We start from the raw sequence: 57671 nt of genomic DNA, 5'->3' as shown, positions 1-57671 counted from the left end.
CCGTTCGGTGGTGGCGAGCTTGGCGGCGACTCGGTCGACGCCCTCGGTGACAGAACGGCGGTAGATATCCGCGGTCGTCTCGTTCAGCAGATGCTGGCGCATCAACTTTCCTCCGGGCAGGGGGGGAGAAGGGGAGAGTGGGGTGTGTGATGTTTAGGTTAGCCTAACCTAAACGGAATGCCCAAATGGAGACGGGCCCCGGTCGACAACCAGGGCCCGCCTCGAACTGCTGTGGACCGAACGGGAGCTGACTACAGCTCGGAAGCGGGGTCCTCGCTGGGAGCCTTGCCCTCGTACGCCTCGGTGAGGAGCTGCTCCTCGCTCGCGCCGAGCCGCCAGTAGCCGGTGAAGCGCACCGAGCGGCGGTCGACGGATCGTTCCTGCACGAAGTGGCGGCGCACCGCGCGCACCGTGCCCGCCTCGCCCGCCAGCCATACGTACGGGGCCCGCGCGGCCGGCGGTTGCGCCGAGCGGAGCGCGTCCAGCACCCGGCCGGTCCGCTCTCCGTCCTCGCCCTCGCCCTCGCGCACGATCCACGTGATGTCCGCGTCGGCGAGCGTGCCCAGTTCGAACCGGTCGTCCTCGTGCGGGACCTCGAACCAGGCCCGGACCCGGGTGCCCGCGGGCAGCCGGTCCAGGATTCCGGCCGCGGCCGGAAGGGCGGTCTCGTCCGCGTACATCCAGACCGCGTCGGTGTCGGCCGGGGCCTGGAAGCGCACGGACTTGTTCTCGGCGACGGCCGGGCCGATCGCCAGGATCCGGCGGCCGGCGCTCGCGCGCCCGGCCCAGCGGGAGGCGGGGGAGGAGTCCCCGTGCAGGACGAAGTCGATGTCGACCTCGACGGCTCCCCGGTCGTCACGGCGCTGCTCGCGCACGGTGTAGGAGCGCATCACCGGCCGCTCCGCGTCCGGCATGGCGCGCCAGGCGGTGAACCACGTGTCCTCGTCCGTGGACGGGAGCACCGTGTGCTCCACGCCGGACGGGGGGAGGAAGAGCGACAGGCTCTGGTCGAAGCCGCCCGAACGGAAGTCCGCGAGCGACTCACCGCCGAACGTGACGCGCAGGAACGAGCGGCCCAGACGGCGCGTGCGGAGCACTTCGAGCGTGAAGAAGCGGAAGTGCGAGGCGGCCGGGGTGTCGGACGCGGTGACGGTCATGCGGAAAGTCCCCCTGGAAGTCGGTACGGCCTGACGCCGGTCCAGGGCGTGTCCGCGTGGACACGCCCTGGGGTCGTGCGCCCGGGGTCACCGGGCGCCGCGCGAGGGTCAGGCGACCTTCTTGGCGTTCTGGACGGCCTTCGCGAGGTCCTCGAGGATCTGCGCGCACTTGTCGTACGAGAAGATCGGCTCGGTGGTGCGCGGGGTGACCTGGCCGGCCTTCACGGCGGGCATCTCGGCCCAGGTGGCCTTGGCCTTCAGCTCCTCCGGCTGCAGGGTGCCGGTGCGGTTGTCGAGCAGGACCAGGTCGGCCTTGTACTTGCCGGCGTTCTCCCAGCTGAGGCTCTCGAAGAAGCCGCCCTCGTCGAGCTTCTCGGGGGTGACGAACTCGACGCCGAGGGACTTGAAGTACTTCAGGTCGGCCGAGGTGTCCGGGGTGGAGGCGTAGAACAGGTCGGCGGAGCCGGAGCCGACCAGGACCTTGATGCCCGGGTTGGCCTTGGTGGCCTCGCGGACCTTGGCGGCGGCAGCCTCGAAGCGGGCCTTGCCGTCGACGGCGGCCTTGGCGTTCATGTCGGCGCCCAGCGACTTGGCGAGGTCCGCCGTGCGCTCCAGGGCCTTGTCCATCGAGACGTTGCCGCCGACGCCGATCGCAGCGTGCGGGGCCAGCTTCAGGATCTTGTCCTTGGAGGCCTCGGGCACGTACCAGTACGAGCCGTCCCAAGTGTTGGTGACGAGCAGGTCGGGCTGGAGGGCGGCGTACTTCTCGACGTTGAACTCGTCGTAGACGTTGCCGAGGATCTCGACCTTGGAGATGTCCATCGAGCCGGCCTGGACGTCGGGCTTGCCGTCGGCGGTCTTGGTCGGGCCGAAGACGCCCTTGACCGAGACGCCGTAGTCGTACAGCGCGGCGGCGGTGCCGGTGAACGCGACGATGTTCTTCGGCGTCGACTTGGCGCTGACGTCCTTGCCGAGGTCGTCCTTGAAGGTCCAGGGACCGGTGGACGCGGCGGCGGTGCTGCCCTTGTCGCCGTCACCCTTCGCCGAGTCGGTGCCTGCGCACGCGGCGAGCGCGGCGACGAGACCGAGGGCGCCGCCCGCGGCGACGAAGCCGCGACGGGTGAAGGAGAAGCTGCGGGACTTGGGCATAATCGATGTCCGTTTTCGTGCGTACCGGGGCGGCCACCAGCGTGCCGTTCGTGGGGAAGGTTAGCCTAACCTTGGCCGAAAACGGTAAGGGGGCCCTAACTTTTTTCGGGCCCCCTCACACCACCCGCGCCCGCACGGGCGTCCGGACTAGCCTGCGAAGCCCAACTCGCGGGCGATCAGCATGCGCTGGACCTCGCTGGTGCCCTCGCCGATCTCCAGGATTTTGGAGTCCCGCCACATGCGCGCCACCGGATACTCGTTCATGAACCCGTAGCCGCCGTGGATCTGCGTCGCGTCACGGGCGTTGTCCACGGCCACCGTGGAGGAGTACAGCTTCGCGATCGCCGCCTCCTTCTTGAACGGCTCCCCGGCCACCAGGCGGGACGCCGCGTCGCGCCAGCCGATGCGGGCCATGTGGGCGCGCATCTCCATGTCGGCCAGCTTGAACTGGATGGCCTGGTTGTCGCCGATCGACTTGCCGAAGGCGTGACGCTCCCTGGCGTACTTCACCGACTCGTCCACACAGCCCTGCGCGAGGCCGGTGGCGAGCGCGGAGATGGCGATGCGGCCCTCGTCCAGGATCCGCAGGAACTGGGCGTATCCGCGGCCCTCCTCGCCCACCAGGTTGGCGAGCGGGACCCGTACGTCGTCGAAGGACAGCTCACGGGTGTCCGAGGAGTTCCATCCGACCTTCGAATACGGGGCGGCCACCGTGAAGCCCGGGGTGCCGGACGGGACGAGGATCGAGGAGATCTCCGGGCGGCCGTCCGCCTTGCGGCCCGTCACGGCCGTGACCGTGACCAGAGCGGTGATGTCCGTACCGGAGTTGGTGATGAAGCACTTCGAGCCGTTGATGACCCACTCGTCGCCGTCCTTGACGGCGGTCGTGCGGGTCCCGCCGGCGTCCGAGCCCGCGCCCGGCTCGGTCAGGCCGAAGGCGCCCAGCACCTCGCCGGAGCACAGCTTCGGCAGCCACTGCCTCTTCTGCTCCTCGGTGCCGAAGAGGTAGAGGGGCATGGCGCCGAGCGAGACCCCGGCCTCCAGGGTGATGGCGACCGAGGAGTCGACGCGGGCCAGCTCCTCCAGGGCGATGCCGAGGGCGAGGTAATCCCCGCCCATGCCGCCGTACTCCTCCGGGAAGGGCAGGCCGAACAGGCCCATGCGGCCCATCTCGGCGACGATCTCGTAGGGGAACTCGTGCCGCTCGTACAGGTCGCCGATCTTCGGGGCGACCACGTCGTGGGCGAACGCCTCGACGGTACGGCGGAGTTCCTCGTGCTCAGGGGTGAGCCGGTGGTCGAGGGACATGGTGTGACTACTCCTTGTGGGAGAGGGCGCGGACGGTACGGGAGGGGCTGGGGCGTCCCAGCTGTTCGGCCATCCACACGCTCGTGGCGGTGAGGGCGGCCAGGTCGACCCCGGTCTCGATGCCGAGACCGTCGAGCATCCACACCAGGTCCTCGGTCGCGAGGTTGCCGGTGGCGCTCTTCGCGTACGGGCATCCGCCGAGTCCGCCCGCGGAGGCGTCGACGGTGGTGACGCCGTGCCGGAGCGCGGCGAGGGTGTTGGACAGGGCCTGGCCGTAGGTGTCGTGGAAGTGCACGCCGATGCGGTCGGTGGTGACACCGGCCTCGTTCAGCGCGGACAGCAGGGCCTGGACATGGCCCGGGGTGGCGACGCCGATCGTGTCGCCGAGGCTCAGCTCGTCACAGCCGAGGTCGAGCAGGGCCTTGGCCACGGAGACGACCTGGTGGACCGGGACGGCGCCCTCCCAGGGGTCGCCGAAGCACATGGACAGATAGCCGCGCACGTGCGCCCCGCCCTGCCTGGCCCGGGCCACGACGGGCTCGAACATGGTGAGCGACTCGGCGACGGTGCGGTTGAGGTTGCGGGAGGCGAAGGTCTCCGTGGCCGAACCGAACACCGCGATACGGGTGGCCCCGAGAGCGAGCGCGCGGTCCAGGCCGCGCTCGTTCGGCACGAGGACGGGCAGGTCGGCGTCCACGTCGGCGAGCAGCGGGAAGAGCTGCTCGGCGTCGGCGAGCTGGGGCACCCACTTGGGGTGCACGAAGCTGGTCGCCTCGATCGTGGTCAGGCCGGCGGCGGCCAGGCGGTGGACGAACTCCGCCTTGACCTCCGTGGGGACGGCCGTCTTCTCGTTCTGCAGGCCGTCGCGGGCGCCGACCTCGTGGATGCGGACCCGGGCCGGCAGGCCGGGGGCCGGGACGTTCATGGGCAGCCCGATCACGCGTCCTCCTCCTCGTCCGGGGTGACGACGGCCAGTACCTGGTCCATGGCGACGGTGGTGCCGGGCGAGACGTCGAGCTCGGTGACCGTGCCCGCGTGCGGGGCGGAGATGACGTGCTCCATCTTCATCGCCTCGACGACGAGCAGACTCTGACCGGCCGTCACCTTGTCGCCGACGGCCACCTTGACGACGGTGACGGTGCCGGGCATGGGGGCGGCGAGGGTGTCCGCGCCGCTGCGTCCGCCGCCGCTGAGGTTCGCCGCGACGGGGTCGTACGCCTGCACGTGCCAGGAGTCGCCGTCGCGGCCGAGCCAGGTCCCCTCCGGGGAGGGGGCGTGGCTGAAGCGGTGTGTGACGCCGTCGAGTTCGATGGTGACGGTGCCTGGGGTGCGGCTGACGATCCGGCCGCGGGCCGGTGCGCCGGCGTCGACCGCGCCCAGCAGGATCTCCTGCTCGGCACCCAATTGCCGGGTACGGACCTCCACCGGGTCCTGGCCGGGAAGGCGGAAGTGGTGCACCGTCCAGGCGGGCGTGCCGCCCATGCGCCAGCCGTCGGCGGCGTCGAACGGGTCGACCCACCCCGCCGACCGCGCCTCCGGCACGGCGCCCGCCAGCAGGGCGGCAGCCGCGTACACCTCCGGCGGGACACTTTCCGGCAGCAGCTCGGAAAGGTCGCGCTCGACCAGGCCGGTGTCCAGGTCGCCGGACACCACGTCCGGGTGGGCCAGCAGCCGCCGCAGGAAGCCGGCGTTCGTCTGGACGCCCAGGATCACCGTGTCGGCGAGGGCCGCCCGCAGCAGGCGCAGGGCGGCCGGGCGGTCCGGCCCGTGGACGATGACCTTCGACAGCATCGGGTCGTACGTCGACCCCACCGGCACGCCCGCCGTCAGGCCCGAGTCCGTACGGACCGCACCGCCCGACGGCTCCGACAGGGCCAGGACCGTACCGCCGGACGGCAGGAAGCCGCGCGCCGGGTCCTCAGCGCAGACGCGGGCCTCGATCGCGTGCCCGGTCAGCCGGATGTCGTCCTGCGTGACGGGCAGCGCCTCGCCGGAGGCGACCCGCAGCTGGAGCTCCACCAGGTCCAGGCCGGTGACCAGCTCGGTCACCGGGTGCTCGACCTGGAGGCGGGTGTTCATCTCCATGAAGTAGTAGGAGGAGGGGTCGCCGCCGGGGACGATGAACTCCACCGTGCCCGCGCCGACGTACCCGCAGGAGCGGGCCGCGTCCACGGCCGCCGCGCCCATCGCCGCGCGGGTCTTCTCGTCGAGCAGGACCGAGGGGGCCTCCTCGATGACCTTCTGGTGCCGGCGCTGGAGGGAGCACTCGCGCTCGCCGAGGTGCACCACGTTGCCGTGGGAGTCCGCCAGCACCTGGATCTCGATGTGCCGGGGCCGGTCCACCCACCGCTCCACCAGGAGGGTGTCGTCACCGAAGGACGAGCGGGCCTCGCGGCGGGCGGCCGCGATCTCCTCGGCCAGCACCGCCTCGTCCCGGACGAGCCGCATGCCCTTGCCGCCGCCGCCCGCCGAGGGCTTCAGCAGGACCGGCATGCCGATCCCCGAGGCCGCCGCGACCAGTTCGGCGTCCGTGAGGCCGCTGCCCGAGGAGCCGGGGACCACGGGTACGCCCGCCGCCTTCACCGTCTCCTTCGCGCGGATCTTGTCGCCCATGAGGGAGATGGCGGTGGCGGGCGGCCCGATGAAGGCCAGTCCGGCGTCCGTGCAGGCCTGCGCGAAGGCGGCGTTCTCCGCGAGGAAGCCGTAGCCCGGGTGGACCGCCTCGGCGCCCGTCCGCTTCGCGGCATCCAGCAGCCGCTCCACCGACAGGTAGCTCTCCGCGGCCGCCGCCGGACCGATGCGGACGGCGGTGTCGGCCTCCCGTACGTGGCGGGCGTCCGCGTCCGCGTCGCTGAAGACGGCCACGGAGCGGATGCCGAGCTCCCGCAGGGTGCGGATGACCCGGACCGCGATCTCGCCGCGGTTCGCGACCAGAACAGTGCTGAACATCAGTGAGGTCCTCACGTCACATACGGAAGATGCCGAAGCCCGAGTCGCCCAGCGGGGCGTTCGCGCACGCGGTCAGGGCCAGTCCCAGCACCTGACGGGTCTCCATGGGGTCGATGACCCCGTCGTCCCACAGCCGCGCCGTGGCGTAGTAGGCGTTGCCCTGCTCCTCGTACTGGGCGCGGACCGGGGCCTTGAAGGCCTCCTCGTCCTCGGCCGGCCACTCCTGGCCGGCGCCCTCGATCTGGTCGCGCTTGACCGTCGCGAGGACCGAGGCGGCCTGCTCGCCGCCCATCACGGAGATCTTGGCGTTGGGCCACATCCACAGGAAGCGGGGCGAATAGGCCCGCCCGCACATCGAGTAGTTGCCGGCGCCGTACGAGCCGCCGACCACCACCGTCAGCTTCGGAACCCGGGCGCAGGCCACGGCCGTCACCATCTTGGCGCCGTGCTTGGCGATGCCGCCCGCCTCGTAGTCGCGGCCGACCATGAAGCCGGAGATGTTCTGGAGGAAGAGCAGCGGGATGCCGCGCTGGTCGCACAGCTCGATGAAGTGGGCGCCCTTCTGGGCGGACTCGGCGAACAGGATGCCGTTGTTCGCGATGATGCCGACCGGGTGGCCGTGGATCCGGGCGAAGCCGGTGACCAGCGTCTGGCCGAACTCGGACTTGAACTCCTGGAAGCGGGAGCCGTCCGTGATCCGCGCGATGATCTCGCGGGCGTCGTAGGGGGTGCGCGAGTCGACGGGGACCGCGCCGTACAGCCCGGCCGGGTCCACCTTCGGCTCCTCCGGAGCCTCCACCGACCAGGGAAGGGTCCCGCGCTCGGGCAGGGTCGCCACGATGTTCCGTACGATCCGCAGCGCGTGCGCGTCGTCCTCCGCGAGGTGGTCGGTCACGCCGGAGACGCGGGAGTGGACCTCGCCGCCGCCGAGCTCCTCGGCCGTGACGACCTCGCCGGTGGCGGCCTTCACCAGCGGCGGGCCGCCGAGGAAGATCGTGCCCTGGTTGCGGACGATGACGGCCTCGTCGCTCATGGCCGGCACGTACGCCCCGCCCGCGGTGCACGATCCGAGGACGGCGGCGATCTGCGGGATGCCGGCACCCGACATGCGCGCCTGGTTGTAGAAGATGCGGCCGAAGTGCTCCCGGTCCGGGAAGACCTCGTCCTGCATGGGCAGGAAGGCACCGCCGGAGTCGACCAGGTAGAGGCAGGGGAGACGATTCTCCAGCGCCACCTCCTGGGCGCGCAGGTGCTTCTTGACGGTCATCGGGTAGTACGTGCCGCCCTTGACGGTGGCGTCGTTCGCGACGATCACGCACTCGCGTCCGCTGACCCGGCCGATGCCGGCGATGACGCCGGCCGCGGGGGCGGAGCCCCCGTACATGCCCTCGGCGGCCAGCGGGGCCAGCTCCAGGAAGGGGGAACCCGGGTCGAGGAGGGTGTCCACGCGGTCGCGCGGAAGGAGCTTTCCGCGGGCGGTGTGGCGGGCGCGGGCCTTCTCGCCGCCGCCGAGCCGGGCCGCGTCGAGCCGGGCGCGCAGGCCCTCGGTCAGCTCGCGGTGGGCGGCCTCGTTGGTCCGCCAGGCCTCGGACGCCGGGTCCGCGGCGCTCGTCAGCACTGGTGCCTGCTGCATCGGTCGAGCTCCCTTGCTCGTTCCACTTGCTCGGTACACGTTGTTAATAAGCGTTAACGCATCTACGGCTTAGGTTAACGACCGCTAACGGCCCTGTCTAGAATGGTTTCCCATGAGCACCAGAGCGGCCGCCCCGACCCGTCGCGAGCAGATCCTCAGTGAGGCCGCCCGCCTCTTCGCCGCGCGCGGCTTCCACGGCGTAGGCGTCGACGAGATAGGGGCCGCTGTGGGCATCAGCGGCCCCGGCCTGTACCGGCACTTCGCGGGCAAGGACGCCATGCTCGCCGAGCTGCTCGTCGGCATCAGCGAACGGCTCCTCACCGGCGGCCGCCACCGGGTGGCGGAGGCGGCGGGGGACCCGTGCCGGGTCCTGTCCTCCCTCATCGACGGCCACATCGACTTCGCGCTCGACGACCGGGCGCTGATCACCGTGCACGACCGGGAGCTCGACCGGCTGCGGGAGGCCGATCGCAAGCTCGTACGGCAGCTCCAGCGCCAGTACGTGGAGCTGTGGGTGGACGTCGTACGGGAGCTGCACCCCGAGGTGGGCGAGGCGGAGGTGCGGGTCGCCGTGCACGCGGTGTTCGGCCTGCTCAACTCCACCCCGCACCTGGCGGCCCTGGGCCGGGAGGCGACGGAGTCGCTGCTGCGCCGCCTGGCCCACGGGGCGTTCGGGGCGCTGTCGGCATGACCCGGGGCGTCCGCCGACCGGACTGGACGCGCCGCCTCCGGCCCGGCGGCGGCAGAATGGCCCGCATGCCGAAGCCGATAGAGACGTCCGACCGATCTATTGAAGCGCCGAGCCGCGCCGAACTCATCGACCATCTGGTCCGCACGCGGATCGCGGGGCAGGTCGCGACGCCGCGCGAGAACAACCTCTCCCACTACCGCAAGCTCGCCAACGGCGACCGGCACTACTGGCTGGGCCTGGAACTGGGCGACCGCTGGACCGACGAGCAGGACGTGCTCGCCGTGATGGCGGAGCGCTGCGGCGTCGTGGACGACCCTGAGGTCCGCTACGGCCAGGACACCATCGACCCCGAGCTGACCGTGGCCGGCCTGGACCGGCTGGCGGCGCGGCTGCGCAAGGCGGCGGCCGACCGGCAGAGCGTGCTGCTGGCCACAGGCCACCCGGGCGGCCTGCTTGACGTCCACCGGGCGACGGCGGCGGCCCTGCGGGCGGCCGGGTGCGAGATCGTCGTCATCCCCTCCGGCCTGGTGGCGGACGAGGGCTCGGTGTGGCAGTTCGCGGACGTCGCGGTACTGGAGCGGGGCGCGACCCTGTGGCACACCCATTCGCCGCAGCCGATGGCCGCGATCCTGGACGGCCTGACGGCCGAGAACCGCCCGCAGCCGGACCTGGTCGTCGCCGACCACGGCTGGGCGGGCTGCGCCGCCCAGCGCGGCCTGGACGCGGTCGGCTACGCCGACTGCAACGACCCGGCCCTCTTCCTCGGCGAAGCCGAGGGCACCCTCCAGGTGGCGGTCCCCCTGGACGACCACGTCCGCGACCCCCGCTACTACGACCCGCTGGTGGCCTACCTCCTGAACGCGGCGGGCCTGGCGGGGGAGTAGCGCGGCTCCGGGCGGGAAGCCCGGGCCGACAGCTGGCCCCGCGAGGGTGAGGGTCTCATCGGCTCGTCGTCACGACCGAGCCGACGAGACCCTCACCCCTTGCGCGCGGACTGCACGGGTGTACGCGTCGGCGTTCCGGCTCTCACGGCCGGGACCCAGCCGGATGGGTCACTGCGGACGCACTTTCGCGCACTTTCTCAGTGTGCCGAGGGATCCCGTTTGTAGCGTTCTCCCATGCCGTCGTCCTGACGTAGATACATCTCCGAGTAGGGGCGCTTCCCCACCCAAAATGCATTCAGGCCGCAATGGGCTGGTTTCTCCAATCCTGTGTCGAATTTTATCCGCACGCCCGGATGCTCGTCCGGGATTGTTTCGAACACCCATGTGCCGTTTCCGGATGCTCGTGGAACCGCGTTCCGAAGATCCTCCGGGACGCAGTACGGATCCTGTGTGATGTTGCTAAACGAGACCGATCCGTCTTCCGTGAAAACGATTCGGCCACCCTTGTTGCTCTCCCAGGTGCCTGTCACATCCATTGCGGCAAGTTCCTCGGTGTCGTGCTTCGTCGACCCGCATGATGTGGTGGCGAAGCTTGCGGCAAGGAGGAATACCGGCACTCTGGCGTGTCGAAGGATTGCGCTCACGATCGTACTCGAGGTTTCAAGGTGGAGATGTTGATTTTGAAGTAGTCTTCCTTTGCGATTTGGTCGGAGCTGGCGAATTCTCTGGCTCGAGATATCAGCGGCTCGTAGTTCTTTGATTCTAGCCACTCACCCGCGTCCTTGTGGTCCTTCTTGGCTTCTTGGCGGATGTCCTGCCCAATCGCCCTCCCGCGAACGTTGTTGTAGAGATCGGCAATGTGGTCGCGCTGTTCTTTGTACGGGAAATAGGCCTCGTGGGCTTCAGCCCATGATTCAGCTGCCTTGGCGCCGAATTCTGCCGTCATGCGACCCTGCCAAAGGGCGTGTCGATAGGCGTTGTTGTTTACGTTCGAATCTGGCTCAGAACCTGAAACGTCCCACGCCCACTCCATCACCTCCTTGACCTTCCAGCACTGCAGCGGGTTTTCGGCGCAGAGCGTCAGTTCTGCGAGATTCATGGTGGGATTGCGGCTCTCGGGGCGCGCCCACGGCTGTTTCCCCTGCGTGTGCCACGAATTGGGCCAGCGCGTGTTCAGGAAGTCCTCGCGGTCGAGGTCGTTCGCGAGTAGAACGATGTCTTCCTTGCTCAGTCGGCCGCCGCTCTTCGCTATCTGGCGGGCACTCCTGATTTGATTCCAGGTCCTGTTGGGCCTGTTGTCCCCGTAGTGGCCGTACCTCGTAGCCGCACTGACAACGCTTTGGGGCTTGGACTGGAAGCCCTGGTCGGTGTTGTGGCCCTCGAAGTACTTCAGGCCGTCGGGGTCGGAGAAAGTGAAGGGGTTGTTCGCAGCGTAGGTGTAGCCGTGGAGCTGCTGGGCGTCCTTGGGGTCCATGATCGGGTCGACGGAGATGAAGCGGCCGATCAGGGGGTCGTACTCGCGGGCTCCGATGTGGGTCAGGCCGCTGTCGTTGTCCTTCGTGCCTCCGACGAAGGTCTTCTCGCCGGTCCACGTCGTCGGCTGGGTTCCGCGGGTCTCGCCGAACAGGCCCGTCTTGCGGCGGGTGACCGTCTGGGTCGCGTCGGCGGTCACCTGGGTGGTGCCGGTGTTGTGGTGGTCCGCGAAGGTGAAGGTGAGCTTGCCGCCCGTGCGGACGGCGACACCGCCGTAGTAGCGGGTGCCGGTCACCGTGCCCGTCTTGTCGAGCTTCAGCTCGTTGCCGGACGGCAGGTACAGCGTGGTGCTGTCCTTCTCCTTGCGCAGGAGGCGGTTACCGGTCGCGTCGTAGATGAACGAGTCGGTGGTCAGGCCCTGCACGAGGGACTTGAGGCGTCCCTCCGCGTCCCAGTCGAGGTACTGGGTCTCACCCGTGCCGCTCTTGCGGGTCTTGGTGTTGCCGGTGGCGTCGTAGGTGAACGTTTCGTCGTGCGGGCCCGTGCCGGTCTGGGTGACCTTCGGGAGGTTGTGCTTCCCGGGCGTCGGGGGCGCGTACGTGCGGACCGTGTCCGCGGTCGGGCCCGAGGCGGTCTTGTGCTTGGTCTCCGTCTTGCGGTTGCCGACGGCGTCGTAGGTGTACGTGGTCCAGTACGGGTCCTCGCCACCGATGACGGTTGCGGAAGGCGTCGCCGCGCAGGTCTCGCCCTTGTTGGTCCAGGCCTCGGTGATGCGGCGCAGGGAGTCGAGGTTGACGCACTGGGTGTCCGTCGTCCGGGCGGCATCCTGGCCGTAGGCCGAAGCGATCGCCGTCAGGTTGCCGGCGGGGTCGTTGGTGTACTTGGTGTCCTCGATCCGCTGGGGCGCGAGCTCCCGGTCGGTGACGGTGCGGGTGAGGGCACCGGTGTGCTCGTCGTACTCGTTCGTCCGGTACAGGCTCTGGGTGGATGCCCCGAGTTCCTGGCGGATCGTGCGGCCGTAGTGGTCGTAGGTCATCGCCCCGACCAGGGGGGTGTTGCCCGCGCCCATGCTGTCGAGCAGGCCGGACACCGGCTGGTAGGTGCTGCCGACCGTCTCGGCCGGGAGGCCGCCCATGGCCGGGTGCCTGGTCGTGCGGACCTGGCCGGCGATGTTGTAGGCGTTCGTCCACTTGTACGTGCCGGCCATCGCGCCGGTGTCGGGGGTGGACGGGATGGTGACCTGGGTTTCCAGCGGCTGGTAGAGGTCGTTGTAGGACAGGACCTCCGAGGTGTACGCCCTGCCGTCGACGTAGCGCGTGGACTTGGCCGGCTTGCCCTTGGCCACGGTGTCGTAGACGGTCGAGGTCAGCGTCGTCGCGCCCTGCTTGGTGGCGACAGCGCGACCGAGGTCGTCGTAGTCGGTGTGCAGGGTGATACCGCGGGCGTCGGTGACATCGGTGACGCGGTCACCGGTGTCGTACGCCGTCTTGGAGACGCCCTTGTCCGGGTCGTTCACCTCGACCTGGCGGCCGCGGACGTCGTAGGTATAAGTCCACTTGGCGTTGACCGGGTCGGTGACCTGGCTCAATTGACCGAGCTTGTTGTAGGTGTAGACGGTCGACTGCGAGGTGGTGCGGGCCGGGTCGGTGTACTGCTTGACCTCGACCGTGTGACCCAGCGCGTCGACGACCGTCGTGGTCGTGGTACCGCCCGGGGGCGGACTGACCGTGGTCGTGTCGCCGGTGTAGCTGGTCGTGGTGCGCTTGGTCTCGGTACCGAACTTCTTCGCGATCACCGCAGTCGGGCGGCCGGCACCGTCGAAGAGGGTGTCGGTGGAGGACGGGTAGTTGAGTTCCTGTCCCGTGACCAGATCGGGCGAGGGCGTGCCGTCGGCGTAGTAGGTGCCGGAGGTGCGCCACGCCAGGCCGCGCGTGTCGTAGAAGGTCTCCGTGATCAGACGGCCGGACAGGTCGGGCGACTGGGTCTGCGTCTGCCGCTCACGCAGCAGACCGTCCTGGATGGAGTGTGCGACGGAGTATTCGTAGTCGTGCGTCAGCGTCTTGGACGTGACGACGTTGGGACCGCTGTTGCGGACGGTGTAGTGGAAGACGCGACTCGGCAGGTCCGGGTAGGTCTCGGCGGCCCAGTTCGGGGCCCAGACCTTCGTCACCCGGCCCAGTGCGTCGTACGTCGTCGTGGTGACCTTGCCGTTGGGGTCGGTGACCTTGGTGGCCTGGCCCCGCAAGGGGTCGAGCTGGCTGGTGGCGGCGTGCCCCAGCGGGTTCGTCGCCGTCATCGAGGTCGGGACCTCGCCGATGGCCGGCGTGTACGCGGTGGTGGTCACCTTTCCGTAGGCGTCGGCGGCCGCCAGTGCGCGGCCGTACAGGTCGTAGCAGAGCTGGTCCTTGGCCGCACCGCAGGTCGACGGGACGGTCGACGCGATGTCGTAGCCGTCGCCCTTGCCGTTGATCTTCTCGGTCTTCGTCACCAGGCCGCGCCCGGGGACGGTGCCGAGCGTGCCGTTGTCGAAGTAGGTCCGGGTGTCGCTGATGACGTCGGCCGGAGTGGCACCGCTCGTCTCGCACGGAAGCGCGACGGTCTCGACGCGGCTCTGCCGGTCCAGGATCCACGTCGCCGTGTTGCGCGCGTAGGTGGTCCGGGTGCAGGACTCGTCGCCGGCCTTTGCGGTGTCACCGGTGCTCGACTGCCAGTCCGCCATGCCGTACTCGTCGAAGTGCCGACTGGTCTCGGTCGTCCGGGTGCCACCGGTGACGGTGGTGCGGGTCGACTCCTTCTCGACGTTCGTCTTGTAGGAGGTGAGGTTGGGCAGCCCCGGACGCAGGCGCTTGGCCACCTCGGCCGAACGCCACGGCGTGCTCGACGTCGCGCTCACGAGCTTGGCGGTGTCATCACCGTCGTACGTGGCCGTTTCGCGGACCATGCCCGCGAACTCGGGCCGGTCGATGACCGCGGCGCCCGCGCCGTCCTTCACCTCCTTGCCGTCGAGGCCCCGGAAGTAGCGGGTCTCGGACAGCGTCTTCGGGTCACTGGCCGCACCGGTGCGGGTCTGGACGAGTCCGTAACCGCGGGCGACGGAGTGGACGCGGTCCTCGGCCTTGGTGAACTCGCTGGTGTCCTTGTCCCAGGCCGCTCCGCCGACGTAGGTGTACGAGGTCACCTTGTCGGGCGTCGATGCGAGGTTGTCGCCCTCCACGATCTGGTTGACGACATAGGTGTTGAACCAGTCGAGCTTGGAGGTGTCACCCTCCCAGGCCCACTTGACCGGGAAACAGCGGGTCGTGTTCGTCCCGTCCGAAGCCGGTAGCGTGGTCGGGGTGCAGTCCTGCTGCGAGTAGGTGACGCCGATGGTGCCACCGGTCTCGGTGTTGACCTGGGACATCCGCAGGCGCACGTAGGGAGCCAGACCGTCACCGGTCTTGTCGACCCGGTTCGGACGCTGCTCACCCGCGAACGTGACGGGGTCGAGCGGGACGTCCTCCGCGGCGCCCGCCTTGGCGGTGCGGGAGATGGACTTCAGCCACATCGGGGTGGATATGCCGTCGCCCGCCGGCGGGAAGTTCTGGTCCAGGGTCCAGGAGTCGACGTCCTGGTACGCGCCGCCGGTGAGGACCTTGGTGTGGATGCCGGTCAGGCGCATCCGGGACCAGAAGGTCGGCGAGTACTGGCCCTTGCACTCCGTGGAGCCGTCCTTGCAGAACAAGTCGTACGGGGAGTCCGGCCAGTTCTTCGCGTTGGTCTCGTCGAAGGTGCCGCAGTTGGTGAGGCAGCGCTCGCTGACGCCGAACTTCACCTGGGCCATTGCCTTGCCGCTGTAGACGGCGTCGGAGCGGAGCCCGTAGTCGATGTGGTCGAGCCAGCCGCCGCGGATGTACGGCGTGACCGTGGCCTTGCCGGTCGTCTCGGAGACGTTCCGGCCGTAGTTGTTGGTCTCGGTCTTCCAGTAGTACGCCATCGCGTCGCCGCCGGGGGTGACGACGTAGTCGAGCTGCCAGCGCCAGGCCTGCTTGCACCAGGCGCTCGCGAACGAGGCGTTGTAGCAGGGCTCACCCGCCTGGTTGCCGAAGACAGGGGCGGTCCAGGCCGAGTTCGTCGTCGGCGTGGTCGCGTCCTTCCAGCCCGGCAGGCGGTTCAGGCCGAAGAAGTACTGCGTACCGTCGGTCGTGGTGATCTTCCAGTGCTCACCGTCGTTGTCGCCGTTCACGGCTCCGGTGAGCTTCTCGACCTTCTCGCCCGAGTCCGAGGCCGGGTGCCAGCCCTTGCCCTGCTCGTGGACGAGCTCGGTCGACTTGCCGCCCAGTGACAACGTGGCGTTGTCGTTGAACCAGCACTGGTCGCCGACCTTGGTGGTGTTGGTGCCACCGGTCTTGTCGTCGTTGCAGGGCTTGTACTTGCGCTCGATGAAGCCGGGCTCCCAGCCCCAGCCGTCACCGATCCACGAGCCCTGGCTGTTGGACACGCCCGTGCGGCCGTCGACGGACTGGGAGCTGTAGCCGAGCGAGATCTGCGGGCCCAGCCCGCCGGGCACGGCAGGGGTCGCCACCGGGTAGGACCAGGAGAAGGCGCCCGTCGAGCCGCCCGCGCTCCAAGAGCCGGAGGGCTGCAGCGAGGTCGCCTTGTAGTCACCTGTCGGGCCGGCGTCACCGGCCGTCGTGGCGAGGACCGTCGCGCCGCCCGAAGCCGCGGATGCCGACTTCGCCGACACCCCCGCGGACTTGGCCGAAGGAGCCGCGCCCTGCGTGGTCACCTGAGCCGACAGCTTGCCCGCGCGCGTGTCGTTCTGCGTCTGCAGCGGCGTCTGCGTACGGCACTCCGCGCGCTCCGGAGTCGTCAGCGCACATGCCGGAAGCTGCACCAGGCGCAGGCGGGAGGCGTAGTCGCCGCCGTAGGCGCCGCGGAAGGAGTTGTAGTCCACTTCGACGTTCGCGGGTGCGGCCTGTGCTCCGCCGTCCGAGCGGCCGACCGACAGCAGGACACCGTCGACGCCGGCCTTGCGCGCCGCCTCCTTGCCGACGACGGAGACCTTCACCTTCGACGGTGCTTCGGCCGCCTTGCCCGGCGGTACGTAGACCGCGACCGGGAGCTTGCCGGCCTGCTGCGAACCCGGGTCGACGACCGGCCCGCGAGCAGCACCCGACAGGAACGACTTCGAGACCGGACCCGAGGCCGGAGTCGAGGTCAGACTCACCTCTGCCGAACCGGCAGCCGGCCAGGAGACCTTCGGCGCCTTCCACGGAGTCGCACCCGCGTCATCGGCCTTCTTTGCGCCACCCGCGCGGACCGGCTTGACCGGTACCGCCTTCGGCTGCTTGAGCTCCGGTAGCGACGGCTTGGATTTGCCATCCGCTACGGCTACAGCGCTGGGCAACAGGCCCGAGAGGACGGCTGCGGCCAACGCCACAGAAAGTCCTCGCGCACTGAATTTTCTCACACCCCACCCCATGCTTCTAGAAAGATTTACGGCGCAGACTAACAGGCAGAATTCGCCAATCCGGCATCCCGGAATTGTTCCAATTGGACCAAGGGGAACTAGTGGCTCATATGGGATGACACGCGCCTGACCGGCGTAAAAATTGCAGGTCAGGGTGCAGATGCTGTCCGAAGCTCCCAGTAGAGTCAGCCCCGTGGATATCGGGCAGATGGAGTGCATGTGAGAAGAAGAGAGGCCCTGCTCGGCGTGCCGGGCGGGCGGGGGATTTCACGGGCCATCTCGATGGCCCTGATAAGCGGAATAACCGCTACCGGATTGACAGTGATTAATCCTTCAACGATTGCCGTCGCGGCCACTGATCCGGTCGCTGAGGGCTCCATGAGTGCGGAGGACTTCGCGCTCGCCAAGGCGAAGGAGACCGGCCAGCCCTACGAGCTGACGTCCGCGCGCACAGAGACCTCGGACACCTGGGCGCTGCCGACCGGTAAGTGGTCGATCAAGCGCCACGGGACGACGGTGCGCGTCCGGCAGGCCGGTGGCTGGGTGCCCACCGATCCGACGCTGCAGTTCGCGGGGGACGGGAAGGTGAAGCCGAAGGCCTCGGCCGTCGCGATCGCCTTCTCCGGTGGTGGCACCGGCCCGCTGCTGACCGGGGTGAAGAACGGGCGGACCCTGTCGTTCACCTGGCCGCAGGCGCTGCCCAAGCCGACGCTCGCCGAGAACGTGGCGACCTACGCCAATGTTCTTCCGGACGTCGACCTCCAGCTGAAGGCCGAGGTCGAGGGCTTCTCCCAGCTGTTGGTGGTCAAGTCTGCCGCGGCGGCGCAGCACCCCGACCTCGCGACGCTCAAATTCAAGCTCGACACGGTGGGCCTGAACGTCACCAAGAACGCGACGACGGGTCTGTTGACCGCGACCAATCCGGCCGGCGAGATCATCTTCACCTCGCCGAATCCGGTGATGTGGGACTCGACCACCACGGGAGACGGTGCGCAGGCTGCACGGATGGGAGTGGCCAGCGCCGCTTCGGAAGCGAGCGGAGCCCCTTCGGACGTCTTCGTGACGCCGTCGGGAGCCAAGAGCGCCCAGATGCCCACCACCGTGACGGGCGGCAACCTGGAGATCAAGCCCGACCAGGCCCTCCTGAAGGGTGCCGGGACCAAGTACCCCGTCTTCATCGACCCCTCGGTGGCATGGGGCGACCGGCAGAACTGGGCGTGGGCCTACCGCACCTGGGCGGACAACTCCTACTGGAACACGAAGGAGGACGTGCGGGTCGGGTACGAGGACGAAACGAACGGGCTTTCGCGGTCCTTCTTCCAGGTCGACACCTCCGCCGTCAAGGGCGCCCAGGTGTCGAAGGCGACGTTCCGGATCAAGGAGACCTGGTCCTGGTCCTGCACCCCGAAGCCCGTGGAGCTGTGGACCACCGGCCCGATCTCGCGGGACACGACGTGGAACTACCAGCCTGGTAAGCGCAATTGGCTCGACACGGTCAATGCGGCCAAGGGCCGGGCCGCCTGCGCCGCCGGGAACCTGGAGTTCAACGCCACCAACGGTGTCCGGGAAGCGGCGTCGAACGGCTGGTCCAGCATGACCGTGGGCCTGTACGCGTCCAACGAGAGCGACGAGTACCACTGGAAGCGGTTCGACCCCAAGACCGTGACGCTGGAGATCGAGTACAACAACCCGCCGAACACGCCGTCCGACCCGGGTGTCTCGCCCTGGGTCCCGTGCGAGCAGGGCGGCGCGATCGGCAACACCGCGATCAGGCTCTACGCGACGGCCTCCGACCGTGACGCGGGAAACCTGAACACGGAGTTCCAGATCTTCAAGGCCGGTGAGAGCAGCCCCACCCTCACCCAGAACCTTCCTTCGAACAACGGCAAGTTCGTCACCTGGAGCGTCCCGGACGCTTCCCTGCCCGACGGGAGCTACACCTGGCGGGCGCGGACGACCGACGGGGACGGTGCCCAGTCGGGCTGGACCCAGTCCTGCAAGTTCACCGTCGACCGGGCCCGTCCGGCGGACGCACCGAAGATCAGCTCCACCGTCTTCCCCGACGGCACGAGCGGCTGGCCCGCGGGCACCGGTAAAGCGCGTAGCGCAGGCGCGTTCACCCTCTCCGCCAACGGTGACAAGGACGTCGTCTGGTACGGCTACTACACCGACTGGGACCCGGAGGTGAAGAGCGCATCCGTCGCCGCAGGCACTGATTTCACCGCGCAGATCACCCCGCCCGGCGCCGGCCCGCACCTCGTCTACGCCTTCACCCAGGACGCCGCCGGCAACCGTTCCGACACCACGGTGTACCGGTTCTACGCGGGCCGCGCGGCGGCGAAGGACGTACCCCACGACGTCAACGGTGACGGGAACCGGGACATCTGGAGCAACGACCTCTTCGGCAGCCTCCTGACCTACTCGGGTCAGGGCAACGGCAAGTTCTCCGCCATGGTCAGCTCCGCCAAGTCCTTCGCCGGCGCCCAGGTCGCCAATCTGGGCGACTGGGACGACAACGGCTACAACGACATGCTCGCCCTCCAGCAGAAGCCCGGTCTGCCGAGCAAGACGCTGTGGGTCTACGGCAACAACGGCCAGGGCAGCGTCATCAAGCCTGTCGAGAAGTCCGTCGCGCGGCCTGCGGAGAACCACTGGTCCAACGCCGAGCAGATCATCGCACCGGGCAACCTCGACAACGACGGCGTCCCTGACATCCTCGTCAAGCAGGGCGACAAGCTCTGGGCCTACTTCAACTCCGTCTACGGCGACCTGGACGAGGCCACCCCCGTGCTCGTCGGAGGCACCGACTGGAACAAGTACACGGTCATCGCCGCCGGGGACCTCAACAAGGACGATGTGCCGGACCTGCTGCTGAGGGACAACGCCACGGGCGACGTCCTGAGCACGCACGGGAAGAAGAGCCCGGAGCCGAAGCACACGGTCGACCTGACGACCTGGGGCACCCTGCCCCGCACGAAGGTCCACTCCGGTCTGCCCCAGGCGAGTTACCCGCAGATCGGCTCGTCCGGCGACCTCAACGGCGACGGAGCTGCTGACCTGTGGGCCCGCCAGGCGGACAACACCATGGTCGGCTGGCCGGGCAAGACCACCGCTGACGGTTCGACCATCGCCTCCTTCGGCTCGCAGTTCCAGATCGACGGAGTTCCGGGCGCCCGCATCCCGGCCGGTACCACCCTGACGTCGGGGCAGGAGTACTCCAGCGGCAACTCCAAGCTGGTCATGCAGTCCGACGGCAACCTCGTCATGCTGAGCAAGGGCGGCAAGCAGCTCTGGGCCACCGGCACCGGGGGGAACCCGGGTGCGACGGCCCGCATGCAGAGCGACGGAAGCTTCGTCGTGGTCACGGCCGACGCCAAGACCATTCTCTGGAGTACCAAGACCAATACTCCGGGCTCGTACGCGATGCTCCAGCCCCGCGGTGTCCTCGTCATCTACACCGCTTCGGGGCAGAGCCTGTGGAGCAGCGGCAGCCAGAGCCGGCCGGACTACGACGGCGACGGCTACACCGACGTGGCGGTGCGTGACGTCAACGGTCATCTATGGATCTATCCGGGCACCGGCGGTACGGGCACCAGCACGTTGGGCCAGCGGTACCTCGCCGGCAACGGCTGGTGGCGTGACTACTGGACGGACGTGCACTCCGCCGACCTCAACAACGACGGGTATTCCGACGTCGTCACCCGCAACAAGTTCGGGGACCTGTACCTGTACCCGGGTACCGGCCGGACGGGAACCGAGACGCTCGCCAACCCGATCCTGATCGGCACGGGCTGGGACACCTACGCCGACCTCGGCTTCGGCGACCTCAACGGCGACGGCCGCACTGACGTCATCGGCCGCGGAAGCGACGGCAACCTGTGGGTCTACCCCCACAAGGGCGGCACCGGCACCGACACCCTGGGCAGTCGCGTCTCCATCGGCGTCGGCTGGCACACCGGGTACTGGCCCAGCCTGCGGTTCACCGACATGAACGGCGACAACAAGGTCGACATCATGGCGCACAGCAACAACGGCACTGGCAAGCTCCACCTCTACCCGAACACCAGCAGTGGCGATTCGGTCAGCTTCGGTGCTTCCAGCGTCGTCGGGGAGGGCTGGTGGAACGGGGAGTGGACCCCCTACGCCGGCGACCTCAACGCCGACGGAAAGCCCGAGCAGGTCGGAGTGACCCGTACCGGGGACTTCTTCGACTTCCTCCCCGAGGGCCGGAGCCTGATCGGCGTCGGCTGGATCGGATACGACATCCTCCTCTGACCCCTGAAAACCAGTGAGGGGGGTGAGATCCGGTAAGGATCTCACCCCCCTTCCTGCTGCCGCCGGCCTTAGGAGCGGACGGCGACCTTGCCTCTTTCGCCCGCCTCGGCCGCCGGGTCCGGCGTTGCCGAAGCAGCCTCCGCTCCCCGGGCGCCGCGGCGGCGGCCGCCCAGGTCCTTCAGGCGCATCGCCGGCTTCTCCACGCAGTGCCACGACAGCATCGCCAGCAGGACGGTCACCGCGAGGCTCAGACCGAGGTAGGGCAGCAGGCCCCAACGGGCGAAGCCCAGGATGACCAGCCCCTGTTCGACCACGAAGCCGTAGATGTAGATGCCGTACGAGTAGTCGTTGCGCGCGCCGACCCGGCGGAAGGGGGCCGGGAGGCGGATCGCCAGCCAGACCAGGAAGTAGGCGAAGGCCGGCAGGCCGACCACGAAGAGGAAGCCGTAGTGCGCGCTGAGCACGAGCACCAGGAGCGAGGCGAAGCCGAGCACGTCGCTGACCGGTATCCGCTCGCGGTACAGCTCGATGACCGTTCCCAGCGCGAAGGCGAACCCGAGGTAGATGACGAGGACCGGATTCGTGAAGCCCAGTACGGGAAGGTCGACCGGGTGGAAGTAGGTCGCGTCGAAGGAGCCCGCCCAGAACCGGTCGCCGGCGGCCTGCCTGATGACGAGCCATCCGAGGAGGCCTGCGATCAGCAGCACCGCGCGTCGGGCGCGCGCGAGGACGCCCGTCAGGGCCAGGAGCGCCACGCCTCCGTAGCAGAGGACCTCGTAGTACAGAGACCACAACGCCCCGTCGATGCTCCGGTCATGAGCGACACCCTTGGCCATGGCGTCGGACATCAGATTGGAGACATCGTTCTGGTTGAGCTGGATCGCGCCGTTCGACCGCAGGTATTCCACGGGGCCCCATGCGTGCCCCCAGAAACCGTCCAGGCTCCCGTGCAGTTTCCAGTGCAGAACCGGAGCGGCAACGAATGCCGTCAGGAACAGGCACGCCCACAGCCCGGGCAGCAGGCGCAACGCCCGGTGCCACAGGAACCTGCCCAGCCCCAGGCGTATTCCGCTGCGGGTGACGAGGATCCCCGAGAGGATGAAGAACCCGTAGACCGACCACTTTCCGAGGTCGGCCTGGCCCTGCGTGAATGAGTGGCCGAATTCGGTCTTTCCGAAACCGAGCACACGCGCGTGGGAGACGACAACGGCCGCCGCCAGAATCAGCCGGATAAAGCCCAGGCTGTTGTTTCGGCCGGTCAGCAGTTCGGCAACGGTGCCGTGGGACCACCGCCCCGACCACCGAGAAGTGCGGGTATCCACTTACGATGCCTATCCCCTGGTTCGGTCAACCGCCAAAGGCTGCCGGGGCCCAGCGCCCGATGTCCAATCCACTTCGTGCGAAGTGGTGCAGGTCACGGTCGACCGTGCGGTCGACCGTGACCGCGCCCGCGCGGTCACGTCCGCGGGATGCGGACCACGCCCTCCTGGATGACCGTGATCGCCAGTCGGCCGTCCTGGGTGTAGATGCGGGCCTGGCCCAGGCCCCGGCCGCCGTGGGCCGACGGGGACTCCTGGTCGTACAGCAGCCATTCGTCCGCGCGGAAGGGCCGGTGGAACCACATCGCGTGGTCCAGCGAGGCGCCGACCACGTCGCCCACCGCCCAGCCGCCGCGCCCGTGCGCGAGCAGGACCGCGTCGAGCAGGGTCATGTCGGAGACGTAGGTGGCCAGGCAGGTGTGCAGCAGCGGGTCGTCCGCGAGCTTGCCCTGCGTGCGGAACCAGACCTGCGAGCGGGGCTCCAGCGGCTCGCCGACCGTGCCCCAGGGCGGGGTGGTCGCGTACCGCAGGTCCACCGCGCCGCGCGCCTCCAGCAGTCGCTCGACGGTGCCCGGGTCGCGGAAGGTCTCGCGGTACGGCGGCAGCGCCTCGGCGGCCGTCGGCAGGGACTCGGGGTCCGGGGCCGCAGGCATCGGGACCTGGTGCTCCAGCCCCTCCTCGTACGTCTGGAAGGACGCGGAGAGGTGGAAGATCGGCTGGCCGTGCTGGACGGCGACCACGCGCCGGGTGGTGAAGGACCGCCCGTCGCGGATCCGGTCCACGGAGTAGACGATCGGCGCGCCGGAGTCGCCGGTGCGCAGGAAGTACGAGTGCAGCGAGTGCGGCAGACGGTCCGCGGGCACCGTGCGCCCGGCCGCGACCAGGGCCTGGGCGGCCACCTGGCCGCCGAACACGCGCGGCACCAGAGAGGTGCGGCTGGTGCCGCGGAAGATGTTCTCCTCGATCTGCTCCAGGTCGAGCAGATCGAGGAGATCCGTCAGTGCCTCGTTCAAGGGGACTTACAGGCCCATCGACTTGGCGATGATCGACTTCATGATCTCGCTGGTGCCGCCGTAGATGCGGTTGACGCGGTTGTCGGCGTACAGGCGGGCGATCGGGTACTCGTTCATGTAGCCGTAGCCGCCGTGGAGCTGCAGGCAGCGGTCGATGACGCGGTGCGCGACCTCGGTGCAGAACAGCTTCGCGGAGGCGGCCTCGGCCGGGGTCAGCTCGCCGGCGTCCAGGGCCTCCAGCGCGCGGTCGGCGACGGCCTGGGCGGCGTCCACCTCGGCCTGGCAGGCGGCCAGCTCGAACTTGGTGTTCTGGAAGTGCGCGACGGGCTTGCCGAAGACGGTGCGCTCCGTGACGTAACTCTGGGCGAACCGGACGGCCGCGGCGGCCTGGGCGTAAGCGCCGAAGGCGATGCCCCAGCGCTCGGAGGCCAGGTTGTGGCCGAGGTAGTAGAAGCCCTTGCCCTCCTCGCCGAGCAGGTCCTCGACGGGGACCTTCACGTCGACGAACGCCAGCTCGGCGGTGTCGGAGGTCTTCAGGCCCAGCTTGTCGAGCTTGCGGCCGATGGAGTAGCCCTCGGACTTGGTGTCCACGGCGAAGAGGGAGATGCCGAAGCGGCGGTCGTCCTCGCTGGGGGCGGAGGTGCGGGCGCAGACGATCACGCGGTCGGCGTGGACGCCACCGGTGATGAAGGTCTTGGAGCCGTTGAGGACGTAGTGGGTGCCGTCCTCGGAGAGCTTGGCGGTGGTCTTCATGCCCGCGACGTCGGAGCCGGTGCCCGGCTCGGTCATCGCCAGCGCCCACATCTCCTCGCCGGAGACGAACTTCGGCAGGAAGCGCTTCTTCTGCTCGTCGTCGGCGAGCATCTTGAGGTAGGGCAGGGCGAGCAGCACGTGCACGCCGGAGCCGCCGAAGTTCACGCCCGCGCGCGAGGTCTCTTCGTAGAGGACGGCCTCGAACTTGTGGGTGTCCAGGCCCGCGCCGCCGAACTCCTCGGGCACGTTGATGCCGAAGACGCCCAGCTCGCCGAGCTTGTAGTAGAAGTCGCGCGGCGCCTGTCCGGCAGCGAACCACTCGTCGTAGACGGGGACGACCTCGGCCTCGATGAAGGCGCGGATGGTCTCGCGGAACGCCTCGTGGTCCTCGTTGAACACCGTACGGCGCACGGCCGGCTCCCTTCGTCGCGGCGGTCCGCCGCCTAAATTAAGCGCTTGCTCAGACTAAGTTACCGACGAGTTGGCCGCGCTGTCCAGACTCGGTCGCACGCGCGTACGTCACACCCGCGGCCGGATCACTCCCGGCGCAGCGCGAACCACAGCTCCATCCGCACGTCCGGATCGTCCGGGTCCCGCTCCAGCAGGACCGCGCAGCGCGCCACGCGCTGGCGCACGGTGTTGCGGTGGACCCCCAGGGCGGCCGCCGTGCGGTCCCAGCTGCCGTGGTGCGCCAGCCAGGCGCGCAGGGTCTCGCGCAGGGCGGGGGAGAGCGGACCGAGCAGGGCCTCGGCGTGGGCGCGGGCCTCGGCCTCCCCGACCAAGGCCGCGAAGCCGGCGTCCGCGTGCCGGGCCAGCGGGGTGCGGGCCGCCTCCGCGCGCTGGAGGGCCCGCTCCGCCTGGGCGTCGGCCGCGGCCAGTGCGTCGGGCGCCGCAGGTGCGCTCACCCCCAGCCGCCATCCCGGCTGCGCGCCCGGCTCCCGGTCGGTCAGCAGCCGCACGCCGCCCTCGTGCGGGGCCAGCAGTACGGTGCCCAGCGCGGCCGCGAGGGCCTGCGGATCCCCGGTACCCCGGGCGTGGACGGCGTACCACGGCCCGGCCGTCAGGGCAGCGGCCGGATCCCCGTCGAGCAGCAGCCGGGTCAGGGCCGCGGCTTCGGCCCCGGCAGGCCGCTCGGCGGTGAGCAGGGTCAGCAGTACGGCGGCCACCGAGGCCACGGTGTGGTCGCCGGGCGCGCGCGTCGCGGTCGCGGTGCCCAGCGCGGCCCGCCCGGCCAGGGCGTAGGCGGCCAGGTGGTGTCCGCCCGCCCGGTCCGTGGCCGTGGCGGGCCCGCCCTCGCGGCCGACCCGGGCCAGCAGCGCGGACAGCGCCTCCCGGGCCGGGGCGGGCAGCTCCGGACCCGCCGTCCGGGCGCCCGGCCACAGGGCGACCGAGCCGCCCAGGCTCGCGGCGAGCCGGGCCAGCACCGCCGGGACCGGATCGGGCCGGGCCGCGGCCGCCGCCAGGGCCTGCTGGGCCTCGGTGGTCCGGCGCAGGTCCCGGGTCCGGGCCTCCGCCGTCAGCCGCCCCACCGCGCGGGCGACCGCCGAGAACGGGGTCCGAGGCGGAACCTCCAGCAGCGGCAGCCCGTGCCGGGCGCAGGCCTCGGCCAGCGCGACCGGGACCTCCTCGTGCACCGGGGCCACGCCGAAGCCGACGGCGGCCGCCCCCGCCCCGGCCAGCCGGGCCACGTACCCGTCGGGGTCCTCGGCGGGCCCCGCCCCGGCGGTCAGCAGCAGCTCCCCGCCGAGCAGGTAGGGGGAGGGGTCGGGCATCTCGGAGGCGTGCACGCCGTGCACCCCGGCGGCGGCCGGCCCGGCGAGGTGGCGCAGGCCGAGCTCCCGGTCGGCGAGCAGCGAGGCGAGGAGCACCGGCGGGGTGAGCGGCTCCCCGGCGGGTCCGTTGCCGTACTCCGGATCGCGGGGAGCGGCAGGCATGGATACTCCGTACACATCAGTAGGGCCAGATGGATGAAACGTACACTCCCCACCCTCCTGTGGCCCGCTTACGCTCGAAGGACCGCACACGTCAGGCCAGAGAAAGAGGCACAGCCATGAGCACGCAGCCGCGCGGACCCGTCGACTCCTCCCGCATCCCGCGCTACGCGGGCCCGGCCACCTTCGCCCGGCTGCCCCGCCTCGACGAGGTCGGCTCCGCCGACGTCGCCGTCGTCGGCGTGCCCTTCGACTCCGGCGTCTCCTACCGCCCCGGCGCACGCTTCGGCGGCAATGCGATCCGTGAGGCCTCGCGCCTCCTGCGCCCCTACAACCCGGCGCAGGACGCCTCCCCCTTCGCCCTCGCGCAGGTCGCGGACGCCGGTGACATCGCGGTGAACCCCTTCAACATCAACGAGGCCGTGGAGACGGTCGAGGCCGCCGCCGACGAACTCCTCGCGGGCGGCTCCCGCCTGATGACCCTCGGCGGCGACCACACCATCGCCCTCCCGCTGCTGCGTTCGGTCGCCAAGAAGCACGGCCCGGTCGCGCTGCTGCACTTCGACGCGCACCTGGACACCTGGGACACCTACTTCGGCGCCGAGTACACCCACGGCACCCCGTTCCGCCGCGCCGTCGAGGAGGGCATCCTCGACACCGAAGCCCTCTCCCACGTCGGCACCCGCGGCCCGCTGTACGGCAAGCAGGACCTCGACGACGACGCGAAGATGGGCTTCGGCATCGTCACCTCGGCCGACGTCTACCGCCGCGGCGCCGACGAGGTCGCCGACCAGCTGCGCCAGCGCATCGGCGACCGCCCGCTCTACATCTCCATCGACATCGACGTCCTGGACCCGGCGCACGCCCCCGGCACCGGCACCCCCGAGGCGGGCGGCATGACCTCCCGCGAGCTGCTGGAGATCATCCGCGGACTGTCCTCCTGCAACCTCGTTTCCGCCGACGTGGTCGAGGTGGCCCCGGCGTACGATCACGCCGAGATCACCTCGGTCGCGGCCTCGCACACCGCGTACGAGCTCACCACGATCATGAGCCGTCAGATCGCGGCGGCGAAGGCCAAGTAAGAGCCACGCAAGAAGGGCACCACACACCCGTGACGCACGACCACGACCTGGTACTCCGTCCCACCGAGGCCCAGACGGCCGCCGCCCTGGCCCCGCCGCCGGGGCGGACGGGCGGGGACCTGGTCGTGGAGACGCTGCGTTCGCTGGGCGCCACCACCGTCTTCGGGCTGCCGGGGCAGCACGCCCTCGGCCTCTTCGACGCGGTGGGGCGCTCCGACCTGCGCCTCGTCACCCTCCGGGTGGAGAACAACGCGGGCTTCGCGGCGGACGCGTACGGCCGTGTCACCGGCGAGGCGGCGCCCCTGCTGCTGTCCACCGGCCCCGGCGCGCTGACCGCCCTGCCGGCCCTGGCAGAGGCGGCGGCGGCCTCCGCCCCCGTCCTCGCCATCTCCTCCCAGGTCCCGGTCGCCGGCCTCGGCGGCGGGCGCCGCGGCCACCTGCACGAGCTGCGCGACCAGGCCGCGTCCTTCCGGGACGTGGTCAAGTCCGTCCACGAGGCGCGCAGCCCCTCCCAGATCCCCTCGGTGATCGCCGAGGCCTGGGAGTCCGCGCTCACCGCTCCGCACGGCCCCGTCTGGGTGGAGATCCCGGAGGACGTCCTGCGGTCGGAGACGATCGTCCCGCAGGTCACGGGCACGGACGCGATCCCGCACGAGCTCGCCCCCCGTCCCGAGCTGACCGCGGTGGCGGCCCACTGGCTCTCACACGCCTCCCGCCCGGTGGTCATCGCCGGCGGCGGGGTCGTCCGCTCGGACGCGTCCGGCAAGCTCAGGCAGCTCGCGGAGCGCCTGAACGCACCCGTGGTCACCACCTTCGGCGGCAAGGGCGCCTTCCCCTGGACGCACCCGCTGTCCCTCCAGTCCTGGCTGGAGGACCGCCACATGACCGACTTCCTCGAAGACGCCGACGTGCTCCTCGTCGTCGGCTCGGGCCTCGGGGAACTGTCGTCGAACTACCACACGTTCCTCCCCAGGGGCCGGGTCGTCCAGATCGACGCGGACCTCGGCAAGCTGGAGGCCAACCACCCGGCCCTGGGCATCCACGCGGACGCCCGCCTCGCCCTCCAGGCGCTGCTGGAGACGGTGTCCGAGCGGCAGGACGACCACGCCCCCGAGCGGGTCCGGATGGTCCTGGAGGACATCGCGGCCCGCCTCGCGGACCAGGACCTGGCCCTGGAGCAGTCCCTGCTGACCTCGATCCGGTCAGCGCTGCCGGCCCGCTCCCCGTCCTTCTGGGACATGACGATCCTGTCCTACTGGGCGTGGTCGGCCTTCGACCCCAAGCACCCCAACACCATGCACTCGGCCCAGGGAGCCGGCGGCCTCGGCTACGCCTTCCCGGCGGCCCTCGGCGCGTGCGTCGCCGAGCCCGGCACCCCGGTGCTCGCCGTCTCCGGGGACGGCGGGGCGATGTACTCGCTCGCGGAGCTGGCCACGGCCCGGCAGCACGACCTGGACGTCACCTGGCTGATCGTGGACGACGGCGGCTACGGCATCCTGCGCGAGTACATGACCGACGCCTTCGAGGGCCGCACCACGGGCACGGAGCTCACCCGCCCCGACTTCACCGCCCTGGCGGAGTCCTTCGGCGTTCCGGCGGCCACGACGACCCCCGAATCCCTGACGACCGACCTCAGGAAGGCCCTCGCCGCCCCGGGCCCCTCGGTCCTGGTCCTCCCGGCCACCCTCAGGATGTTCGCCCCCACCCACCTTTGACCCCCGGGGGCGGCGGCGTGCGACCCGGGCGGCCCAACGGCGGGGCTCCCCCGGGTGCGCCGGAGCCGACCTGCGTACACGTTCGAATGGTTGCGGCGGGATGAAATCCGCCGGTCGGGGCGTTCCCGCTTCCGGCAGGACAGGACCGAACGGGGAGGCCTACGTGGCGGCGGCACAGACAGCGGCGGGGGAGAAACAGGGCTGGGCCAAGAGGCTGGCCGCCTACACCTGGCGGTACAAGGCCAACGTGCTGCTCGCGCTCGGCTCCTCCCTGGCGGGCATGGCCGTCATGGCGCTCGTACCCCTCGTCACCAAGGTCATCATCGACGACGTCATCGGGGACCGGACCAAGCCCATGGGCCCCTGGGCCGGGATGCTCATAGCGGCCGCCCTGCTCGTGTACGCCTTCACCTACATACGCCGGTACTACGGCGGACGCCTCGCCCTCGACGTGCAGCACGACCTGCGCACCGACATGTACGACACCATCTCCCGGCTCGACGGGCGGCGCCAGGACGAGCTGTCCACCGGGCAGGTCGTCGGACGCGCCACCACCGACCTGCAGCTCATCCAGGGCCTGCTCTTCATGCTCCCGATGACGATCGGGAACTTCCTGCTCTTCGGGATATCCCTCGGGATCATGCTGTGGCTGTCGCCGCTGCTGACCGTCGTCGCGCTGCTGATGGCCCCGGCGCTCTGGTTCATCGCCAAGCGCAGCCGCAAGAAGCTCTTCCCCGCGACCTGGTACGCGCAGGGCCAGGCCGCCGCCGTCGCGGGCGTCGTCGACGGGGCCGTGACCGGCGTACGCGTCGTCAAGGGCTTCGGGCAGGAGGAGCAGGAGACCGGCAAGCTCCGCGAGGCCGGGCGCAGGCTCTTCGCCGGACGGCTGCGGGCCATCCGGCTCAACTCCCGCTACACCCCCGCCCTCCAGGCCGTGCCCGCGCTCGCCCAGGTGGCCATGCTGGCCCTCGGCGGCTGGATGGCCACCGAGGGGCAGGTCACGCTCGGTACCTTCGTCGCCTTCTCCACCTATCTCGCGCAGCTCGTCGGCCCCGTCCGCATGCTCGCCATGGTCCTCACCGTCGCCCAGCAGGCCCGCGCCGGCGTGGAGCGGGTCTTCGAGCTCATCGACACCGAGCCCGCGATCGCGGAGGGCGAGCACGAACTGCCCGCCGACGCGCCCGCCACCGTCGAGTTCGAGGACGTCCACTTCGGCTACGACCCCCAGCGGCCCGTCCTCGACGGGTTCTCGCTCTCCGTGGCGGAGGGCGAGACCGTTGCCGTCGTCGGTGCCTCCGGCAGCGGGAAGTCCACCGTCTCGCTCCTGATGCCGCGCTTCTACGACGCCGACCGCGGCACCGTCCGCATCGGCGGCCACGACGTCCGCGAGCTGACCTACGCGTCCCTGCGCGGCGCGATCGGCCTGGTCCCCGAGGACTCCTTCCTCTTCTCCGACACCATCCGCGCCAACATCGCCTACGGGCACCCGGGCGCCACCGACGAGCAGATCGAGGCCGCCGCCCGCGCCGCCCAGGCCGACGGGTTCGTCCGGGCCCTGCCCGCCGGGTACGACACCAAGGTCGGCGAGCAGGGCCTGACCCTCTCCGGCGGCCAGCGCCAGCGCATCGCGCTGGCCCGGGCGATCCTCACCGACCCCAGGCTGCTGCTCCTCGACGACGCCACCTCCGCCGTGGACGCCCGTGTCGAGCACGAGATCCACGAGGCCCTGCGCGCGGTCATGGCCGGCCGGACCACCGTGCTGATCGCCCACCGCCGCTCCACGCTCGCGCTGGCCGACCGGATCGCCGTACTGGACCGCGGGCGGCTCGCCGAGATCGGCACGCACGAGGAGCTGGAGAAGCGCTCGCCGCTCTACCGCAGGCTGCTGACCGACCCCGACGCGCTCGGCGCCGGCTCGCCGCGGACCCCGGACGCCCTCGCGATGGCCGAGTTCGAGAGCGATCTCGACCGCGACCTCGAACGCGACATCGAGTTCGAGGCCGAGATCGACTCCGAGCCCGTCAACGCCAAGCGCAGGGTCCCCGCCGGGATCACCCCCGAGCTGTGGCGCCGCCGCGACGAGCCCGGAGCGGCCGCCGCCGGCGCCCCCGCCGCCGCTGCAGGCGGGATGCCCGGAGCCGGCCACTCCATGGCCGGTGCGGTCGCCGGAATGCCCGCCACCCCCGAACTGCTCGCACAGGTGGCCGCGCTGCCGCCCGCCGACGACCGGCCCGACGTGGACGAGAGCCGCGCCGCGGCCGCCGAGGAGAGCTACGGCCTGCGCCGCCTGCTGAAGGGGTTCTGGGCGCCGCTCGCCATCAGCCTCGCGCTCGTCGCCGTGGACGCGGGCGCCGGACTGCTCCTGCCGATCCTGATCCGCCACGGCATCGACCAGGGCGTGGAGCAGGCCGTGCTCGGCGCCGTCTGGGTGGCCGCCGGCCTCGCCCTCGCGGTGGTCATCGCCCAGTGGGCCGCGCAGGTCGCCGAGACCCGGATGACGGGCCGCACCGGCGAGCGCGTCCTGTACTCGCTCCGCGTCAAGATCTTCGCCCAGCTCCAGCGGCTCGGCCTCGACTACTACGAGCGCGAGTTGACCGGCAAGATCATGACCCGGATGACCACGGACGTGGACTCGCTGTCGACGTTCCTGCAGACCGGGCTGGTCACGGCCGTCGTCTCCGTCTTCACCTTCTTCGGGATCCTGGTCGCCCTGCTCGTCCTCGACGTCGAGCTCGCGCTGATCGTCTTCGCGACCCTGCCCGTCCTGGTCGTCGGGACGATCGTGTTCCGCCGCAAGTCCGTCGCCGCCTACGAGCTCGCACGCGACCGGGTCAGCCTGGTCAACGCCGACCTGCAGGAGTCCGTCTCCGGTCTGCGGATCGTCCAGGCCTTCCGCCGCGAGGGCTCCGGCGCCACCCGCTTCGCCGAGCGCAGCGACTCCTACCGCCAGGCCCGCATCCGCGGCCAGTGGCTGATATCGGTCTACTTCCCGTTCGTGCAGCTGCTGTCCTCGGCCGCCGCGGCCGCCGTGCTGATCGTCGGCGCGGGCCGGGTGGAGGCCGGGACGCTCACCACCGGCGCACTGGTCGCGTACCTGCTCTACATCGACCTGTTCTTCGCCCCGGTCCAGCAGCTCTCCCAGGTCTTCGACGGCTACCAGCAGGCCACCGTCTCCCTCGGCCGCATCCAGGACCTGCTGCGCGAGCCGACCACCACCCCGCGGCCCGAGGACCCGCGCGACATGCCCGCGCTGCGCGGGGAGATCGCCTTCGAGAACGTCCGCTTCCAGTACGGGACGGCCCACGAGCGCGGCGAGAACGGCGAGGCCCTGGCCGGCATCAGCCTGCGCATACCCGCGGGTCAGACCGTCGCCTTCGTCGGCGAGACCGGCGCCGGAAAGTCCACCCTGGTCAAGATGGTGGCGCGGTTCTACGACCCGACCTCCGGCCGGATCACCGCCGACGGCGCCGACCTGAGGGAGCTCGACCTGACGGCGTACCGCCACCGGCTGGGTGTCGTCCCCCAGGAGTCGTACCTCTTCCCGGGGACCGTCCGCGACGCCATCGCCTACGGGCGGCCGGAGGCGAGTGACGCCGAGGTGGAGGCCGCCGCCCGCGCGGTCGGCGCCCACGCCATGATCGCCACCCTCGACGGCGGCTACCTGCACACCGTCGCGGAGCGGGGCCGCAACCTCTCCGCGGGCCAGCGCCAGTTGATCGCGCTGGCCCGCGCGGAGCTCGTCGACCCGGACGTGCTGCTGCTCGACGAGGCCACCGCCGCCCTCGACCTGGCCACCGAGGCCCAGGTCAACCAGGCGACGGACCGGCTCGCGGGCAAGCGCACCACGCTGGTGGTGGCGCACCGCCTGACCACCGCCGCGCGCGCCGACCGGGTCGTGGTCATGGACCGCGGCCGCGTCGTCGAGGACGGCTCCCACACCGAACTCCTGGCGCGCGGCGGCCGGTACGCCGAACTGTGGCGCACCTTCGTCGGGGAGGACGAGCCCGCAGCGGCCTAGCGGGCGGGCCGTGGCGGCCCCGGGGATCAGAACTCGCCGAACAGCAGGTTCCCCGGGGCGTCCTCGTCGGTGCCGGTGTAGTACTCGCGTACCGCGCCGAGCAGTTCGTCCACCGTCAGGGTGCCGTCCCCGTCCGCGTCGATCCGGCGGAACAACGCCTCGGTGTGGGCGGGGCTCAGGTCGGTGCCGAAGGCCTCCTGCGCCCGGTGGAACTCCTCCGGGCTGATGCGCCCGTCGCCGTCGGTGTCGACGATCGTGAGGATCGCCCGCATCATCGGACGGAACGAACGGTCGTAGGCCGGCCCGCCCTGCGCGTACAGCCGGGTCATGCCCGCCTTGTACTCCTCGGGCGTGACCTTGCCGTCCCGGTCGAGGTCCAGCTCGGTGAAGAGGTCCTGCCAGAAGTCGGCCAGCCCGCCCATCACCAGGGTGGCCTTGGGTGAGTCGGCGGGCTCCGCGAGGGCGGTCAGCAGCCGCGAGCCGAGCGCGATGATGTCGTCGGCGTCGATCACCCCGCTCCGGTCGGCGTCCAGGTGCGTGAAGGCGCGCTCCAGCTTGCGGTCGAGCAGGTCGTTCGTCATGTGAGTGCCTTTCACGGCTACGTCCACGTCCGCGGGTACGAACGCGGGTACGTTGTGCGGGCTTGCGGTCACCTAGCGTAATCTCCCGTCGGATCGCGAACTCCCGTACCCCCGGCGGGCAGTTGCGGATGCACCTGTACGGGGGAGGGGCGGCCCGCGGCGGGCGGCCGGGTCCTTGGCCGACGCAACCTTCCGGCGCGTCCGGGCGTCGTACGTGCGTGCGCACTTCGTCCGTGTGTACGACCGATCGGGGGGGGCTGGATGGTGCAGGGGTGGAGCGGGCGGGGCCGTCGGGCCGCGCCTCTGGGAGCGCTCACAGCGGCCCTGTGGCTCTGTGTCGGCGGACTGTTCGCCGGGCCGCCCGTCCAGGCGGCGAGCGGTGGGTGCGCGGGCCGGCTCGCGCGCACGGTGGCCTTCGGCGAGGGGGAGCTGCGCGTCTACAAGAGCCGCAACCAGGCCTGTGCGATGACCGTGGCCCGGACGTCCGGCGAGCGCCGGCGGATGGCGGTGAGCATCCAGCCGCGCGGCGGTGCGCCGGTGCGCGACGCGGGGCGATTCACCCGGTATGCCGGACCTGTCACCGTAGGGGCGATCAGCCGCTGTGTGTATGTAAAGGGGAGCTTGGGGGCCGGTTCGGCCGACTCCGGCTGGATCCTGTGCTGAGGGACAGTCCCAACTGGGTCTGTTCAGCGGCGTGTTGGCCCGGCTAGGTTCACGGCGACCGAAGTGAACTCAAGGGGAGGGCGAATGCGCAAGACGCTCGGATGGCTGCTGTCGCTCGTGGTGCTCATCGGCACCATGGGTGCGGCCGGCTCCACGGCACAAGCGGCCACCGCCGCGGAGCCGACGGCCGCCGCGGACATCAAGGACCAGATCCTCGGCATTCCCGGGATGAGCCTGATCGAGGAGAAGCCGTACCCCGGCTACCGATTCTTCGTACTGAACTACGAGCAGCCGGTCGACCACCGGCAGCCGTGGAAGGGCACCTTCAAGCAGCGCCTGACCCTGTTGCACAAGGACGTCTCGCGGCCGTCGGTTTTCTTCACCTCCGGCTACAACGTCAACACCAGCCCGCGCCGCAGCGAGCCGACGACCATCGTCGACGGCAACCAGGTGTCCATGGAGTATCGATTCTTCACCCCCTCCCGGCCCGACGCGGCCAACTGGGCCAACCTGGACATCTGGCAGGCCGCCAGTGACCAGCACCGCGTCTTCACCGCCCTGAAGAAGATCTACAAGAAGAACTGGCTGGCCACCGGCGGCAGCAAGGGCGGCATGACGGCCACGTACTACGAGCGCTTCTACCCGCGCGACATGGACGGCGTCGTCGCGTACGTCGCGCCCAACGACGTCGTCAACAAGGAGGACTCGGCCTACGACCGGTTCTTCGCCAAGGTCGGCACCAAGGAGTGCCGCGACAAGCTGAACGCGGTGCAGCGCGAGGCCCTGGTGCGCCGTGAGCCGCTGGAGGCCAAGTACGCGGCGGCCGCCGCCGAGAACGGCTGGACCTTCACCACCGTCGGCAACCTCGACAAGGCCTACGAGGCCGTCGTCCTCGACTACGTGTGGGCCTTCTGGCAGTACAGCCTGCTGGCCGACTGCGCCTCCGTCCCGGCCGCCGCCACCGCGAGCGACCAGGAGATCTGGGACTCGATCGACGCGATCTCCGGCTTCTCCGCCTACACCGACCAGGGCCTGGAGACGTACACGCCGTACTACTACCAGGCGGGGACCCAGCTCGGCTCCCCGGACATCAAGCAGCCGCACCTGGGCAACCTGAGCCGCTACGGCTACCAGCCGCCGCGCAACTTCGTGCCCCGCGACATCCCCATGGCCTTCCAGCCGGGAGCCATGGCCGACATCGACACGTGGGTGCGCGACCACGCGAACCAGATGCTGTTCGTGTACGGGCAGAACGACCCGTGGGGCGCCGAGCCGTTCCGCATCGGCTACGGGGCTCGCGACAGCTACGTGATGACCGCGCCGGGCGCCAACCACGGGGCGAACGTCGCCAAGCTCCTCGACGGCGAGAAGGCCCTCGCGACCGCCAAGATCCTCCAGTGGGCCGGGGTGGCGCCGGCCGCCGCACTCGCCGACGCGGGCCGGGCGGCCCCGCTGGCGGCCCCGGACGCCGAGCTCGACCGGCGCGACCTGGAACGCGAGCCGCAGCTGCGCCCGTAAGGGCCTTGCGGCTGTGAGGGACGAGGGCGTGTCCGCACCCGTGCGGGCGCGCCCTCTGCCGTGTCCGCGGCCGGTCTCACGCGTCGAGCGAGAGCCCGTGCCCCAGCGGGTAGCGGCCGGGGACCGGCACGGGCAGACGGCCCGCGGGCCGCGCCGCCCCGGTCAGGACCCGGGCCGCCGCCCGCATCTCCGCGTCCCCCCACGAGTACGTCGCGAGTTCGGCCGCGCAGGCCGGCAGCCGGGCCGGGTCGTAGGGGTTGCGGAGCGCCACCAGGACCACCGGGACGCCGGTGGCGATCAGGTCCGTCACCAGGGTGCGCTGGGGGCTGTCCCCCTCGGGGACGTTGTACGTGCACACCAGCACCGCGGCGTTGCCGGCCGCCGCGGCCACCGCGCGCACAGGCGCCACCGCCGTGGCCCTGCAGCCCAGCGCGGTCAGCTCCCGGGCCAGGACGACGGTGGGCGGGCCGGTGGTGCCGCTGGGGGAGACCGGGTCCGTCCCGGTGACCAGCAGCCGCGGCGCGGCCTTGGCGTCGACCGGCACCAGGGCGGCCGGGTTCGCCAGCAGGGTCGTGGTGGCGGCCGCGATCCGGTCGGCGGCGTCGAGGTGCTCGCGCACGCCCACGACCGCGTCCACCGCCGCGGCCGAGGGGTACGCCTCGTCGAACAGCCCCCGGCGGGACTTCACTTCCAGGATCCGCAGCACCGACTCGTCGATCCGGGCCTCCGTCAGCTCGCCGGACCCGACGGCCGCCAGCACGCTGCGGTGGGCGAGCGGCAGGTCCGGCGGGTTCAACAGCTGGTCGCAGCCCGCCAGCAGGGCCAGTACGGGCACGCGGTCGTCGCCGTACTTCTGGCGGACGCCGGCCATGTCCAGGGCGTCGGTGACCACCACCCCCTGGAAGCCGAGGCGTTCGCGCAGGATGCCGGTGACGATCGGCCGGGAGAGGGTCGCCGGATCCCCCGAGGGATCGAGCGCGGGGAAGACGATGTGCGCCGTCATGACCGCGTCCACGCCGGCCTCCACCGCGGCCCGGAAGGGCGGCTCGTCCAGCTCCTCCCACTCGGCGCGGGTGTGCCGCATGACCGGCAGGCCGACGTGGCTGTCGGTCTCGGTGTCCCCGTGGCCGGGGAAGTGCTTGGCGGTCGCGGCCACCCCGGCACCCTGGTAGCCGCGCACCTGCGCGGCGGCCAGTCCCGCGACGGCGCGCGGGTCGGAGCCGAAGGAGCGTACGCCGATGACCGGATTGGCCGGGTTGACGTTGACGTCGGCCACCGGGGCGTAATCCTGCCGGATGCCCATGGCGGCCAGCTCGGAGCCCGCGATGCGGGCCGCGCGCCGGGCGTCGGCGGCGGAACCGGAGGCGCCGAGCGCCATCGCCCCCGGGAAGAGCGTGGCGGGCCTGCCGATGCGGGCCACGGCGCCGTGCTCCTGGTCGGTGGAGAGCAGCAGCGGGATCCGGGCGCCGGAGGTGAGGGCCGCCTGCTGGAGGCCGGTCGACAGCGCGGCGATCTGCTGCGGGGTGCGGGTGTTGTGGGCCCAGGCGAAGTAGACGATCCCGCCGAGGTGGTAGCGGGAGACCAGCTCGGCGGCGGTGCGCACACCGAACATGGCCTGGTTCTGTTCGGCGTCGGCCGGGTCGGGTGCGGTTGCTGAATGCCCGTACGCCCGGGAGACGAACAGCTGCCCGACCTTCTCGGCGAGGCTCATCCGGTCCACGGCGCGCCGGAGGCCGGCCCGGTCGGGCCGGCGGCCCGGAGGCCCTTCGGGATTGAGGGCGTCGGCGATGTCGGCGGCGGCGGTGCGGGCGGTGCCCGAGGCGGCCGCGACCGCCCCCGCGGCCGTGGCGGCGGCCGCGGCGAGCAGGGTCCGGCGGGAGGCGTGGTTCGGCACGGGCCGGACCCTACCGGTGCCGTCCGGGCGCCGCCGGGCGTGTCGGGGCGTGTCGCCCCGTGGGGCCTGCCTGTCCGGGGTGCCGGGTCGCAGGTGTCGGCGGGGCCGGCCACGCGCCGGGGGGTGTCTCCTCGGGCGTGGCGGGGCGGTGTGCGGGACGGTTGCGTCCGGCGCCCTGCGGGGGCACCCCCGGCACACACCCGTCCGCGTAGGGCCCGGCCCGCGAGGCACCGGTGGGCGTCCGTCGCAGGACACGCCCCAGGACGTGTCCTTCGGATCTTGTCGGCCGGGCCCGCGTTGTCCGGGGCCGTGCCTCGACACGTCCTAGCTGCGTGCCGTCCAGTGGTCCTGGAGGGTGCGGACGGTTTCGGTGATGGCCGGGCGGCGGGCGGCTCCGGCGCGCCACAGGGCGTACAGCCTGCGGACGGGACCCGGTTCCAGCGGTACGGCCACGGCACCCGGCGGCAGGGTGCCCGTGCCGAGCCGGGGGACGACCGCCACTCCCAGTCCGGCCGCGACCAGGGCGACGATGGTGTGGTTCTCCTCCGCGACGTGCGCGATGTCGGGCTCGAAGCCGGCGGTGCGCAGCGTCCGCATCAGCCAGTCGTGGCAGACCCGGCCGGGCGGCTGGCACACCCAGCGCTGGCCGCCGAGGTCCGAGCGCCGGACGGTCCCGCGGGTGGTGAAGGGGTGGCCGGCCGGTACCACCAGGTCGCAGAGGTCGTCCCCGATGAGGGCCTGTTCCACTCCCTCGGGGGCGGGCAGCGGGGCGATGTCCCAGTCGTGGGCCACCGCCAGGTCGGTGACGCCGCGGGCCACCAGGTCCACCGACAGGTGCGGGTCGACCTCGGTGAGGCGTACGTCCAGTGCCGGGTGCCGGTGGGCCAGGTCGGCCAGCACTCCCGGCAGCAGCCCGCGCGCGGCCGAGGCGAACGCGGCGACCGTGAGCAGCCCGCTCGGCTGCCCGCGGCGCTCCTCCAGGGTCGTCTCGGCGCGCTCCACGATCGCCAGCAGCTCCTGGGCGGTGTCGGCCAGGTGGCGGGCCTCCTCGGTGAGGGCGACCCCGCGCCCGCGCCGCTCCAGCAGGGTGGTTCGGGTCTCCCGTTCCAGCTTGGCGATCTGCTGCGAGACCGCGGAGGGCGTGTAGCCGAGGGCGGCCGCCGCGCCCGCGACCGAGCCGTGTACGGATACGGCGTGCAGGGCGCGCAGCCGGGCGAGATCGAGCATGCCCTCATCCTATTCGTTAGCGATGCTTCATCGGTCAAGGAAGGGATTCGTGCTGGTGCTTCATGGTTCGTCGAGGTGATGCTCGGTGCATGCGTCCCGTACACACCGCACTCGCCGTGCTCGTCGCCGCCGTCTGGGGCTTCAACTTCGTGGTCATCGAGATCGGACTCGACCATTTCCCGCCCCTGTTGCTGTCCGCGCTGCGCTTCCTCGTCGCCGCCCTGCCCGCCGTGTTCTTCGTCGGGCGGCCCAAGGTGGCCTGGAAGTGGATCGCGGGAGTGGGGATCGCCCTCGGCATCGCCAAGTTCGGCCTGCTCTTCACCGGCATGGACGCGGGGATGCCGGCCGGGCTGTCCTCCCTGGTCCTGCAGGTCCAGGCCGTCTTCACCGCCGTCCTCGCCGCCGTCGTGCTCCGCGAGCGGCCGGGCCGGGTGCGGGTGACCGGCATGGCAGTGGCGCTGGCCGGGATCGCGGTGGCCGCAGTGGACGGGGGAACCTCCGGGCCGGTGCTCGGCTTCACCCTGGTCGTGGCGGCCGCCGCCTGCTGGGGCGTCTCCAACGTCCTGACCCGCAAGGCCTCCCCGCCGGACGCGCTGAACTTCATGGTGTGGGTGTGCACGGTGCCCGTGGTGCCGCTGTTCGCACTGTCGCTGCTCCTGGAGGGCCCCGAGCGGGACCTGGCCGCGCTGCGGGCCCTGGACTGGTCCGGGGTCGGCGTCATCGCGTACGTCGCCTGGGTCTCGACCGTCTTCGGCTTCGGGGCCTGGGGCTACCTGCTGCACCGCTACCCGGCCTCGTCGGTGGCCCCCTTCAGCCTGCTGGTGCCGGTCTTCGGGATGTCCTCGGCGGCCCTGGTGCTGGGGGAGCAGGTGTCGGGCCTGCGCTGGGTGGCGGCGGCGCTGCTGGTGGGCGGGGTGGCGCTGACGTCGCTGGCCCCCGCGCGGCCCCGGGCCCGTACCGCGGCCGTCAGTGCCGGGAGGCGTCCTGCAGGGGCAGGCGCCAGTCCTGCCCGATGAGGGAGACCCCGTACGAGCGGTGCGGCCGTTCGGCGACCAGGGTGAACCCCGCCCGCAGGTAGAGCTCGCGGGCAGCGGTCAGCACGTCGTTGGTCCACAGCACCAGCTCGCGGTAGCCGACCGAGCGGGCGAAGGCGACGACCGTGTCGACCAGCAGGCCCCCGATGCCGCGGCCGCGGCCCTCCGGGTCGACCAGAAGCAGCCTCAGCCGGGCGGTGCCGGGTGCGCCGTCCTCCCGTACGCACATCACCGAGCCCACCGGGCGGCCGTCCAGCTCGGCGATCCAGACCCGTTCCAGGTAGGGGTCGTGGTCCTCAGCGAAGTCGGCGACGATCCGGGCCACCAGGCCCTCGAACTCGGCGTTCCAGCCGTACTCGGCGGCGTACAGCGCGCCGTGCCGCTGCACGATCCAGCCCAGTTCGCCGGGCCCCGGATCGCGCAGGCGCACCGCCTTCGCCTCAGGGTCCTCAGGCGTCCGGGATGCCGTGGGCGTGTCCATGGCGCCCGAGGATAGCGCGCGGGGGCGGGGCGAGACGGCGTTGGCGACGGGCCGGCTCAGCTTGGCAGGCACCCCGGCCATCACGATCTCGTTCAGCAGCGGTCGTCACCGAGCTCGCCCAGCACGTCGTCCTGGAATGAAGATTCGCTCATGCCCGAAACGCTACTTTGCGCCGATTCGCCGGTACCTCGGGTAGGCGTTGGGTAACGGAAACGTAAATCTGCGACTCCGGATGCAACCCTCCCGGGGGGTCGCGGGTCGTATGGTGCGTCGGCACTTCCGGGGAGGGATCTGGGGGGATCGGGAAGTCCGACGAGGGAGGGGTAACCGTGAGGGGGTCCGGCCGTGAGGCGGGACCCCCTTCGCGCTGTCCACAGGCCTGACGGGATGTCGGCGCCGCCCGGTAGTTTCGGGTCATGGCAACGGACGGGGCACCTGCGGCGGTGCAACTGGCGGTGGTCGAGGGCGTGCTCGAGCGCATCACCTACGCCAACGAGGACAGCGGCTACACGGTCGCCCGCGTCGACACCGGCCGCGGCAGCGGCGACCTGCTCACCGTGGTCGGCTCCCTGCTCGGGGCGCAGCCCGGCGAATCGCTGCGCATGGAGGGCCGTTGGGGCTCCCACCCGCAGTACGGCCGGCAGTTCAGCGTGGAGAACTACCGCACCGTCCTGCCCGCCACCGTCCAGGGCATCCGGCGCTACCTCGGCTCCGGCCTGATCAAGGGCATCGGCCCGAAGATCGCCGACCGGATCGTGGAGCACTTCGGCACCGACACGCTCGACGTGATCGAGGCCGAGCCGAAGCGGCTGATCGAGGTGCCCGGGCTCGGCCCCAAGCGGACGAAGCTGATCGGGGCGGCCTGGGAGGAGCAGAAGGCCATCAAGGAGGTCATGGTCTTCCTGCAGGGCGTCGGCGTCTCCACCTCCATCGCGGTGCGCATCTACAAGAAGTACGCCGACGCTTCCATCTCCGTCGTCAAGAACCAGCCCTACCGGCTCGCCGCCGACGTGTGGGGCATCGGCTTCCTCACCGCCGACCGCATCGCCCAGGCCGTCGGGATACCGCACGACAGCCCCGAGCGGGTCAAGGCCGGGCTGCAGTACGCCCTGTCCCAGTCCACCGACCAGGGCCACTGCTTCCTGCCCGAGGAGAAGCTCATCGCCGACGGCGTCAAGCTGCTCCAGGTCGACACCGGGCTGGTGATCGAGTGCCTGGCCGAGCTGGCCGCCGACCCGGAAGGCGTCGTACGGGAGTCCGTGCCCGATCCGCAGGGCGGCCCCGATCCGCTGACAGCCGTGTACCTGGTCCCCTTCCACCGGGCCGAGCTGTCCCTGGTCGGGCAGGTGCGCCGGCTGCTGAACGCCGAGGACGACCGGATGCCGTCCTTCCAGGACGTGGACTGGGACAAGGCCCTCGGCTGGCTCGCCGGGCGTACGGGGGCCGCGCTCGCCCCGGAGCAGCGGGACGCGGTCAAGCTGGCGCTGACCCGCCGGGTCGCGGTCCTCACGGGCGGCCCCGGCTGCGGCAAGTCCTTCACCGTGCGCTCCATCGTCGAGCTGGCCCGGGCCAAGAAGGCCAAGGTGGTGCTGGCCGCGCCCACCGGCCGGGCGGCGAAGCGGCTTTCGGAGCTCACCGGGGCCGAGGCCTCCACGGTGCACCGGCTGCTGGAGCTCAAACCGGGCGGGGACGCGGCGTACGACCGGGACCGGCCGCTGGACGCCGACCTGGTCGTGGTCGACGAGGCCTCGATGCTGGACCTGCTGCTGGCCAACAAGCTGGTCAAGGCCGTGGCGCCGGGTGCCCACCTGCTGCTGGTGGGGGACGTGGACCAGCTGCCGTCGGTCGGCGCCGGGGAGGTGCTGCGCGACCTGCTCGCGGAGGGCGGCCCGGTGCCCGCGGTGCGCCTCACCCGGATCTTCCGGCAGGCCCAGCAGTCCGGCGTGGTCACCAACGCGCACCGGATCAACACCGGTGTCCGGCCCATCACCGACGGGCTGCCGGACTTCTTCCTCTTCCCCGAGGAGGACACCGAGGCGGCGGGTGTGCTGGCCGTGGACGTGGCGGCCCGCAGGATCCCGGCCCGGTTCGGCCTCGACCCGAGACGGGACGTCCAGGTGCTCGCCCCCATGCACCGCGGCCCGGCGGGCGCGGGGAACCTCAACGGGCTGCTCCAGCAGGCGATGACCCCGGCCCGGCCCGACCTGCCGGAGAAGCGGTTCGGCGGCCGGGTCTTCCGGGTGGGCGACAAGGTCACGCAGATCCGCAACAACTACGACAAGGGCGCGAACGGCGTCTTCAACGGCACCGTAGGTGTCGTCATCGGCCTGGACGTCGACGAACAGCGCCTGACGGTGCGGACGGAGGAGGACGAGGAGATCGGCTACGAGTTCTCCGAGCTCGACGAGCTGGCCCACGCCTACGCCGTCACCATCCACCGCTCCCAGGGGAGTGAATATCCCGCGGTGGTGATCCCGGTCACCACCGGCGCTTGGATGATGCTCCAGCGGAATTTGCTCTACACGGCGGTGACCAGGGCGAAGAAATTGGTCGTCCTCGTCGGGTCCCGGAAAGCCCTCGGCCAGGCGGTGCGTACCGTTTCCGCAGGCAGGAGGTACACGGCGGTCGCGCCACGGCTGTCCGGACGGATACCGGTGGGAAACATCACCTAGATGATCGATCATTTGGGGTTCCCGCCGCCGTGCGGAGGGGGCAGGATGAACAGGTTGGCGGCACTCAGTGCCGTCGAAAGCACCAAAGGCCGACCCCGAGTGCACTCTTCTGCGCCAAATGGGGGAAGGTAGAGGCAGTCAGGGCACCTCGAAGAAGAGGCACTACGTCGGTGAGGGATGACGTGAGCGACAACTCTGTAGTACTCCGGTACGCGGACGGCGAATACACCTACCCGGTGGTTGAGAGCACCGTCGGCGACCAGGGCTTCGACATCTCGAAGCTGCGGGCCCAGACGGGGCTCGTCACGCTGGACAGTGGCTACGGCAACACCGCCGCCTACAAGTCCGCGATCACCTACCTCGACGGTGAGCAGGGCATCCTGCGTTACCGCGGCTACCCGATCGAGCAGCTGGCGGAGCGCTCGACCTTCATCGAGGTCGCCTACCTGCTGATCAACGGTGAGCTGCCGACCGTCGACCAGCTCGCGTCGTTCCGCAACGAGATCACCCAGCACACGCTGCTGCACGAGGACGTCAAGCGCTTCTACGACGGCTTCCCGCGCGACGCCCACCCGATGGCCATGCTGTCCTCGGTGGTCAGCGCGCTGTCGACGTTCTACCAGGACAGCCACAACCCCTTCGACGAGACGCAGCGCAACCTCTCGACGATCCGGCTGCTGGCCAAGCTCCCGACGATCGCGGCCTACGCGTACAAGAAGTCGGTCGGCCACCCGGTGGTCTACCCGCGCAACGACCTCGGCTACGTCGAGAACTTCCTGCGCATGACCTTCTCCGTGCCGGCCCAGGAGTACGACCTGGACCCGGTCGTCGTCTCCGCGCTCGACAAGCTGCTGATCCTGCACGCGGACCACGAGCAGAACTGCTCGACCTCCACCGTGCGTCTGGTCGGCTCCTCGCAGGCGAACATGTTCGCCTCGATCTCCGCCGGCATCTCGGCCCTGTGGGGCCCGCTGCACGGTGGCGCCAACCAGTCCGTCCTCGAGATGCTGGAAGGCATCAAGAACGACGGCGGCGACGTCGACGCCTTCATCCGCAAGGTGAAGAACAAGGAAGACGGCGTCCGCCTCATGGGCTTCGGACACCGCGTCTACAAGAGCTTCGACCCCCGGGCGAAGATCATCAAGGCGGCGGCGCACGACGTCCTCTCGGCGCTCGGCAAGAGCGACGAGCTGCTCGACATCGCGCTCAAGCTGGAAGAGCACGCGCTGGCCGACGAGTACTTCGTCTCGCGCAACCTCTACCCGAACGTGGACTTCTACACCGGTCTGATCTACCGGGCCATGGGCTTCCCGACCGAGATGTTCACCGTGCTCTTCGCGCTCGGCCGGCTCCCCGGCTGGATCGCCCAGTGGCACGAGATGATCAAGGAGCCGGGTTCCCGCATCGGCCGCCCGCGCCAGATCTACACGGGCGAGGTCCTGCGCGACTTCGTTCCCGTCGAGGCCCGCTGACCCGAGGCTCTCGGGCGCCGCGTACGACTGCGCGGCGCCACCCAGGCGCACGAGGCGCCACCCAGGCACACGAGAAGCGCCCCGCCGTCGATCCCCCCACGGGTCGACGGTCGGGGCGCTTCCCATTTCCCCCCGAAACGGATTCCCCCCACGGGACCCGGATCGGGGCGTCCTTGAGCCGGGACCCGTTCGGGTCGGGAGGGCCGCTCAAAGCCTCCCGCGGGCACGTGTCCCGGCCGGCGGATGCCGCGGAAAACCCCCAAGGTTTCCGTGGAACGTCCCCCAAGACGTTCCTGGCATCGCCCCATTAGACCTGTCACGACCCCGGATGGTTACGTTGAGGTCACTGTGATCTGCGTCTCCCGTGAAGGAAGTGTGGGAACGATGCGAAGGCGATCCACTAGCGGAAGGACCGCAACCGCAGGCTGTTGGTCACCACGAAGACCGAGGAGAAGGCCATCGCGGCCCCCGCGATCATCGGGTTGAGCAGGCCGGCCGCCGCGAGCGGGAGGGCCGCGACGTTGTAGCCGAAGGCCCAGAAGAGGTTGCCCTTGATGGTGGCCAGGGTCCGGCGGGAGAGCCGGATCGCGTCCGCCGCCACCCGCAGGTCGCCCCGTACGAGGGTCAGGTCGCCGGCCTCGATGGCCGCGTCGGTGCCGGTGCCCATGGCCAGCCCCAGGTCCGCCTGGGCCAGCGCGGCCGCGTCGTTGACCCCGTCGCCGACCATCGCGACCGTACGGCCCTGCGCCTGGAGGCGGCGCACGACGTCCACCTTGTCCTGCGGCAGCACCTCGGAGATCACCTCGTCGATGCCCACCGCGCGGGCCACCGTCTCGGCGACGGCCCGGTTGTCACCGGTCAGCAGCACCGGGGTCAGGCCCAGTTCCCGCAGCCGGGCGACCGCCTCGGCGCTCGTCTCCTTGACCGCGTCGGCCACGGTCAGGACCCCGCGCGCCGCGCCGTCCCACGCCACCAGGACGGCGGTGCCGCCCTCGGCCTCGGCGGCCGCCTTGGCCCGCGCCAGCCCGGCCGGCAGGGTGATCGACCGCTCCGCCAGCAGCTGCTCGCGGCCCACCAGCACGGCGTGGCCGTCGACCACGCCCTGGACGCCGAGGCCGGCGAGGTTCTCGAAGCCCTCCGGCACGGGCATCGCGCCCGCCCGGTCGGCGGCGGCGGTGGCCACGGCCCGGGCGATCGGGTGCTCCGAGGCGTGCTCCAGCGACCCCGCCAGGCGCAGCAGTTCCAGCTCGTCGACCCCCTCGGCGGCGACGACGCCGGCGAGGGTCATCCGGCCCGTGGTGACGGTGCCGGTCTTGTCGAGGACGACGGTGTCCACGCGGCGGGTGGACTCCAGCACCTCGGGGCCCTTGATCAGGATGCCGAGCTGCGCACCCCGCCCGGTACCGACCATCAGCGCGGTCGGGGTGGCCAGGCCCAGGGCGCACGGGCAGGCGATGATCAGGACGGCGACGGCGGCGGTGAAGGCGGCCGTCGGGTCCCCGGTGACGAGCAGCCAAGTGGTCCAGGTGCCGAGCGCGAGGACCAGGACGACGGGTACGAAGACTCCGGAGATCCGGTCGGCGAGGCGCTGTACCTCGGCCTTGCCGTTCTGCGCGTCCTCCACCAGCTTGGCCATCCGGGCGAGCTGGGTGTCGGACCCGACCCTGGTGGCCTCCACGAGCAGTCGCCCGGAGGTGTTGACGGTGGCGCCGGTGACGGCGTCGCCGGCGGAGACCTCGACCGGGACGGATTCGCCGGTCAGCATGGAGGCGTCCACGGCGGAGCTGCCCTCGACGACCGTGCCGTCGGTGGCGATCTTCTCCCCGGGGCGGACGACGAAGCGGTCGCCGACGGTGAGTGCCGCCACCGGGATGCGCACCTCCTTGCCCGCGCGCAGGACGACGACGTCCTTGGCGCCCAGCTCCAGCAGGGCCCTGAGGGCCGCGCCCGCCTTCCGCTTGGAGCGGGCCTCCAGGTAGCGGCCGAGGAGGATGAAGGTGACGACCCCGGCCGCGACCTCCAGATAGATGGCGGTGGAGCCGTCCGTACGGGAAATGCTGAGGTCGAAGCCGTGCCGCATGCCGGGCATGCCCGCGTGGCCGAAGAACAGCGCCCACAGCGACCAGGCGAAGGCGGCGAGCGTGCCGACCGAGACCAGGGTGTCCATGGTGGCGGCGCCGTGCCGGGCGTTGGTCCAGGCGGCCTTGTGGAAGGGGAAGCCGCCCCAGACCACGACGGGCGCGGCGAGGGTCAGTGAGAGCCACTGCCAGTTGTCGAACTGGAGGGCCGGCACCATCGCGAACAGGACGACGGGCAGGGCGAGCGCGGCGGAGACCAGCAGTCGCTGCCGCAGTGCGGACAGCGCCGGGTCGACAGCCGCGGGCGGCTCCTCCTCGCCCGGCGCCGGAGCGGGCGGTGCGGGCGGCGCGGGTTCCTCGGCGGTGTAACCGGTCCTGACGACGGTCGCGATCAGGTCCGCGACCCGGACGCCGTCGCCGTAGGAGACGTGGGCCTTCTCGGTGGCGTAGTTCACCGTGGCCTCGACGCCGTCCATCCGGTTGAGCTTCTTCTCGATGCGGGCCGCGCAGGAGGCGCAGGTCATCCCGCCGATCGAGAGTTCGACCGCCGTTATCGGTCCGTCGTGCACTGTGCTGGTCATGTTCCGGCTCCAGGGGGATGGCCGGGCCGTACGGGTCCAGTATGAGCTGGCCGGCACGGCCCGGCGGGGTGCTGCGAAGTGCCGCGGGTACTGCCGAAGCAGGGGGGCGGGACGCTCAGACCTGTCCGGCGAACTCGTAGCCGGCCTCGTCCACGGCGGCGCGGACGTCCTCGTCCGCGAGCGGGGCGGCGGAGACCACGGTGACCTCGCCGGACGCGGCGACGGCCTTGACCGAGGTGACGCCCGGCAGGGCGGCGATCTCGCTGGTCACCGCGCCCTCGCAGTGGCCGCAGGTCATGCCGGTCACCCGGTAGACGGTGGTGGTCTGGGTGTCCGTCTCGGCGGTCATGTCGTTCTCCTCTTCAGGGGTGTGTCCGGTCACCGGGAGGGGTGGCCGATGACTCCACCGTCCTCCCGACGATCCGAGACTATACCCCTGGGGGGTATAAAGCGAGCATTGGCTCCCGGTCTTTCGGAGCCGTGGAGGGCTCAGTCCCCGCGGCGCCCCCGGTTGCCGGGCCGGCGGGCCACCCAGGCGCGGACCGTCTCGGCGTACCAGTACGGCTTGCCGCCCTCCACGTGGTCGGGCGGCGGGAGAAGGCCGTGCTTGCGGTAGGAGCGCACGGTGTCCGGCTGGACCCGGATGTGTGCAGCGATCTCCTTGTACGACCACAGCTGTCGCTCGCTCATGTCGGACACCTCCTGGTCCACGCCGCCGGGCCGGCCGGGCGGCCGTCGGGGATCCGGCGCGTGGACGCTGACGATCACTCGCGTTGTGCCCGGCGAACGACGCGGGACGAGGGCCCGGCAGGGGCTGTCGACCCCCTGTGACGGAAAACCCGCGTAACGCGGACATGCGTGACACAAGGGCGACCCCTGTGACCGCAGAGTCACAGGGGCCGGACGAGGAACGTGAGGGGACGGGGGACGGGGGATCAGCGGAGGGCGGACCGGTGCAACGGATCAGCGGTACAGGGCCGGCCGCTCCGCGAGTTCCACCGGGGTCCGTACGCCGCTGCGCGCGGCCGCGAGGCCCGCCTCGGAGACGGCGGCCGCCGCGTAGCCGTCCCACGCGTCGGGCCCCGCCACCCGTCCCCGTGCGGCGGCGGCCACCCAGCGCCGCAGCTGACGGTCGTAGGCGTCGGCGAAGCGCACCGTGAAGTCCTGGTCGATCGCGCCGCCCCACCGACCCGCCGCCTGCACCACCATCGCGTGGCCGTCGCCGATCCGGGCACTGCCCGCCTCGCCGACCGCCTCGCACTGCACCTGGTAGCCGAAGCCGCAGTTGACGAAGACCTCCACGTCGACGACGGCCCCTCCGGAGGTCTCCAGCAGCACCATCCGGGGGTCGATCAGCCCCTCGGGCGCGGCCGACGTCGGCCGCGGCGACAGCACCGTCACCGCTGTGATCTCCTGCCCCAGCAGCCAGCGGGCGGCGTCCACCTCGTGCACCACGGAGTCGCTGATCAGCATGTCGCTGGTGAAGAAGGACGGCGAGGAGGCGTTGCGGTGCCGGCAGTGCAGGAAGAGTGGACGGCCGATTCCGCCCGCGTCCAGCAGCTCCTTCAACTGCTCGTACTCGGCGTCGTGGCGCCGCATGAACCCCACCTGCACCAGGCGCCGCCCCAGCCGCTGTTCGGCCTCCATGACGCGCAGCGCCCCCGCCGGCTCCGGGGTCAGCGGCTTCTCGCACAGCACCGGCAGCTCCCGCGCCAGGGCCTGCAGGATCGCTTCCTCGTGGGCGGGCCCGGGGGAGGCGATCAGTACGGCCTGGACCCCCGGCGCGGCTATCGCCGCCGCCGGATCGGTGTGCGCGCTCGCGCCGTCGAGGGCGCGAGCGACCTCCTTGACCCGGTCCCCGTCCGGATCGGCCACGGCCACGACCCGGGCCCCGCCGACGGTCCCCCCGAACCGGCGCACATGGTCCGCGCCCATCTTCCCGGTGCCGATGACGGCGATGCCGAGCGTGCTGGTCATGTCGTGTTTCCTCCGGAAGGTCAGCGGGCGCCGCAGGAGCGCAGGTAGGCACGGGTGCGGCGGGCGATCGGCAGCGGCCGGTCGGGCGGGCAGGGGTACATGTCCTGCTCCACGATGGCGAACAGGTCCACCCCCAGCCGCTGGGCCGCCGCCAGTACGGGCTCCAGCGCGGGCACCCCCGACGGCGGCTCGCACATCACCCCGCGGCCCACGGCCGGCCCGAAGGGCAGCTCCTGGGCGACGACTTCGGCGAGGATCCGCGGGTCCACCTGCTTGAGGTGGAGGTAGCCGATCCGCTCGGCGAAGGTCTCGACGGCCTGCACGCTGTCCCCGCCGCAGTACGCGTAGTGGCCGGTGTCCAGGCAGAGCGAGACCAGGCCGGGGTCGGTGGCGTCCAGGAAGCGGGCCACGTTCTCCGGCGTGTCGATGTGGGTGTCGGCGTGCGGATGGACGACGATCCGCAGTCCGTACCGGTCCCGCACCTCGCGGCCGAGGCGCTCGGTCTGGGAGGCCAGTTCCCGCCACTGGTCCGGGGTGAGGGTGCGGTCCTCCAGCACCTTCCCGGTCTTGTCGTCCCGCCAGAAGGAGGGGATCACGACGAGATGGGCCGCCCCCATGGCCTGGGTGAGTGCGGCGATCCGCGACACGTGCTCCCAGGTCTCCTCCCACACGGCGGGCCCGTGATGGAGTCCGGTGAAGACGGTTCCGGCCGAGACCCGCAGGCCGCGCGAGGCCGTCTCCTCGGCGAGGCGGGCGGGATCCGTGGGGAGGTAGCCGTACGGGCCGAGCTCGATCCACTCGTACCCGGCCCCGGCCACCTCGTCGAGGAAGCGCCGCCAGGGGGTCTGCTGCGGGTCGTCGGGAAACCAGACACCCCAGGAGTCCGGAGCCGAACCGATGCGGATACGGGTCAACGCGGGCGGGGAGGACGTCATAACGGCCACCTTAGGGTGGAGGACGAGTGGGAGGACTGACTGTGACCGGCACCGGCGATCCGTATCCGTTCGACCTGATCACGATGGGCCGGATCGGGGTGGATCTCTACCCGTTGACGACCGGCGTACCACTGGCCGAGGCGGAGACCTTCGGCAAGTTCCTGGGCGGCTCCCCGGCGAACGTGGCCGTCGCGGCGGCCCGTCTGGGCCGGCGGGTGGCGGTGATCAGCCGGACCGGCGCGGACCCCTTCGGTACGTATCTGCGCACCGAACTGCGGGGCTTCGGGGTGGACGACCGGTGGGTGACCGAGGTCGCCGGGCTCCCCACGCCGATCACCTTCTGCGAGATGTTCCCGCCCGACCGTTTCCCGCTGTACTTCTACCGGCTGCCGAAGGCCCCGGACCTGCAGATCGCGGCGGACGAGGTGGACCTGGAGTCGGTACGGGCGGCCCGCGTGTTCTGGATGACGGGCACGGGCCTGAGCGAAGAGCCCTCGCGGACGGCGACGCTGGCGGCGCTGGAAGCCCGCGGCAGCGACCGGTCGGCGACGACGGTGTTCGACCTCGACTGGCGGCCGATGCTGTGGCGGGAGAAACCGGAGCCGTACTACGGGCGGGCGCTCGCGCACGCCACGGTGGCCGTCGGGAACCCGGAGGAGTGCGAGATCGCCACGGGCGAGACCGACCCGTACGCGGCGGCCCGGGCGCTGCTCGCCGCCGGGGTGGAACTGGCGGTGGTCAAACGCGGCCCGGAGGGCGTGCTGGCGGTCCACCGCGACGGGACGGTGGCGCAGGCGGCGCCGGTCGCGGTGGACGTGGTCAACGGGCTCGGCGCCGGTGACGCGTTCGGCGGGGCGCTGTGCCACGGGCTGCTGGCGGGATGGGAGTTGGAGCGTGTCGTGCGGTACGCGAACGCGGCGGGGGCGATCGTGGCCTCGCGGCTGGCGTGCTCCAGTGCGATGCCGTTCTCCCACGAGGTGGAGGAGGTGCTGGGGCGTGCCGGTGGTGTCTGAGTGGGCGATGGAGTGGACCCGGCTGCGGGTGCTGGCGCTCGAGCCGGGCGAGACGTACGGGTTCGCCTGCGGCGACGCGGAATGGATCGTGCTCCCGCTGTCGGGCGGCTGCCGGGTCCGCTGCCGGGGCACTGCCCCGGCAGCGGAGCCGCAGGTGTTCGAACTGCGGGGGAGGAGCGGGGTTTTCGCCGGTCCCACCGACTTCGCGTACGTGCCGCGCGACGCGCGCGCGGAGATCACCTCGGAGCGCGGCGGCCGGTTCGCCCTCGCCGGGGCGCGCTGCGAGCGCCGGCTGCCCCCGCGGTACGGCCCGGCCGGGGACGTCCCCGTCGAGCTGCGCGGCGCGGGCCAGTGCTCGCGCCAGGTCAACAACTTCGCCGCCGCGGGCCCGACCGGCTTCGAGTGCGACCGGCTGATCGCCGTCGAGGTCCTCACCCCCGGCGGGAACTGGTCCTCGTACCCCCCGCACAAGCACGACGAGCACCACCCCGGCGAGGAGTCGCGCCTGGAGGAGATCTACTGGTTCGAGATCGCCCCCCACGGGGACACCCCCGGGCTCGGGTACCAGCGCGTCACGCCCTCCCCGGCCGGGAAGACCGACATCCTGACCGAGGTGCGGACCGGCGACGCCGTGCTGATCCCGGACGGCTGGCACGGTCCGTCCATGGCCGCCCCCGGGCACGACATGTACTACCTGAACGTGATGGCCGGACCGGGTGGCGGCGGGCCGCGGGAGTGGCTGATCCGCGACCACCCCGACCACGGCTGGATCCGCGGCAGCTGGGAGGGGCAGGACGTCGACCCCCGGCTGCCCTTCCCCCGAGCAGGAGCGGAGGACCACCGATGAGGCTCACCGTCGCCCAGGCGCTCGTACGCTTCCTCGCCGCCCAGTACACCGAGCGCGACGGCCGGCGCCACCGGCTGGTCGCCGCCACCTGGGGGATCTTCGGGCACGGGAACGTCGCCGGCATCGGCCAGGCCCTCCTGGAGAGCGGCCACGCCGGCCCCGACGCCATGCCCTTCCTCCAAGGCCGCAACGAGCAGGCCATGGTGCACGCCGCCGTCGGGTACGCCCGCCAGAGCGGGCGGCTGTCCACGCACGCCGTCACCACGTCCATCGGCCCCGGCGCCACCAACCTCGTCACCGGCGCCGCCCTCGCCACCATCAACCGGATCCCGGTGCTCCTGCTGCCCGGGGACACCTTCGCCACCCGCCCCGCCGATCCCGTGCTGCAGCAGCTGGAGGTGCCCCATGCGGGGGACGTCTCCGTCAACGACGCCCTGCGGCCCGTCTCCCGCCACTTCGACCGGATCATCCGCCCCGAGGCCCTGGTCCCGGCCGCCCTCCAGGCCGTACGCGTGCTCACCGACCCGGTGCAGACCGGCGCCGTCACCCTCGCGCTGCCGCAGGACGTGCAGGCGGAGGCGTACGAATGGCCCGAGGAGTTCTTCGCCGAGCGGATCTGGCACGTACGCCGCCCGCGGCCCGACCGCGCCGAGCTCGCCGCCGCCGCGGCCGCCGTACGGGGCTCCGCGCGCCCCCTGATCGTCGCCGGCGGCGGGATCCGGCACAGCGGGGCGCAGGCCGCCCTCGCAGCCCTCGCCGAGGCGACCGGGATCCCGGTCGCCGTCACGCAGGCGGGCAAGGGCGTGCTCCCGTACGGCCACCCCGCCGATGTCGGCGGGATCGGCCACACCGGTACGGCCACCGCCGACGCCCTCGCCCGGGAGGCCGACGTCGTCCTCGCCGCCGGGACCCGGCTCAGCGACTTCACCACCGCCTCGGCGACCCTGTTCCAGAACCCGGCCGTCCGGTTCGTCGGCCTCAACCTGGACCCGTACGACGCCCACAAGCTCGCCGCCCGCCCCCTGGTCGCCGACGCCCGCGAGGGCCTCGACGAGCTCCGGGAGGCGCTGGCCGGCCACCGTGTGGACGCCGCGTACGAGACGGCGTACCGGTACGGGGCCGCCCGCTGGGACGCCGTCACCGACCGGGCGTACGCCGTGTCCGCGCCCGACGAGGAGCTCCCGCCCACCCAGGCCCAGGTGCTCGGGCTCCTCGACGGGCTCGTCGACGCCACCGACATCCTGGTCAACGCCGCCGGCTCGCTCCCCGGCGACCTGCACAAGCTGTGGCGGGCCCGGTCCGCGGACCAGTACCACGTGGAGTACGGCTACTCCTGCATGGGCTACGAGATTCCCGCCGCCATCGGGGTCGCGCTCGCCGCGCCCGGCCGGCCCGTGTGGGCGCTGGTCGGCGACGGGACGTACCTGATGAACCCGACCGAGATCGTCACGGCCGTCCAGGAGGGCGTCCCGATCAGGGTGGTCGTCCTGGACAACCACGGCTACGCCTCCATCGGCGGCCTCTCGGGGGCGGTGGGCGCCGAGGGCTTCGGCACCGCCTACCGCTTCCGGGCACCGGACGGGACGTACACCGGTGACCCCCTTCCGGTGGACATCGCGGCCAACGCCGCCTCCCTCGGCATGGCCGTGATCCGCGCCCGCACCGTACGTGACCTGCGGGAAGCCCTTGCCGAGGCCCGTTCGGCGACGCGTCCCACATGTGTCTACGTACAGACCCGAACGCCAGACACTGTGTCGGGCCCACCCCCGGCACAGGCGTGGTGGGATGTTCCTGTGGCCGAGACCGCGACCCGCAAGGCGGCGTCCCGGGCCCGTGAAGAGTACGACCGGCAAGCCGCGCAGCGACGTCGCCATCTGTGAAGGAGCAATAGGCATGAAGACCGTCAACCACTGGATCGGTGGCAAGACCGTCGAGGGCGCGTCGGGCAACTACGGCCCGGTCACCGACCCGGCCACCGGCGAGGTCACCACGCAGGTCGCGCTCGCGTCGGCCGAGGAGGTCGACGCCGCGGTACAGGTCGCGAAGGAGGCCTTCCTGTCCTGGGGCCAGTCCTCGCTGGCCGCACGCACCAAGGTGCTCTTCGCCTACCGGGCCCTGCTCGACGCCAACCGCGACGCCGTCGCCGAGCTGATCACCGCCGAGCACGGCAAGGTCCACTCGGACGCGCTGGGCGAGGTCGCGCGCGGCCTGGAGATCGTCGAGCTGGCCTGCGGGATCACCACGCAGCTCAAGGGCGAGCTGTCGACGTCGGTGTCCAACCGCGTCGACGTGGCCGCGATCCGCCAGCCGCTGGGCGTCGTCGCGGGCATCACGCCCTTCAACTTCCCGGCCATGGTGCCCATGTGGATGTTCCCGCTGGCCATCGCCTGCGGCAACACCTTCGTCCTCAAGCCGAGCGAGAAGGACCCGTCGGCGTCGAACAAGCTGGCCGAGCTGATGACCGAGGCCGGCCTGCCGGCGGGCGTGCTGAACGTGGTCCACGGCGACAAGGCGGCCGTCGACGCGCTGCTCGCCCACCCCGACATCGCGGCCGTCTCCTTCGTCGGCTCCACCCCGATCGCCCGCCACATCCACACCACCGCCTCCGCCAACGGCAAGCGCGTACAGGCGCTCGGCGGCGCCAAGAACCACATGCTGGTCCTGCCCGACGCCGACCTGGACGCGGCCGCCGACGCGGCGGTCTCCGCCGCCTACGGTTCGGCCGGCGAGCGCTGCATGGCGATCTCCGCCGTCGTGGCCGTCGGCTCCATCGGCGACGCGCTCGTCGACAAGATCCGCGAGCGCGCCGAGAAGATCAAGATCGGTCCCGGCAACGACCCGACCTCCGAGATGGGCCCGCTGATCACGGCCGCCCACCGCGACAAGGTCGCCTCGTACGTCAAGGGTGCTGCCGCCCAGGGCGCCGACGTGGTCCTGGACGGCACGGGCCTGCGCGTGGAGGGCAACGAGAACGGCCACTGGATCGGGCTGTCGCTGCTCGACAACGTGCGCACCGACTCCGACGCCTACCGCGACGAGATCTTCGGCCCGGTCCTGTGCGTCCTGCGCACGCAGACCTACGAGGAGGGCGTGGCCCTCATCAACGCCTCGCCGTTCGGCAACGGCACCGCGATCTTCACCCGCGACGGCGGCGCCGCCCGCCGCTTCCAGCTGGAGATCGAGGCGGGCATGGTCGGCGTCAACGTCCCGATCCCGGTGCCGGTGGGCTACCACTCCTTCGGGGGCTGGAAGGACTCGCTCTTCGGCGACCACCACATCTACGGCAACGACGGGATCCACTTCTACACCCGGGGCAAGGTCGTGACGACCCGCTGGCCGGACCCGTCCGACGCCCCCGCCGGCGTGGACCTGGGCTTCCCCCGCAACCACTGACCTCCCGCAGGACCGGCCCCCCCGCAGTCTCGGCGCGGGGGGCGGGTGTCGCTCCGGGGAGGGGTCACAAGCGCGACCAGACGTCGGACGCGGCCGCGGTGGCCCAGACCGCGTCGCCGTGGCCGTAGCCCGGGACCACGGTGAAGGAGACGTGCTCGTTGCCGCCCGCGCGGATCAGCTCCGCGCCGCGCGGGTGGTCGCCGCGGCCCAGCTCGGTGTTGACCCAGACCACCTCCGCGGTGATGCGGTCCCAGGCGATCCCGTACGTGGCGTCGTCGCCCGCCCAGACCGCGGCGAGATCCCGCATCAGGGCCGCCGGCAGGAGTCCGCTGCCGAGGGCCGAGGTCGCGGCGTGCCAGACGGCCGTCGGGGTGTGGGCCAGCGCGAAGCGGTCCTCGGCGGGGGTGGCGCCGAAGGTGTAGGTCCCGGCACCGTGGCCGCGGGTGTAGATCCAGTTCGCCGGCCCCGGGAGGGCGGCCGTGCGGATCAGCGCGAAGTGGGCCAGCCCGGCGTGGGTGAAGCGCTGTGCCGGGTCCGGCGGCCAGGGCGCCGGGGAGACGCCGTCCGGGTCGGCCACCGCCTTGGCGATCAAGGCCGCGAGTCCCGGATCGACGTGGGGGACGCCCTGCGCGAGCTGGGTGGCGTACGCGTCCCGGGTGTCGGCCGCCCGCAGCGCGAGGTCCCCCGTGTACGGACCGGTCGTGTCCAGCGCCACGACCCGGCGCAGCCGCGGCGAGGTGTCGTGCGAGGCCGCGTCCAGCGCCAGGGCCGCCCCGGCCGAGTGCCCCGCGTACTGGTACGGCAGCCCCAGTACGCGATCCAGCGCGCCCACCACACCGGCCAGGTCCAGGCGGTGCGACTCCAGCCCCCACTCCGCGCGGACGTCGGCCGCCGCGGCGGCGTCCTCGCGCGGGGTCACCCCGACGACGAGCAGGCCGCGGCGGCGCAGCTCGTGGGCGAGGTTGTGGTCGCTCGGGCCGCCCGGGGTGAAGAACTCCGCCGCGAAGTTCAGGCCGCCGCCGGGCAGCAGGTACGCGATGCCCCGCGGTGCCCGCGCCGTGTCCGCGATCACGTCCAGGGTGACGGGGGCCGGGCCGCCGTCGTCGAGCGGGAGGGTGAGGCGGATCCAGCCGTCGCCGGGCAGGTAGGCGGCGGTGCCGGTGCCCAGGGCACGCTCGATGCGGGTCAGCAGCCCCGTGCCCTTGGCCGCGTCGCCGTGCTGTCGTTCCCTCACAGGTGTCCCCCCTTGAGCCGGTGATGGCCGGATACCGTCACTCGGGGACACCCTCGCCGGTCAGCGCGTTCCAGCCAAGTCCAGGACGGATTCCTCCTGTTCGCTTTCGGCGCGACGGCGTCGGCGCAGCACCCGCACGGTGGCGCCCGCGCCCGCCAGGACCAGCAGCAGACCCGCGGCGGGCCAGGGCACGGCGACGAAGCGGGTCTCGGACCGGGAGACGAGATCGGGGTGGCCCGCCGCGCCCGCCGTGATCCTGACGGTCACCCGGTCCGACTGGGGGGCGTCCGGCCAGGGTTCGGTCAGCTCGATCCGCTGGCCCGGCAGCAGGGTCAGCTTCAGTTCACGTGCCGGCCGGTCCAGCACCCGGCGCCCGAACAGCCCCTCCGCGAAGATCGCCACCTTGGGCCCGACCACCACGTTGCCCCGGTTGACCAGCGCGTAGGAGACGGTGGCGCGGGCGTCCTTCACCCAGGGCAGCAGCGGGGCGGACCGGCTGACCCGCACGTCCTCCACGCTCAGCCCGGGAGCGACCGGCCCCGGCACCCGGAAGTACAGGCGGGCGCCCACCGAACGCTTCACCCCGACCTGGACCTTGCCGTCCTGCTGCACGCCCTCCACGGCGGTGCCCAGGGCCACGATCCCGCCCACGTGGTCACCGGGCGTCGCGTCCGCCGGGACCTTCACGGTGAAGGGGATGTCCTTGCGGCCCTTGGCCGCGACGGTGACGGTGCCCGCCGCCTCCGGGGCCAGCGCGATCCACGCGCCGACGTCCTTCGGCTCCGCCTCCACCGGCAGCAGTGCGAACGCGCCGCCGGCCGGGGTGTTCACGGCGTCGGTGGCGAAGACCTGGAACGTCAGTTCCCGGTCGGAGGAGTTCAGGACGGTCACGCTGTCGGTGAGCGTGGTCCCGGCCGCGCCCTGGTGGAAGAAGTACGCGCGATCGCTCATGGCGGCGCCGGCCGCGGGCGTCGGGAACACCCCCCACGTGCCATTGTCCGCGGCCGTCGCCGGGCCGGCCGGCAGCAGGCCCGCGGACAGCGTCAGCAGGCCGAGGAGCAGACCGTACAGGGAGGTGCGGGTGCGGCTACGCGTACGGCGGCGGGTGCGCATGGGCGGTCTCCAGTCGGCGCGGAGAGGGGAAGGGGTGGTGCGGCGCCGGAGCGCCGCCCCACCCCGATGGAGGCGGCGGGCGGTCGGCGGGGGGCTGGGGAGGGGGAGGGGTGTAGAACCGAGTTGTATGCACAGAAAAATAAACAGATAGGGGTATGC

At 71.4% G+C, this 57671-nt stretch carries 38 protein-coding genes and 1 pseudogene (1 of these 39 running past the window's edge); 15 read left to right on the top strand and 24 right to left on the bottom strand.

Going from position 1 to position 57671, the window contains the following annotated elements; translation table 11 throughout:
- From AB0F82_RS28205 to AB0F82_RS28175, 7 genes are all read right to left on the bottom strand, one after another.
- Positions 1-102, bottom strand: partial view of a pyridoxal phosphate-dependent decarboxylase family protein gene (locus AB0F82_RS28205; protein WP_362632373.1) — the start only. Its footprint begins 1389 nt before the window's first position; only the first 102 of its 1491 coding nucleotides appear in the window; it begins with the start codon at positions 100-102; its stop codon lies beyond the left edge, outside the window.
- Between the two features lie 149 nt (positions 103-251).
- Complete coding sequence (locus AB0F82_RS28200; RefSeq protein ID WP_362632371.1) at positions 252-1157, bottom strand: siderophore-interacting protein; 906 nt, start codon at positions 1155-1157, stop codon at positions 252-254.
- 108 nt (positions 1158-1265) lie between these two features.
- Positions 1266-2306: an ABC transporter substrate-binding protein gene (locus AB0F82_RS28195; protein ID WP_362632369.1), complete on the bottom strand. Its 1041-nt coding sequence runs from the start codon at positions 2304-2306 to the stop codon at positions 1266-1268.
- Positions 2307-2453: 147 nt separating this feature from the next.
- Complete coding sequence (locus tag AB0F82_RS28190) at positions 2454-3614, bottom strand: acyl-CoA dehydrogenase family protein (RefSeq protein WP_362632367.1); 1161 nt, start codon at positions 3612-3614, stop codon at positions 2454-2456.
- 7 nt (positions 3615-3621) lie between these two features.
- Entirely contained in the window at positions 3622-4539 is a 918-nt protein-coding gene (locus tag AB0F82_RS28185; RefSeq protein ID WP_356813140.1) for a hydroxymethylglutaryl-CoA lyase, read from the bottom strand.
- A gap of 11 nt (positions 4540-4550) precedes the next feature.
- A complete protein-coding gene (locus AB0F82_RS28180) occupies positions 4551-6563 on the bottom strand; it encodes an acetyl-CoA carboxylase biotin carboxylase subunit (RefSeq protein WP_362632365.1) in 2013 nt (670 codons plus the stop codon).
- 16 nt (positions 6564-6579) lie between these two features.
- Positions 6580-8196, bottom strand: coding sequence for a carboxyl transferase domain-containing protein (locus AB0F82_RS28175; protein WP_362632363.1), 1617 nt, complete (start codon positions 8194-8196; stop codon positions 6580-6582).
- A 112-nt stretch (positions 8197-8308) separates the two neighbouring features.
- Here AB0F82_RS28175 and AB0F82_RS28170 point away from each other — a divergent pair, with 112 nt between their 5' ends.
- Both AB0F82_RS28170 and AB0F82_RS28165 read left to right on the top strand, forming a co-directional pair.
- A complete protein-coding gene (locus AB0F82_RS28170; RefSeq protein WP_362632361.1) occupies positions 8309-8887 on the top strand; it encodes an SACE_7040 family transcriptional regulator in 579 nt (192 codons plus the stop codon).
- Between the two features lie 56 nt (positions 8888-8943).
- The gene (locus AB0F82_RS28165; RefSeq protein ID WP_362632360.1) at positions 8944-9771 is read left to right on the top strand and encodes a phosphatase; all 828 of its coding nucleotides are present in this window, start codon (positions 8944-8946) and stop codon (positions 9769-9771) included.
- A gap of 197 nt (positions 9772-9968) precedes the next feature.
- Here AB0F82_RS28165 and AB0F82_RS28160 read toward each other — a convergent pair whose 3' ends face one another.
- Both AB0F82_RS28160 and AB0F82_RS28155 read right to left on the bottom strand, forming a co-directional pair.
- The gene (locus tag AB0F82_RS28160; protein WP_362632358.1) at positions 9969-10415 is read right to left on the bottom strand and encodes a hypothetical protein; all 447 of its coding nucleotides are present in this window, start codon (positions 10413-10415) and stop codon (positions 9969-9971) included.
- A complete protein-coding gene (locus AB0F82_RS28155) occupies positions 10412-16450 on the bottom strand; it encodes an RHS repeat domain-containing protein (protein WP_362632356.1) in 6039 nt (2012 codons plus the stop codon). The genes AB0F82_RS28160 and AB0F82_RS28155 overlap by 4 nt, the downstream gene beginning before the upstream one ends.
- Before the next feature lie 621 nt (positions 16451-17071).
- Between AB0F82_RS28155 and AB0F82_RS28150 the strand changes: the two genes are divergently transcribed.
- Positions 17072-20968: an FG-GAP-like repeat-containing protein gene (locus AB0F82_RS28150; RefSeq protein WP_362632354.1), complete on the top strand. Its 3897-nt coding sequence runs from the start codon at positions 17072-17074 to the stop codon at positions 20966-20968.
- A 68-nt stretch (positions 20969-21036) separates the two neighbouring features.
- Here AB0F82_RS28150 and AB0F82_RS28145 read toward each other — a convergent pair whose 3' ends face one another.
- The 4 genes from AB0F82_RS28145 to AB0F82_RS28130 all read right to left on the bottom strand — a co-directional run bounded on the left by AB0F82_RS28145 (position 21037) and on the right by AB0F82_RS28130 (position 25987).
- Entirely contained in the window at positions 21037-22290 is a 1254-nt protein-coding gene (locus AB0F82_RS28145) for an acyltransferase family protein (RefSeq protein WP_362632352.1), read from the bottom strand.
- A gap of 134 nt (positions 22291-22424) precedes the next feature.
- Positions 22425-23300 carry an acyl-CoA thioesterase II gene (tesB, locus tag AB0F82_RS28140; protein ID WP_362632350.1) on the bottom strand — a complete coding sequence of 292 codons (876 nt, stop codon included), beginning with the start codon at positions 23298-23300 and terminating at the stop codon, positions 22425-22427.
- A gap of 6 nt (positions 23301-23306) precedes the next feature.
- On the bottom strand, positions 23307-24464 hold the full coding sequence (locus AB0F82_RS28135; RefSeq protein ID WP_356810136.1) for an acyl-CoA dehydrogenase family protein: 1158 nt from the start codon (positions 24462-24464) through the stop codon (positions 23307-23309).
- A gap of 125 nt (positions 24465-24589) precedes the next feature.
- Positions 24590-25987: a helix-turn-helix domain-containing protein gene (locus AB0F82_RS28130; RefSeq protein WP_362632347.1), complete on the bottom strand. Its 1398-nt coding sequence runs from the start codon at positions 25985-25987 to the stop codon at positions 24590-24592.
- 116 nt (positions 25988-26103) lie between these two features.
- Between AB0F82_RS28130 and speB the strand changes: the two genes are divergently transcribed.
- From speB to AB0F82_RS28115, 3 genes are all read left to right on the top strand, one after another.
- Complete coding sequence (gene speB, locus AB0F82_RS28125) at positions 26104-27066, top strand: agmatinase (protein WP_030032703.1); 963 nt, start codon at positions 26104-26106, stop codon at positions 27064-27066.
- A 29-nt stretch (positions 27067-27095) separates the two neighbouring features.
- Positions 27096-28781 carry a thiamine pyrophosphate-binding protein gene (locus AB0F82_RS28120; RefSeq protein WP_362632344.1) on the top strand — a complete coding sequence of 562 codons (1686 nt, stop codon included), beginning with the start codon at positions 27096-27098 and terminating at the stop codon, positions 28779-28781.
- Positions 28782-28944: 163 nt separating this feature from the next.
- Positions 28945-32799, top strand: coding sequence for an ABC transporter ATP-binding protein (locus AB0F82_RS28115; protein ID WP_362632342.1), 3855 nt, complete (start codon positions 28945-28947; stop codon positions 32797-32799).
- 26 nt (positions 32800-32825) lie between these two features.
- Here the strand turns inward: AB0F82_RS28115 and AB0F82_RS28110 are convergent, their stop codons facing one another.
- Positions 32826-33380: an EF-hand domain-containing protein gene (locus AB0F82_RS28110; RefSeq protein WP_362632340.1), complete on the bottom strand. Its 555-nt coding sequence runs from the start codon at positions 33378-33380 to the stop codon at positions 32826-32828.
- Positions 33381-33641: 261 nt separating this feature from the next.
- On the opposite strand from AB0F82_RS28110, the gene AB0F82_RS28105 reads away from it, so the two are divergent.
- Together AB0F82_RS28105 and AB0F82_RS28100 are read left to right on the top strand one after the other, a co-directional pair.
- Entirely contained in the window at positions 33642-34043 is a 402-nt protein-coding gene (locus tag AB0F82_RS28105; protein ID WP_362632339.1) for a hypothetical protein, read from the top strand.
- Positions 34044-34127: 84 nt separating this feature from the next.
- Positions 34128-35561 (top strand): S28 family serine protease, encoded by a 1434-nt coding sequence (locus AB0F82_RS28100; RefSeq protein ID WP_356810121.1) that lies wholly within the window; start codon positions 34128-34130, stop codon positions 35559-35561.
- Between the two features lie 76 nt (positions 35562-35637).
- Here the strand turns inward: AB0F82_RS28100 and AB0F82_RS28095 are convergent, their stop codons facing one another.
- Together AB0F82_RS28095 and AB0F82_RS28090 are read right to left on the bottom strand one after the other, a co-directional pair.
- Positions 35638-37455: a glycoside hydrolase family 3 protein gene (locus AB0F82_RS28095; RefSeq protein WP_356810120.1), complete on the bottom strand. Its 1818-nt coding sequence runs from the start codon at positions 37453-37455 to the stop codon at positions 35638-35640.
- A gap of 324 nt (positions 37456-37779) precedes the next feature.
- Positions 37780-38682, bottom strand: a complete 903-nt coding sequence (locus tag AB0F82_RS28090) for a LysR family transcriptional regulator (protein ID WP_356810119.1) — start codon at positions 38680-38682, stop codon at positions 37780-37782.
- Positions 38683-38771: 89 nt separating this feature from the next.
- Here AB0F82_RS28090 and AB0F82_RS28085 point away from each other — a divergent pair, with 89 nt between their 5' ends.
- On the top strand, positions 38772-39698 hold the full coding sequence (locus AB0F82_RS28085) for an EamA family transporter (protein WP_362632336.1): 927 nt from the start codon (positions 38772-38774) through the stop codon (positions 39696-39698).
- Here the strand turns inward: AB0F82_RS28085 and AB0F82_RS28080 are convergent.
- A pseudogene (locus AB0F82_RS28080) lies at positions 39649-40281 on the bottom strand (GNAT family N-acetyltransferase); the annotation flags it as partial. The gene AB0F82_RS28085 and the pseudogene AB0F82_RS28080 overlap by 50 nt on opposite strands.
- Positions 40282-40613: 332 nt before the next feature.
- Here AB0F82_RS28080 and recD2 point away from each other — a divergent pair.
- Both recD2 and AB0F82_RS28070 read left to right on the top strand, forming a co-directional pair.
- Positions 40614-42869 (top strand): SF1B family DNA helicase RecD2, encoded by a 2256-nt coding sequence (recD2, locus tag AB0F82_RS28075; RefSeq protein ID WP_362632334.1) that lies wholly within the window; start codon positions 40614-40616, stop codon positions 42867-42869.
- 182 nt (positions 42870-43051) lie between these two features.
- Positions 43052-44341 carry a citrate synthase gene (locus AB0F82_RS28070; RefSeq protein ID WP_030029946.1) on the top strand — a complete coding sequence of 430 codons (1290 nt, stop codon included), beginning with the start codon at positions 43052-43054 and terminating at the stop codon, positions 44339-44341.
- Between the two features lie 400 nt (positions 44342-44741).
- Here the strand turns inward: AB0F82_RS28070 and AB0F82_RS28065 are convergent, their stop codons facing one another.
- From AB0F82_RS28065 to AB0F82_RS28045, 5 genes are all read right to left on the bottom strand, one after another.
- Positions 44742-47000 (bottom strand): heavy metal translocating P-type ATPase, encoded by a 2259-nt coding sequence (locus tag AB0F82_RS28065; protein ID WP_362632332.1) that lies wholly within the window; start codon positions 46998-47000, stop codon positions 44742-44744.
- Positions 47001-47115: 115 nt separating this feature from the next.
- Positions 47116-47349 (bottom strand): heavy-metal-associated domain-containing protein, encoded by a 234-nt coding sequence (locus AB0F82_RS28060; protein ID WP_356810115.1) that lies wholly within the window; start codon positions 47347-47349, stop codon positions 47116-47118.
- Positions 47350-47489: 140 nt separating this feature from the next.
- Complete coding sequence (locus AB0F82_RS28055; RefSeq protein ID WP_356810114.1) at positions 47490-47690, bottom strand: helix-turn-helix transcriptional regulator; 201 nt, start codon at positions 47688-47690, stop codon at positions 47490-47492.
- A gap of 273 nt (positions 47691-47963) precedes the next feature.
- Positions 47964-48977, bottom strand: a complete 1014-nt coding sequence (locus AB0F82_RS28050; RefSeq protein ID WP_362632330.1) for a Gfo/Idh/MocA family protein — start codon at positions 48975-48977, stop codon at positions 47964-47966.
- 20 nt (positions 48978-48997) lie between these two features.
- Complete coding sequence (locus tag AB0F82_RS28045) at positions 48998-49912, bottom strand: sugar phosphate isomerase/epimerase family protein (RefSeq protein ID WP_362632328.1); 915 nt, start codon at positions 49910-49912, stop codon at positions 48998-49000.
- A 26-nt stretch (positions 49913-49938) separates the two neighbouring features.
- Between AB0F82_RS28045 and iolC the strand changes: the two genes are divergently transcribed.
- Genes iolC through AB0F82_RS28025 form a run of 4 tightly spaced genes read left to right on the top strand, consistent with a single transcriptional unit; the run spans position 49939 to position 55165 of the window.
- Positions 49939-50925, top strand: coding sequence for a 5-dehydro-2-deoxygluconokinase (iolC, locus tag AB0F82_RS28040; RefSeq protein ID WP_356810111.1), 987 nt, complete (start codon positions 49939-49941; stop codon positions 50923-50925).
- A 7-nt stretch (positions 50926-50932) separates the two neighbouring features.
- Positions 50933-51772, top strand: a complete 840-nt coding sequence (gene iolB, locus AB0F82_RS28035) for a 5-deoxy-glucuronate isomerase (RefSeq protein ID WP_362632436.1) — start codon at positions 50933-50935, stop codon at positions 51770-51772.
- Entirely contained in the window at positions 51769-53652 is a 1884-nt protein-coding gene (gene iolD / locus AB0F82_RS28030; protein ID WP_362632325.1) for a 3D-(3,5/4)-trihydroxycyclohexane-1,2-dione acylhydrolase (decyclizing), read from the top strand. Before iolB ends, iolD begins: the two co-directional genes overlap by 4 nt.
- 13 nt (positions 53653-53665) lie before the next feature.
- Positions 53666-55165 (top strand): CoA-acylating methylmalonate-semialdehyde dehydrogenase, encoded by a 1500-nt coding sequence (locus AB0F82_RS28025; protein WP_362632323.1) that lies wholly within the window; start codon positions 53666-53668, stop codon positions 55163-55165.
- A gap of 64 nt (positions 55166-55229) precedes the next feature.
- Here the strand turns inward: AB0F82_RS28025 and AB0F82_RS28020 are convergent, their stop codons facing one another.
- Together AB0F82_RS28020 and AB0F82_RS28015 are read right to left on the bottom strand one after the other, a co-directional pair.
- Positions 55230-56399, bottom strand: coding sequence for a hypothetical protein (locus AB0F82_RS28020; protein ID WP_362632321.1), 1170 nt, complete (start codon positions 56397-56399; stop codon positions 55230-55232).
- 60 nt (positions 56400-56459) lie between these two features.
- Entirely contained in the window at positions 56460-57512 is a 1053-nt protein-coding gene (locus tag AB0F82_RS28015) for a WxL protein peptidoglycan domain-containing protein (protein WP_362632319.1), read from the bottom strand.
- Positions 57513-57671: the final 159 nt, after the last annotated feature.

It is taken from the genome of Streptomyces virginiae (assembly GCF_040638905.1).
GTDB classification, from domain to species: Bacteria; Actinomycetota; Actinomycetes; order Streptomycetales; family Streptomycetaceae; genus Streptomyces; species Streptomyces virginiae_B.
Note: the sequence above shows the minus strand (reverse complement) of the source record. Positions and strands in the feature narration are given on the sequence as shown.

Excerpts from the sequence above, each read along its gene's own strand:
- AB0F82_RS28065 (WP_362632332.1), bottom strand. The coding sequence starts at position 47,000 with ATGACCAGCACAGTGCACGACGGACCGATAACGGCGGTCGAACTCTCG.
- AB0F82_RS28055 (WP_356810114.1), bottom strand. The coding sequence starts at position 47,690 with ATGAGCGAGCGACAGCTGTGGTCGTACAAGGAGATCGCTGCACACATC.
- AB0F82_RS28165 (WP_362632360.1), top strand. The coding sequence starts at position 8,944 with ATGGCCCGCATGCCGAAGCCGATAGAGACGTCCGACCGATCTATTGAA.
- speB (WP_030032703.1), top strand. The coding sequence starts at position 26,104 with ATGAGCACGCAGCCGCGCGGACCCGTCGACTCCTCCCGCATCCCGCGC.
- AB0F82_RS28190 (WP_362632367.1), bottom strand. The coding sequence starts at position 3,614 with ATGTCCCTCGACCACCGGCTCACCCCTGAGCACGAGGAACTCCGCCGT.
- recD2 (WP_362632334.1), top strand. The coding sequence starts at position 40,614 with ATGGCAACGGACGGGGCACCTGCGGCGGTGCAACTGGCGGTGGTCGAG.
- AB0F82_RS28105 (WP_362632339.1), top strand. The coding sequence starts at position 33,642 with ATGGTGCAGGGGTGGAGCGGGCGGGGCCGTCGGGCCGCGCCTCTGGGA.
- AB0F82_RS28110 (WP_362632340.1), bottom strand. The coding sequence starts at position 33,380 with ATGACGAACGACCTGCTCGACCGCAAGCTGGAGCGCGCCTTCACGCAC.
- AB0F82_RS28200 (WP_362632371.1), bottom strand. The coding sequence starts at position 1,157 with ATGACCGTCACCGCGTCCGACACCCCGGCCGCCTCGCACTTCCGCTTC.
- iolB (WP_362632436.1), top strand. The coding sequence starts at position 50,933 with ATGGAGTGGACCCGGCTGCGGGTGCTGGCGCTCGAGCCGGGCGAGACG.
- AB0F82_RS28025 (WP_362632323.1), top strand. The coding sequence starts at position 53,666 with ATGAAGACCGTCAACCACTGGATCGGTGGCAAGACCGTCGAGGGCGCG.
- AB0F82_RS28045 (WP_362632328.1), bottom strand. The coding sequence starts at position 49,912 with ATGACGTCCTCCCCGCCCGCGTTGACCCGTATCCGCATCGGTTCGGCT.
- AB0F82_RS28050 (WP_362632330.1), bottom strand. The coding sequence starts at position 48,977 with ATGACCAGCACGCTCGGCATCGCCGTCATCGGCACCGGGAAGATGGGC.
- AB0F82_RS28130 (WP_362632347.1), bottom strand. The coding sequence starts at position 25,987 with ATGCCTGCCGCTCCCCGCGATCCGGAGTACGGCAACGGACCCGCCGGG.
- AB0F82_RS28180 (WP_362632365.1), bottom strand. The coding sequence starts at position 6,563 with ATGTTCAGCACTGTTCTGGTCGCGAACCGCGGCGAGATCGCGGTCCGG.
- iolD (WP_362632325.1), top strand. The coding sequence starts at position 51,769 with ATGAGGCTCACCGTCGCCCAGGCGCTCGTACGCTTCCTCGCCGCCCAG.
- AB0F82_RS28185 (WP_356813140.1), bottom strand. The coding sequence starts at position 4,539 with ATGAACGTCCCGGCCCCCGGCCTGCCGGCCCGGGTCCGCATCCACGAG.
- AB0F82_RS28175 (WP_362632363.1), bottom strand. The coding sequence starts at position 8,196 with ATGCAGCAGGCACCAGTGCTGACGAGCGCCGCGGACCCGGCGTCCGAG.
- AB0F82_RS28195 (WP_362632369.1), bottom strand. The coding sequence starts at position 2,306 with ATGCCCAAGTCCCGCAGCTTCTCCTTCACCCGTCGCGGCTTCGTCGCC.
- AB0F82_RS28150 (WP_362632354.1), top strand. The coding sequence starts at position 17,072 with ATGAGTGCGGAGGACTTCGCGCTCGCCAAGGCGAAGGAGACCGGCCAG.
- AB0F82_RS28085 (WP_362632336.1), top strand. The coding sequence starts at position 38,772 with ATGCGTCCCGTACACACCGCACTCGCCGTGCTCGTCGCCGCCGTCTGG.
- AB0F82_RS28060 (WP_356810115.1), bottom strand. The coding sequence starts at position 47,349 with ATGACCGCCGAGACGGACACCCAGACCACCACCGTCTACCGGGTGACC.
- AB0F82_RS28015 (WP_362632319.1), bottom strand. The coding sequence starts at position 57,512 with ATGCGCACCCGCCGCCGTACGCGTAGCCGCACCCGCACCTCCCTGTAC.
- AB0F82_RS28170 (WP_362632361.1), top strand. The coding sequence starts at position 8,309 with ATGAGCACCAGAGCGGCCGCCCCGACCCGTCGCGAGCAGATCCTCAGT.
- AB0F82_RS28100 (WP_356810121.1), top strand. The coding sequence starts at position 34,128 with ATGCGCAAGACGCTCGGATGGCTGCTGTCGCTCGTGGTGCTCATCGGC.
- AB0F82_RS28090 (WP_356810119.1), bottom strand. The coding sequence starts at position 38,682 with ATGCTCGATCTCGCCCGGCTGCGCGCCCTGCACGCCGTATCCGTACAC.